We start from the raw sequence: 47656 nt of genomic DNA, 5'->3' as shown, positions 1-47656 counted from the left end.
GGGGTGCGTAACGCCATCATGTCAGACCCCACTTAAAAATAAAGTCTTGATTCAGCAGACATGACGGGGGTCACATTCGGCGTGTTCGAATGGATAAAAATTCATCAACCAAAGACCAACGCGATGTGTGTCCTGTAACGACAAAAGCCGGCATTTCGCCAGCTTTTGCTCAACTCCAGCCCTTCCTACTTATCAGACGGATATTCACCTTGTTTACGCCGACGTTCTCGACCCGACGCCTGCCAATGCTCATTGGGGTCATAGCTTTCATCGCAAATGTCCAAGGTGAACCCCATATCGACAATTTCTTTCAATGTCAGATTATCAGCAAGTTTGGCAATCTCTCCAGACTTGTTACGTAGCTCCATAACCGCCCACCTTCATCAATAGCCAAGCATCCCAGACTCATGACCGTCCCTGTTGAGCCGAACCAACCATCCCTTGTCAACTTAACTATAGTGCCGCCACGGGTATTTGTCCTCGCGGTGTAGCCCAAAACAAACAGCCCTGCAACATGCAGGGCTGTAGTTATCGACTCATAATAAGTCTCGGTTTAGTGCCGGTCAGATTTGTTGCCAAACGTCGCTGGTTCCGGGCTGTTCTCCTCTAGTCCACCACTTCGCTTTATATTTCATACCGTTATAGACCACAACATCGCCCCCAACATAAACCTGGTTCGCATCCCAAACAGGCAACGCATCTGCCGTGACGGTGACAACGACTGTCGCGCTGGCGGTTGCCTGCCCGTCAGAGACGGTGATAACCAGATCGACGTTGGTATCGGCAGTGACGGCAGGCGCTGTGAACGTAATGTCGGCGCCCGTCGCGGTCGCACCAACCGTCCCGCTGGAAGCGGTATAAGTCAGCGCATCACCATTCGCATCATCAGCCGTCACTGAAATCACGACCTGCTGGCCACTGGCTACTGTAGCTGTTGCCGGTGCAGAAAGAACAGGCGCTGTATTTCCGACATCGCCGGAGCCTTTCACATTGACCACAACATCTTTGACCACTTGTTTACGCCCGTCGCTCACTGTCACGGTCACAACCGCCTGCAAGTCGGTTGCAGTATTCGGTGCCTGATAGGTCACCGTCGCCGTACCATCACCATTTTCAACGACCGTTGCATTGGCTGCCGTGAACATCAGCGGGTCTGCATCTGCATCCGTTGCGGAGACAACAAAGCTAATGACCTGGCCGGCGTTGGCATTTTGTGCCGCCGGTACCGTCAGGACCGGCGCAGCATTCGGCACCGTCCCGGCACTAAAGACCCGATCAATGGCTTCCGCCAGTGGTGAACTTAACTGGGTACATTCTTTGAGTCGAGGCCCACGATTAATGAAGGTTCCTTTACACTCAATATCACCATGGGCCTGCCAGACAATCACCCCGCCCAGTTGGTTATCTACAATGTACTGAGCCTTTTTCTCAATGGCCTGAACATCATCGTAACTGAGGAAGTATTTGCCTTTCACAGCATAAGGCACCTGGGCATTCGCATCCCATTTATGCTCCCATCCCGGCTGCTTCATAATGTAGTTATAGTTCGGCTGACCTTCGAACAGCTTCCAGTTGTCCAAATCCGCCGCAGACAACGTCGGGCCATCAACACTGAAGTTCACGGTCCGTTTGTCTGTCGGCGCTCCAACGTAAGACACCGGCTCTGTGGTTTGAACACCACGACCATAAAATGCTGCGCCGAAGTTAATCTTATTAGCCGGAACGCCTTTTGCTGCCATCCAGTTGCGCAGGTAATCCAGGTTGAACTCGGCAAACTCTTCTTCCGGATAACCATACAATGGCGAGTTATGCCCGGCGACATTTGACCAACCGCCATTGAGGTCGTAGGTCATCATGTTGAAGTAGTCCATTGAGGCAACAAGACGCTGCCAGTTATACCCTTCAAGTTTCGCCGGCGCGGCCGAGAAAGCAGCAGTCAGCAGTTTGTTCGGTCCAATCCGCCCACGAATATCTTCCATTAACTGCTCAAAATCAGCAAAGTCTGTCGGATTGCCAGGGAAGTTCATCCCCCCGCTCCCCGGAAACTCCCAGTCAATGTCGATCCCGTCAAACCCCAGTGCCATCAGCTTATCGATATCGGCCAGGAAACGTGCCTTCTTCACCGGATCGGCAGCCATCTCCGGGAAGTGTTTCGACATACTCCACCCCCCGAGCGAGGCCATGACCTTTACTCCTTTCTGATGGGCCAAGTCAATCAGCCCCGGAGCACCACCGGCTTTCTTCAGCGGGATCGGAAACTGACCGGTGATCCCGGTTGGTTCATGCAGCCACCCCCCGCCGTGAGGAACAAAGCCCTGATCGCGCACTTTTTTCAGCTGTTCGGCATTCCAGGGCTCATCAACCGGGTATTGGTGAATATACTCCAGCTCTCCCCAAAGAATGTGGAAATCCCAGCTGGAATAAACATCCGGGTGCAACAATGGTCCAGGCTCTTGCTGGACATCAGGCTGATAGATATTTTTATTGCGTAAATCCCCGCTGTGCAACGAGCCATCCTTTGCCACACCGAAGAACGAGAAGTTAAGGATCGAGTAAATATCCATATCAATGTTTAAGTGCGTGGCTTCCCCTTTCACACTAAAACCTTCATTCGGGCCTTTCCACGCTTCCCACTGAGTCAAATACCCAATCACTTGCTTATCGTGTGCCGGTGCCGCATGCGCCGTTCCGGCGACGCCGGCCATCAGCATTGCAGCAACAACGCCAGCAACTTTACTTCGGTTAAATCCCTTGTTCATGTTTCACTCCACGTTATTGTTATTCACTTAATCCGGTTTATGCCGATCAACTCGGTCCGGGTGATATCCGCCGCAGCTACCACAAACATTGCAAGCACACACCGATAGCTTTCTCATCGGGGATGTATTCAGTCATAGCGCAGTTTTTTTTCTTTGCGAAAAGGATTGATTTTTTTCAAGGTCACCTCAATAAAATCGGCGATGAACGTGCAAGATTTCGCAGCAGTTATAGATTTATCTTCCAACCATTTGGTTTTTTGTGGATGAATAGCAATATACCTATCAGGCATATTTTGATAGGAAAAATAATAAGTGCTACATCAAAGCCAGTATGGAGACTTCCAGACCGCCGGGGAAAAGAGTCACAACGCAGAGAAAGGAATTCATTGTCGTATCAATCACATCAATTCCTATTTCATTCAGAACACGTTACTATAATGGGTGTGTCCAACGTCATTGCTCTCGTGCAAACAGGGATTGAATCATGATTAAAAATGCGACAAATCAATCTCAGGGAATGCTGCTTTTTCACCTGACACAGCGACAGTCTTTTGCCATTGGGACGCTCAAGGTCAAAGAGATTGTTCCTTATTCCCAGCTCACTGCCATTCCCCACTCTCATCCGACGATTTTGGGCGCCGCAACCTTGCGGGGCGATACGCTACCGGTCATCGATATGGCCAAAGCTGTCGGCTATCCGCCGCTAAGCAAAGATGAACTGAAAACCTGTTACATCATCGTCACCGACTGTCGGCGGATGTTGGTGGGATTTCTGGTCCGGGGGATCGACAAAATTACTGCCTGTAACTGGCATGATATTGAAGCCCCGCCCACTACGCTTGGGAATAACGTGTTCGTCACCGGGGTGATGAAAGTTGAACATAAACTGGTCCAACTGCTGGATGTCGAACTGATACTTTCAAAGGTCTTCCCGGATAAGCCAGACAACCTGCATCCTGTGCTCACTGATGTTCAGCGGGAAGTCTTACGGCCGCTGAAGATTTTACTGGTCGACGACTCCGCCGTTGCTCGCCGCCAGTTATCCCAGGCTCTCGACAGCATCAGTATTCCTTATTTTATTGCATCTAACGGTCGGGATGCACTCAACATGATGCGCCATGCCGCCAGCAGCGGTAGCCCGTTTGATATTCTGGTCAGTGATATTGAAATGCCGGGTTTAGACGGATATGAGCTGGCTTTCGAGGTCCAAAACAGTCATGAGCTGAACCACGCTTACGTGATTCTGCATACCTCCTTATCCAGTGAGATCAGCGTCTCGCAGGCCCACCAAGTCGGTGCGCATGAGGCACTGACCAAGTTTGAAGCCAATGAACTGATCCACGCCATGCTCCGTGGAGCAGAAAAGAGCCGTGTCGTCGCTTAATCCAAACCTTTCGTCAGGGACCCCGGCGGGTCCCTTTTATGATGCCCGGTTCCAGAATCTCAATACCAGGTTCAGGGTCCGAAGTTCCAGCCCAATCTCGCCTTACTGACAGAGCAGCACACCAAAAGTTTCACGCCGAACCGGGTTACAGACAGGTTTGACGCAATACTGACAATAAAAAAGTTCTAATCAGGCAAATTAATACCAATGCCACTCGCTAGCCCGATAAGAGAACGATCATGATAAAGCGCGCCCTATTTTCCCTCATCCTGCTCGGTATGGCCGCCCAAACCCACGCGACCCCGGAGCTCCTGGTTCCTTCGGAAATCCAATGTGGCCCATTTCAATACATCGAAACCATTGAAGTGCATGGCGATATTGAGGACAGTGTCCTACGGCTAATCCACGCGACCCTCGAAAATAAAGATTCAGATTTCTACGTCATTCAACATATCTCTGAAGATACCCGGGACGATACCCTGACCGTGGTGATCAATCTGTATAACCAGGGTGAGAGTTACAATCTTTCGTAGAGCGACACAGCGCCCAACTCCAAACGTTGTCACGGACGCAAACTCGACTGACAACAATCGCGGATCTACGCACATGACTAACGTCGGTTCGGCGGCAAGTATTTCTCCAGCACCTGAGCCAGTCTTTGCTGGCTCACGGGCTTCGAGACAAAATCATCCATCCCGGCTGCCAGACATTTCTCCCGCTCTTCCTTCACAACATTCGCCGTCAGGGCGATGATCGGTACATGCTCGCCTTCAGCCTCAATCGCCCGAATGGCTTCTGTGGCACCAAAACCATCCATGACCGGCATCTGACAGTCCATGAAGATCAAATCAAACTTGTGCTGCTGAAACTTCTCAACCGCTTGTTGTCCGTTATCAGCAAGTTCAACCGCAACGCCGAGTTTCTCGAGCATTTTTTGCGCGACTTTCTGGTTCACCATCGTATCCTCCACCACCAGCACGGTCATGCGGGGACTGGACGAAACCGGTTTGTCTTGTTTAGTCAGGTCAACAGGACTATTTCGGCGATCCTCGGCCCGCCAACCAGAACCGGCCGATGGGACCGGCAAAGACGATAAGTAGGCTTCGGGCATAGTCAGCTTCGGCTCAATACCCTGCGTCACAGTCGCAACCACTGGTAGATCCTGTACCGCTTCGACGTGAATCGCTTGTCGTTGAACTACCTGCTGAACCGCCCATTTTAAATTGCTTTCTTTGTACGGCCGAGCCAGATAAGAGTAGATGCCCGCTTGTTTCGCCCGGACCTCATCACCGACTTCAGGACCTGCGGAAATCATCATCATTCTCGGACATTGCCCGCCAAACTGAACCCTGAGTTGTTTGGCTAGCTCAAATCCATTCATATCCGGCATGACTTTATCAATAAAGACCAAATCAAACGGTTCATGGTTACGAATGGCGGTTAAAACATAATCGGCAGCCTGCGATGCATGTTCACAGCAGGTTGATTTAGCACCAAAATTTTTCAACTGTGCCGAAGTAATCCGCATATTCAGCATGCTGTCATCCACCAGCAACACAGACAACTCCGACAGCGCCTTCTGATCCCCTTCTGATGGTGTTAACAATTCATTTTTTTGCAACGTGATCTCGAAAGAAAACGTACTCCCTTTACCCGGAGTACTCTCCAATACCAACTCTCCACCCATCAGGCGAACTATTTCCCGGCAAATCGCCAAGCCCAATCCGGTTCCGCCATACTTGCGGGTGGTAGTGCCATCTGCCTGCTGAAACTTCTCAAAAATGGCACTGTGCATCTCCAACGGGATCCCAATGCCGCTGTCAGCCACAGAAAAACGCACCGTTGCACTCTGAGGGGATTCCTCAACCCGCTCAACTCTCAGGTGAACATAACCCCGCTCAGTAAACTTGATAGCATTACTAATCAGGTTATTCAGCACCTGTCGAAGTTTGGTTGCATCCCCCAGTAACATCGGCGTGATTTGCCGATCAATGTTACATTGAAATGACAACTGCTTCTCCGCCGCACGTAACAGGAAGACAGACTCCACTTCCTGGTTCAGCTCGAACAAATTGAGCGAGCTATGTTCAAGCTCCAGCCGCCCGGCTTCAATTTTGGAAAAGTCCAGAATATCGTTGATCAAATCCAGTAGCGACAACGAAGAGGTATTGAGCATGTTGACAAATTCTTTCTGCTCTTCCGGCATCTCCATCTCTTTCATCAATCCCGAAAGACCGATGATGCCATTCATCGGTGTGCGAATTTCATGACTCATATTGGCCAGAAATTCACTCTTCTTTCGGTTTGCTTCCTCGGCATAGGCTCTTGCATCTTCCAACTGGCTGTAATGCTGGCGGATTTGATGAATCGATTGATTATAGCTTCGAGTAAGGATGGAGATTTCATCCTGAAAAAATCGTTTCGGCAGGTGAATCGTGCGCGGGACTTTATCTTCACCCAGATCCCGCACGGTTCGCGACATCAGGGTCAGTGGGTAGACGACCAGGTGATACATGATCAGAATTATGACCACGGCGATCACAAACGTTTCGACCGCCTGGCTCATCAGCAAGAAAATAAATTTATCTATCAGCCCCTGATATACTTGGTAGAGATCCGATTGAACTGTTAATGTCGCCAGTTGAAAAGGCTGTTCACCCAGATAATGCTCCATATTCCAGCTTTTTTGATGGACATACTTTGGCAAAATGGATCCCAGACGAATAATCACGCCATCACTATCTTTAATTTCCAGATAATGAATACCGGGCAGATGCATAATCCCTTCCGCTTGCGTCGTCAGTTGCTCGCGATCTTCCACCCATAAGCTGGAAACCAGGCTGGATAAATAGCTCTCTTCAATTTGAACGAATCGCTCATCGATTCGTGCCAGTTCCTGTTTATAATCTAGATAAAGGTTCAGAAATGTTGATAACAAGGTAAATAAGGTGCTGATCAGCAAAACTGATATCAGCAACTGCTTTTCGATGCCTAACTTCCGTTTTGGTATTTGATCCCAGTTTGCTTTATTCATCCGTAAACTCGCATCTTATCTTTCTTCTACTAACATAATAGTAGCTTCTTCAATCAGATAGTTAATGTAAGGACACATTATGAAGAAAATATCTTCTGCTTTGTCGGTGCTTGCACTCACCGCAGTCAGTTTCAGCACGCAGGCCGAATCGATTAACTACTATGTCATTGCCAAGCAAGCGACGCCCTTTCAGATAACAGGCGAGAATAATCAGCAAAGCGGTATTGTGACTGACATCGTCAAAGCCGTGTTCGAAAACAGCCCCTATCAGATTAACTATCACACCTACCCGTTTAACCGAATGATCTCATTGCTGGAAGCTGGCGGTGAACCCAACTGGATTACCTACGGCAGTCCGAATTGGGGAAAAGTCCAGTCTGAGAATTTGTCCGAGATCCCGATATATACCGTCAAGCATGTGCTCGTCAGCACGCGTGAAAGCAATCTTCAGTTTCATTCAATTCAGGATATGCATAAGAAAATCATTGTACTGTTACACGGTTTTGACTATCCACAGCTCCTGCCTTACTTTGAAAAGGGAGAGATTGAAGAGCTCAGGGTAAAAGATTATCAGGCGGCATTTCGGATCATTCATAAATTTCCTGAATTTGCCGCATTTGTCGAAATGGAATCGAGAGTGAAGTATAACCTGGCGAAATTAAACCAAGAACAAGGTGATTTTCGAATTCAACCGTTTCGTTCCGTGATTCCGGATTATCCGATCTATCTTGCGTTTGATCCACAGATGAATCCAAACACACAAGCCTTTATCAATCGCCGGTTAAAAACACTCAAGGAAAATGGTCGAATTGATGAAATCATTCAGCGTTATTTCTAATGTTCTGACATTTATCACTAATTATCATTGATTACTAACCAATAAATGATGCCCATCAAACGAGCCTGGTTCATCTGATGGGCAATCGATGTTATTTAATAAACACAGAGTCAAACATATGGCCTAATTTGGCCGCTTTGGTTCTGAGGTAATTCTCGTTGTGTGGATTGTTCCCTTCCTGAAGTGGCACCCTGGCTTCAATCTGAATGCCGGCATTCTCAAGCGCTTTCACTTTACGTGGATTGTTTGTCATCAACCGCACAGACTGAATATTCAAAAAACTCAGCATACCACGACAAAATGAGTAATCCCGCATATCGGCTGCAAAGCCCAGTCGTTCATTGGCCTCGACGGTATCGGCACCCTCATCTTGCAAATGATACGCCCGGATCTTATTGATCAACCCAATGCCACGCCCTTCTTGCCGCAGGTAAAACAGCACACCGCTACCAGCATTGACGATATTCTCCATCGCCCGGGCTAACTGAAAGCCGCAATCACATCGGGCACTGAACAAGGCATCGCCGGTCAAACATTCAGAATGAAGACGGATCAACGGAGGCTGATCTTCATTCAAATCACCGTAAACCAAGGCCAGATGCTCTTTTCCTGTAGCCTGCTCGATGAAACCGTACATCTGAAAGATGCCCCACTTCGTCGGCAGTTTTGCACTATCAACAAAATAAACGAGATTATAAGGTTCCTGATTCGCAAAATAATCGCGAACTTCCATCAGAATCTTGCCCAGTTCATTGCGACCGGTTCCATCACCGCCATCCCCCCAGAAATCATCTTTGTGAGAATGTTCTCTCAACACTTTATCACCGGTGCTGACCAGTAAATGTGCGAGCCGGGGGTTCTGCCTGAATTTTTCGAACACAATAAAACGCATGACCGCCGTGCGTACTTCCATCCAGTCATCTTTGACTTGCTCGCTGTATTCACGGCTCAGCCGGAATGCCTCGTCCGGTGTCTCGGCTTCACGAATTTGGCTTTGAATATCAGAGTCTACAAACTTCTGGGCCTGATAATAATGCTCGCTGGTTGGCCAAACGATCCCGCTGAGATTGATCGGACTCGAAGCAAAATTTGAAAGAAATCCATGGCTATCACCCGGCTCGTAAAACTGTATTTCCTCAATCATTCATTTCACTCCCTGGCATAAAAATAAAGGTGGACTCGAAAGAAATTCAGCGCCTCCCTGTCTCATTCCCTTTACCTCTCAGTATAGTTAACCGAGCAAAAGCACAACTAAATTTTTCCTACCGGTTTAATTAATTGTCCTGTACTTTTTTGCGACATTCGCTTCAATGATCCTCATCCCCAGACAAGACTGGCATTCTGATCCCGACGAACCTAAAATGCCTGCCAGGTGTTGCACTTTGCACACCCTGTTAAAGCAGTCATGTCTATGGACCAAGCACAATGAAATATCAATGGATTCTATTTGACGCAGACGAAACCCTGTTTCACTTTGACGCCTTCGAAGGGCTACGTCTGATGTTCTCTCGCTATGGGATTGACTTTACCCACCAGGATTTCGCGACTTACCAGGAAGTGAACAAACCGCTTTGGGTCAATTATCAGGACGGCGTGATTAATGCCCAGGAACTACAGCATATCCGGTTCCAGACCTGGGCCGATAAACTCAATATCACCACGAAAACGATGAACACGGCCTTCCTTGAGGCCATGGCGGACATTTGTACGCCGCTCCCGGGCGCACGAGAGTTATTGGATAACCTGAAAGCACACTGCCGCCTCGGGATCATCACCAATGGGTTTACCGATTTGCAACAAGTCCGCTTAGAACGCAATGGGTTACAGGATCACTTTTCTGCCCTGATCATCTCAGAGCAAGTCGGCGCAGCAAAACCAGACCGCCGAATCTTTGAACATGCCTTCTCAGAAATGGGCCACCCAAATAAAGCACAGATACTGATGGTCGGTGACAATCCGCATTCGGATATTCTTGGTGGACTCAATGCCGGGATTGATACCTGTTGGCTGAACCCGCAGGGCCACTCTGCCCCGGAAGGCATTCAGCCGCATTACCAGGTTTCCAGCCTGAACGAGCTTAACACCCTGCTATTCGCGTAACATTTCGCCGTTTGGTTTCTCTGTCTGGCACCGCAGCGGAGGCAGAGAAACCTGCAGCAATCGAACTTAATTTATTTAATATCAAACATTTACATGCGTAAACTCTCATCACTGCACCGCTCTTCTGCCGATTAAATTCCAAGACAACATAAAATAGGGCTTTACAGCCCAGCAAGCAGACATTAAGTTAGGATCCAACCTATTTAACCCAGTGTGTGATGTATGCAAACTTTTACTGCAAACAATTTGTCTGCTGACCGGCCTCTCAATGCCGGGCATTCGCACGCACTGGTCTCTGTCGTCGTCGTCATTCACTGACGCTGACGATGTGTGTTTTCGTCAGCCTGGCTGGCGGAAATGAGCATCCCTCTCTTTTCAACCCAACCATGCTGACCCTTCGGACTCAAGGTGGTTTCATTGAAAAAGAGAGATATCACAGCCATTGGCTTTACAACCTTCGCTCTGTTCCTGGGAGCAGGTAATCTAATTTTCCCGCCGATGATGGCCCAAAATGCCGGTGAGCAATGGCTGCTTGCGATGGCCGGGTTTCTGATATCAGCCGTCGGGCTTCCCGCGTTGACCATTGTGGTGTTGGGACGTTTATCTGCGGCCGACAAATTAACCCATGCCTTACCGAATTGGCTTGGTAAAACTTTTTGGCTGGCTGTCTTTTTCACACTGGGACCGGCATTTGTCCTGCCCCGCGCCGTGAATGTCGCTTACGAAATGGGCATCAAGCCTTTTACATCTGCAGATCTGTTGTTGCCATTCTCAATCCTGTTTTGCACCCTGAGCCTGCTCCTGGCAATCAGACCCGGGAAAATCGTGGATATTATCGGGAAGTTTATGACACCGGGTCTAATCATCATGCTCAGTGCCCTGGTTGTCGCTGCGCTCTTCGATCCCCAGGGGACCACCACCTCAGCCCGGGAAGGCTATCAGGATACGCCGCTGACCCAGGGCCTGCTCGAAGGTTATATGACCTTGGATGCAATTGCAGCCGTCGCTTTTGGCTGGGTGATCATTCAGGCGATCAAAGCCAAGGGCGTGCATGCCCCGGCTAAGATTCGTCGATACAGTTACGTGATTGCCGGCATTTATATCCTGCTGATGTCCGGATGTTACCTGGCAATGGGATATCTCGGGGCCACCTCATCCGCGATTGCAGCCAATGCAACCAACGGCGGCATGATACTCACCAGTTATGCAGCCGCAGTACTGGGGCCGCTGGGTCAGAGTTTACTCGCCATTATTACCCTGACAGCCTGCCTGACCACCATGGTTGGCCTGACCAACGCCAATGCTGAATACTTCCGGCAAACGTACCATTTCCAATTCAGCCAGGTTGCCATCGGCGTCACGCTCCTGACAGCAATCGTCTCCAACGTCGGGTTGGAGCAGTTGATCACATTCAGCTTGCCACTGATCCTGACTTTGTGCCCGATTGCTATCTCCCTGATCCTGGCTGCCTGCTTTCCGTCAACCAATACCGCAGCCCTGAAATATCTGGTGTTTACAGCGACCCTCTTCGGCGGCCTGGACACCCTGTCTGTGCTGGCGATGATGCCGGAAACCTGCGATTTGTGGTTGCAGCAATGGTTGCCCCTCTATACCCAGCACCTGAGCTGGCTCCTGCCGAGTTTATCGGTGCTGGGGGCACTCGCTTTGCGTCGCAAATATGCTTTGAGCCACAAACGCGCTTTGCCTCAAGAAGCCAGTGTTAACTCATAATGATGAGCCCCGATCAAAAACGGCACCCTGAGGGTGCCGTTTTTGATTCAATTGCTACGGGAAGTGCGAAAGCGCTCACCAGTCAATAAATTAATCTGCTTGTCCCGGTGTTCGCTGACCGGTCATATAGGCTTCCAGAATTTCCGGCGTCAGCTCACCGGCTGCTTCGAGCCGCTTCAGCTCTTCAACAATTCTTTTTTGCTCATCCAACGCTGGGATCGGCAGTTCAGGTTCTTTCTCAATATCTTCAGGCAGGCTCAGATTTTCAAGCATGGTTCAAACTCTTGCAGATGTTAAACTGACGGCAGTATACCGGAATGCTTCCGAAAAAGGTTGATCCGAACGACTTCACCTATGAAAAAGGCTGAAAATAAAACACCGGAGCCATGGGCTCCGGTGACATCATTCGGGCGTAATTGCGTCCAGTCTGTTTTGTTCTGTGAATAACGTCACTGGTAGTCCCAGTCTCGACTCTCCTCAAAATCCTGGTATTCGTCACGCTGACGTGCAATACGACGCTTCTTCTTCTTTGATGGCTGACTGAATTCAAACAATTCTTCTTCATCATCAAAACTTTTTTTGAATTTAGATCCTTTACTGAACTTTTGATCTAACTTTGCCATACTCGTTTCCTGACATAGCTCAAGAGTACAAAACTGCTACAGATTGGTTAAACACTCGTAATGCAATCAGTGAGGAACCCGATTTCATTACGAATAGGTACAGAATAATAATATTCAATTATGACAAAAATGCTAATACTTGCTGATTCGGCAAGGAAAAACTACGACTTAACATCCTGTCACATACGGTGAACGCATTGTCGACTGAGGCGTCCCCGCCTCAGCGCGGAGAGTACGCAATCCGACCCAGTCAAGTACAACAATTTATTTTTCTTGTCATGTGAAATTTTTTTTATCGAATTTAGACACTTTCACTCACCTGATTAAATGGAACGGAAAGCATTGATTCGATCAGATCTGCTTTATCGCTGTCTTCCCGCCAAACCAGATACAGAGACTGCTCCATCACCGGTGCACCCGGTACCGCAAACAATGCTCCTTCTTCGACGCTGTGCGCAACAACCGGGGCCGGCAAATAACCAACAGCGCGATTCTTCAGCAAATACTCCAAAGCCATCTTACTCGAGTGGGTATGCATGATCGGTGTTTTCTGCAGTTCCAGCACCCGACTATGCTCTACCGAAAATCGCGTACTCCAATCGAGATACACTAATGGATAAGCCTTAATATTATCCATCGCACAATGTGGATCCCGGCTTACCAGTTGCAACTGGAAATCTCTGACCTTACTCACTTGCAAGTTTTCGATTCGCGGCGGCTCACTGGTAATCGACACATCAATACTACGATCGAGCAAGCGTCTGGCCATACTCTGACGCGACACCGATTCAAGCCGCAATGCCAATCCTTCAACGGTTCCGTATATCCGATTGATCCAGTCCGAGATCCCATCGAACTCCCAGAACACCGGGGAAGCGCCCAGGGTCACCTGACTATTTAAGCTATCGGACAAGGCCACATCCTGGCGTGCCCGACCCCAGGTCTGCAAAATCGCTTCGGCATAAGGCTGAAGTCGCTCCCCCGCAGCGGTCAGATGAACATTCCCCCGCTGACGGGAGAACAGCTCGTTGCCCAGCTGGGATTCCAGCTGGCGGATACGGAAACTCACTGCGGACTGAGTGAGGAATAAGTTATCCGCAGCGCGGCCAAAATGACGGGTCTTGGTCACTTCAAGAAAGGTTCTAAGTAGTTCTGTATCCACGGTATTCTCAGCTTACATGGCGTTAAATCTTTAACGTGTGATAGTACACGTCAGCTCCCCTTATTATTAATCGAAATTTATTATCGTCACAAATAAAAAAATTTGTTTTACAACACCAGTCGGCTGAAAGAATATCACCGAAAATCTCATCAGGAAGCATTGACATGAGAAGTGAAGGCAAATTTTACGACGATAAAAATTTCCCACGCGGCTTTAACCGTTCTGGCGTTTTTACAATCAGTGAAGCGACGCTTTTAGAAAATTACGGCCGAACCATGGCCGGCCTGGCAAGTGGTGCCATGGCGCCAATCTCTGATTCTGAATCGCAGTTTCTTGCCGAGATTCGCGGTGAAACAGAAGCCAACTCCAATTTTGCGAAGTGTTGGCTTAAATATGTTTATAAAACAACTAATAAAGTAAAAAGCTACACCCTTTGCGCATCACAGCGTAAATCGGCCAATGGTTACGACGATGATACTGACAGTGATGCAGGCGGCGACGACGATTTAGATTATTAATCCCTTCGCCCTGAGCGCCCAGCTGGCAGTTAGTCCTAACCGCCCGAATTAACTTCTGACGATTGAGCCATCCACTGCTGTGCGATGGCTCTGTTTTCTTTTTGTGCCTGTCGACAACGACAAATGAATTGGTAACACCCTAATGAAAATATGCTTTGTTATGTACCCATGGGAAAGAGTTGAGCCGGAAACGGATTCAACGTTGCGTCTGATCCATGAAGCAGCCACCCGCGGACATACCGTTGCCATTACGACACCCAACAACCTGACCATGCGTCACAGTACTGCAATTGCATTCTGCAAAGTACTGAAAAAAGGTGAAGTGTCTAACAATATTCCGAGCTTCTATCGTAAAGCTGAATTTCGGAAGGCACAGCTGCCGCTGGCTGGTTTCGACATTATTTTCATGCGCGCCAACCCACCGCTGGACACCATGGCCCTGAACTTCCTCGATTCCGTTCGTGACCACACCTTCATCATGAACGACATCGACGGTTTACGCGTGGCCAACAACAAGCTCTACACCACCTCACTGCCGGATCCGAGCAATGAGTTTATACCGGTGACTCATGTATCGAAAAATCGTGAGTATCTGGAGCGTGTACTGGCAGAAAACACCAATGATCGGATGATTTTGAAGCCGCTGAACGGTTATGGCGGTAAAGGGGTCATTCTCGTCGAGAAAAGTGCCAAATCCAGCGTTAAATCGCTGCTCGATTTCTACATTGGTGACGACAAGAACTACGTCATTCTGCAGGACTACATCGAAGGTGCCGAAGAGGGCGACGTACGAATCATGATGCTGAACGGGGAGCCGATTGGTGCCATGCGCCGCGTGCCAGCCCAGGGCGACGTGCGCTCCAACATTCATGCCGGCGGCAAGGAAGTGAAGCATACCCTGACAAAGCAGGAACTCCGTCTGTGTAAGCACATCGGGCCGAAACTGGTGCGCGACGGGCTGTACTTTGTCGGCCTGGATGTGATCAACGGCAAGCTCGTTGAAGTCAACGTGCAAAGCCCGGGCGGTATCACCCGGATTAACCGTCTCAACCGTACCAAATTACAACGTGATGTCTTGGATTTTGCCGAGAGTGTGGTACTCGCAAAAGAAGTCAGCATCGCCCGCAAGAACGAGTATCGCCAGGTGATTGCTGATGCTGCAACTTACTGAAGCTGAGGTTCTCGACCGGATTCGTCAGGGGGTACCGTTCGAAGCTCAGCTCAACGACGGCAGCCTGACCATCCGGATCAGCGAATATCAACCCTATATTGCGACGGCCATTCACCATGGCCAACGCTTGCGGGGTGACTTAGTTCCGAATTGTACACTGACCGAAGCTGAGCGTTATTACGAGGAAGATCCGTATACCGGTGATTTTGTCTCGTCGCTGCCGATCGTGCTGCAAGGAGAAGACTCCCGTTACGAGTATGATCTGAACCGGCCACCGGAGCAGTGTATCTATGACCAAGCCTGGGGCCGCCAGGTTTGGCATACACCGCTGACCGAAGAAGAGCGCGCCGTCTCTGTTGCCAAGCACGATCGCTACTACCGGATCCTGAGCTGCCTGATCGATATGCTCGAGAGCCGCTTTGGCCTCTGCCTGTTGTACGACTTGCACTCTTACAATTATCAGCGGATCGAAAGTGCGACCGAGAAGACCGCGCCGGTCTTCAATCTGGGCACCAAACAGGTAAACACCCGGAAATGGCAAAAAGAGATCAAGTCGCTGCTGAGCCTGCTGAACGAGGTTGAACTGCCGAACATTGATGTCGACGCGAAAGCCAACGACGTCTTTAAGGGCATGGGGTATCAGGCCACATTTGTGGCAAAGTACTTTACCCGGACCTTGATCATGCCGATCGAGATCAAAAAAGTTTATATGGACGAAACCCGCGGGGAAAGTTACCCGCTGGTGATCGAAAAGCTGAAAGAAGCGTTGAAAACCGTGCTTACCGAGCACGCCGCAACGACCATTACCCGCCGTACCCAGGCCAAGCGCCTGACCAGTAGCCATATTTTGGCTTCCAAACTGCCGCGGGAAGTGATCAAGCTGGACCGCCAGCTGTACGCACTGGCGAAGGGGATCAACACACTCAGCTACATCAACCCGACGAATCTAAAGCAGGAGAAACGGCGTTTCCTGCACCGGCCGTTCGACTACCAGCCGCAGTTTACTTATCGGCAGCTGGATATCGACCCGTATAAATTCCGAGAAGCTTTGTATCGCCTGCCCGTCGAAGAAATCCGGGATGCTGATATCCAGAAAATGTACCGGAAAGTCATCGATCAGTTGGCAGTGCGGATCGACCTGCTAACCAGTATTGGCCATGATGAGTTTTTGTATAACTCGCTGCGCTATTACGGTCGTCCGGATGATCTGGATATCGCCAATGCCCGGTTTATTCTCCATGCCGAAGCGCAACGGGAACCTGAACCGTCGGTGATCAGTGCGCAGGAAGCCATTACAGCTTTTCGTCAGGCTGCCGATGAGTACGGCATTTCCTGTAAAGTCGTGGGATCCCGGAAGCTCATTGCCCGGGCGATGGTCAGCGGACAGACAATCAAGGTGAATCTCAACAGCAAATTCTCACCTTCAGATCTGAACGCCCTGATCCACCACGAACTGGGAGTACACCTGGTCACGAGTGTGAATGCTGACCGCCAACCGCTCAAGGTGCTGAAACTGGGACTGCCGGGCAATACGCATACACAAGAAGGCCTGGCCATTTTGTGTGAGCACCTGTCTGGGAGCTTCCCGTTACATCGCCTGAAAACGCTGGCGCTGCGCGTGATTGCCGTTGATAAACTGGTGCGGGGCGATAATTTCAGTGACACCTACCACCAGATCAAGCATGACTATCAGCTGGGTCAGGATGAGGCCTTTACGATCACCGCACGGGCCTTCCGTGGGGGCGGTTTCACCAAGGACTATCTCTACCTCAAGGGGCTCCGGGATGCACTGACCTGTTATCAGGCCGGTGATCTCAGTGCCTTACTGGTGGGTAAAACCGGTTTTGACTTCAAACCGCTGCTGGATGAACTGATCACCCGGGAGATCCTGAACCCGCCGAGCTTTATGCCCAAAGCGTTAACACAACCGGCACAAAGCGATTCCATCATCGACTTTATGCTGCACTGCATTAAGTAACCCCAGCCAAGTGATTCGTGGTGCCTTTACGGCACCACGATTTTATCTGAACGACCCTCTCCAACCTCTGGCACAGCAACGCCCCTTGCAGCCAGCCCGGAAAACAACGACAATCCTGCCGAATGAAACGAATATCCACCGCCGCGGTCTATACACAGCGTTCGGTCAACCGCAGGAGTTTTGATGAAGCAACCACTGACAAGATATCGCAGTGCCCAATGGGCGCTGGTCCTGGTCATGCTGGTCATTTTCCTCTGCTCCAGTCAGCGCGCCGGACTACTGATGGCTTGCCCCTTGAAGGCGGTCGCAGCTGAACACACAACAGACAGCCACTCATCCCAGAAGCTGCCGCACCATGATGGGCAATCCTCCGATGTCCTGCATTCTTGCGATCTGACCGATCACTTATTGCAGATCCACCAGCAATCACTGGGCCATGCCCTGATATATACAATTACCCTGCTGCTTCTGCTCCCGCTGTTCATCGGCAGCCCCTTCCGGGTGCCCCTGCTCACCGAACCCATCCCGCCCCGACGACGGCGCCATCTGATCTTGTGTGTCTTCCGGGAATGACCTCACGCGTTGTTTCGCCGCTTGACGGCATACGTTGAAATCATTTTCTGGAGAACACTATATGACAACCCTTCATTCCCGCTGGCAGCGCGTCTTGACCGCGTTGCTGGCGATGTTGGCGCTCCTCAGTGCCAGCTTTACAATCCCGGCAGCATTAGCCGGGGAAGTAACAACCGGTTGGCTGACCAACCCGCAGCATCCACCGGTAGCGGTACGTCTGATGCTCACGGGTCAGCAAAACCCGCAAGCCAAAACCGTCGAAGCCCTACTGGAAGTCCAGCTCGAAACCGACTGGAAAACCTACTGGCGCAGCCCGGGCGAAAGTGGCGTTGCCCCGAGTATCGACTGGTCCCTGTCGAATAACCTGGCAGACGTCGACTGGCAGTGGCCAATCCCCAAACGATACGAGTTTCTCGGGGTCGAAACCTTAGGCTATAAAGATCACATCGGTTTTCCACTCACGCTGCATGTGGAAGATATGAACCAGCCGGTCTTCTTATCCGGTCAGCTAACCATGTCGTCCTGTACCAATATCTGCGTGCTCACCGATTACGAGTTGAGCCTCGATTTCATCCCAACCCAGCTGACGCTCTCACAGGAAGCGATGCACCTGTACAATCAGGGGCTGAGCTTGGTGCCGCAAACCTCTCCGGCCGTCTCGCTGACGCAGGTTTCCTGGGATGAAAACGCCCAAATGCTGACCTTGGTTGCGACGAACACCATGGGCTGGAAACAACCTGATGTCTTCATCGACGGCGAAACCCAGGCGGTGAAAGATGCGCATTTTCTGGCGCCGGACATCACCACCGACGGCTCGCAACTGATCGCACGAATCCCGGTGAAAAGCTGGTTTGGCGTCCCGGCCCTGCTGGGCGAATCCATCAATGTCACACTGAGTGATGCCAACATCGCTGTCGAAATGAAGGCCAGCGTTACCGACACCCCGGTGGCATTGCCGGGTTTTGCCGCAACGGATCGCAACCTGCCGGAAATCCTGCTCATCGCCCTGCTCGGCGGCCTGATCCTCAATATTATGCCCTGTGTGCTGCCGGTGCTGGGGCTCAAGCTCAGCACAGTCATGACCGCTGAGCACAGTGGGCAGCGCCAAATCCGGACGCAGTTTCTGGCTTCCGCGGCGGGGATCCTGGTCTCTTTCTGGCTCCTCGCCGGATTTCTCGCCGCACTGAAACTTTCCGGCCAAGCTCTCGGCTGGGGGATCCAGTTTCAGAGTCCGTACTTTATTGGCGCGATGATTCTAATCACCGGGTTATTTGCCGCCAATATGCTCGGGCTGTTTGAGATCCGTCTGCCGGGCAATGCCAGCACCTGGCTCGCGACCCGGGGCGATCAGTCACACCTCGGTCATTTTATTCAGGGGATGTTTGCAACCCTCCTGGCGACACCATGCAGTGCCCCGTTTCTGGGCACCGCCGTGGCGTTTGCCCTGGGTGCCGATCTGCTGTCTTTATTTGTCATCTTTACGGCGCTGGCGGTCGGCATGGCGGCCCCCTGGCTGCTGGTCGCGGCTTTCCCGGCACTTGCCCGTCTGATGCCAAAACCCGGCCCGTGGATGAATCGAATCAAACTACTCTTCGGTCTGATGTTGCTGGCCACCAGCCTTTGGCTCCTCAGCCTGATGACCAACTTCCTCGCCACCTGGATGGTTGTGGCAACGGGAGCCCTGCTACTGACGCTCCTGCTGTGGCAACTTGGGCGTCAGAAAGGCCGTAAACCGGTGATCATCACCCTTGCGATTATTCTGTTCAGCTCGGCCGGCGGATTGTTGATCGGCAGTGTGACCGCAGATCAATGGTCCACCCCGTTGCCCGCAGATCACCCCTGGCAGCCGCTGAACGTTGACCAAATTGCCCGGCACGTTCAGGAAGGCAACGTCGTGATAGTCGATGTGACCGCGGACTGGTGCATCACCTGTAAAGCCAATAAAATTGGCGTGCTGCTTCAGGATCCCGTCTATAGCGCGCTGGGCGCACCGGACATCGTTCGCATGCGCGGTGACTGGACCCACCCTTCCGACTATGTCACCGCCTACCTGCAATCCTATGGTCGCTTCGGGGTGCCGTTTAATATTGTTTATGGCCCGGGCGCGCCGGACGGTATCGCGTTACCGGTAATTTTGACTCAGGATACTGTCCTGGAGGCGCTCCAGGCAGCAGCGTCTCCGCAGCTCGTCCAGGAGGCCCAATGAACACAACAACCCCGGCAACGCCCAAGCGGAAAGGCCCTATGCACTGGCTGAAAGAAGCCGCCATCGTTCTGGTGATGTGGTTCATGATCAGCGGTGCGGTCGATCTCTGGCGCACACAGGGGATGCCTGAAACAGCAATCCCGGATGGTGTTCTGCAAACCATTGACGGTGAATCGGTTGATTTAATCGCGATGAGTCAGGACAAGCCGGTGCTGGTCTATTTCTGGGCGACCTGGTGCGGCGCGTGCAAATTTGTCACACCCACAGTCAACTGGATGAGCGAGCATTACGAGGTTGTTTCCATCGCCCTGACGTCCGGAGAAAACCGCCGGTTGAAGGCCTATCTGAACAGCCACGATTACCCATTCCGGGTCGTGAATGATGCTAAGGGGCAGTTAGGACGCACTTGGGGGATCAGCGCCACCCCAACGATAGTCGTGTTGAAAGACGGCCAGATCCAGAGTGCGACCACCGGAATCACCACTCTACCCGGGCTTTGGCTGAGGTTGCTTCTGACTTAATCAACGGGCTTCATCCCGGAACAAGGAAGTTTTTTAAAACCAAAGTATTCAAAAAAAAAGTATTCAATATCAAAACACCCGTCGGTTCCTATGGACTGTATCGTCCCCGACGGGTGTGTTCATCTGCAATGGTGAGCCGACGTATCGCATGCAGTCGGTATTACTCTCCCCTTATTCCCATTCCCAATGTCTGCCTTCATGCTCTTGGGAGAACATCATGCGGTAACCGCTAATGTTCTGATGCGGAATGTCGTGCATCACTTTATGGAACTGCTTGTGATCCAGATGGATCAGATTTTCATGGTCTCCGGACTCGATGTACAGTTCATCCTGCTCAAGCAACAGATCATCAACCAACATATCGACTTGATAAGCCTGCCCCAGAGAAGGTATCGCACCGGGTTCGCAGTCCTGGAAAATGTCCGGCAGTTCATGTTCACCAATCAGGAAGAATTGTCGCCCCATCATCCGGCCAATCTTATCGATCATCACACGCCGGTTTGATGGCACAACAGCCATCAGGTATTTTCCGTCCTGATCTTTGAGCATCACCGCTTTCGCAACTTGTGAAGTCGGCACGTGCGCCGAGATCGCAGAGCTGAAAGAAGTATCTGTATGTCTGTGTTTGGTAAGGCTGAAATCCACATTATGGCTATTGAGGAATTGCCCTACAGTGATTGCCATGGCCATGTTCACCTCCAGGAAATGATTCCTACAGCCAAAGTATGGGAGGGGTTGGCGGTTTTTGCGAGAGAACAGGCCTGCAAATCAACGTAAAGGCAACCGGACATTCTCCGTCGAATCGTCGTCGAATTTTTGCCGGAGGCGAACCAGCTATTCGATTCGCCTCACTTGCCAGAAGGCCCGCCGCCAGTAGGGCGTATCCAGTGTTGAAATGACCACCCCCTGCGATGTTGAGGCGTGCAAAAACTCACGATTTCCCAGGTAAATTCCGACATGCCTGAGCGTCCGCCCGGTTTTAAAAAACACCAAATCCCCTTTGCGCGCCTGATGGAGCGGCACCTGACGCCCCTGCCTGGCTTGCTCCAAAGTGGTTCGGGGCAATATTCGATCAAAGACCTCCTGATACCCCACCTGAACAAATGCCGAGCAGTCGATCCCCCGGCGGCTGCTTCCGCCGAGACGATAAGGCGTGCCTTTCCAGGATTGGTAAACCAAATCGAACGTGGGTTGATTGGGGTTATACTGCATCGGTACCGGCTGGAAGGATGTCGGTGCCGAGACTTGCGTGGCTTCAGAAGCGGGTGTCACCCCCGCTTCGTATTCAGGCGACGTCGCGCAGCCGCTCAGGCCAAGCAAGAGCAGGCCGGTGCCCAGCCAGGATTGGGGGAAATTGAGATTCATCATTGCCAGTCAGGTTCACTCGTGGTTATTCACTGTCGACCCGAAGTCGAGGTGGAATCGCCCTTTAGGGTAAACCATTGCACTTTTTTGACCAGAGGCTACGGCAAATTTTGACAATTCATCCTAAAAATTCACCAATATCTCAAGATATGATGAATAAATACCGGCTTACGGCTGCAGCAAGCCATACTGCAAAAATCAAAAAAAAAAGAGGCAAAGCCACGCTTTGCCTCAACACTACCACACAACAGAATCGATATCACACGGAGGTGTTTTCACTCTTAGCGAGTGACTTAACCTAATTCATCGGATCTATTTATCTCTTTAATTATCAATATATTCCATCTTTTTTTATCTCGCGTATTATCTGTGCGACTCACTTCACAGCCAGGCCCGTATCAAGATCAGGAAAGTCCGAAAAAAGCCCAAAATATGATGGAAGCTTCACCAGAATGATTTATCTTTGACTCTAATTGATGTATGTTTTTTATTCTGAGTTAACTCCTCTGACCTCTCAGAAGTTTCGTATCATCTGAGCCCGGGAGCAGAGATCCGACAGAGCACCAGTTATCAAGGAGTCCCTGTGCTTACTGCTTTTCGACTAATTTCGGCAGCGCTGTACATTATTGTGATGACCCTGTTTGCGCTAGTCTACTGCCTGTTCAGTCCGCGCGACCCGAAACATGTTCATTTTTTCAGCCGCTGGTTCCACCAATTGCATCACCTCATCGGATTACGCCTGATCGAACGCGGGAAGGAGCATGCCGGCAGCGTCGGTAATGCCGTGTACATTTCCAACCATCAGGATGTCTTTGATTTTGTCACCTCACCAGGCATGGTGATGCCCAGAACCGTTTCCATCGGCAAGAAAAGTCTGTTGTGGATCCCATTCTTTGGACAGTTGTACTGGATCACTGGAAATATCCTGATCGATCGGGAAAATAAGTCCAAAGCCCGTGACACCATTCAGCAAATTGCCCAAGCCATTCAACAGCGCAATCTTTCCGTTTGGATGTACCCGGAAGGCACCCGAAGCAAAGGACGCGGGTTGCTCCCCTTTAAAACCGGCGCTTTTCGCATGGCCATTGAAGCGGGCGTTCCCATTATTCCCATGTGTGTCAGCACAACCCACCAGAAAATTTTCCTGAACCGGCGGGACAACGGCACCGTGATTTGTGAAATGCTGCCACCGATTGATGTCTCCGGCTACACCAGCCAGGATGCGCGCCAACTGGCGGATATGTGCCACCAGCTGATGCAAAATAAAATTGCTGAGCTGGACGCCGAAATCGCCCTACTGGAGCAGGCGCAAGACAAAGTCGCCCTGCGCTCAAGTTAATCCACCCGGCTCGGCTTTGCTGCCGGGCTTTTTTGGGGAGGGGGGAAAGCGCTCTTTCTTCAGTGAGAGCCCCTTCCTCGATTCCGAAGCCCGCTTTGAATACAAACCCTAGGTTAGTTTTCACCGTTATCGTGCCAGCGCATCAAACGCCTGCTGCAACGGCTCACTGGCCAAGATCCGACCATGACCTAAACCGTCCGTTGCCACCAGGCTGACATGGCTCCACTCTCCGGCCTGACGGGAATACTCAAAAGCCGCAAACCGATCTCCGGCATCATGCACAATCCCTACCGGGGCCGGGTGCTGTTGCAACCGGGCCAGCGGGTTGATGGTATCCAGCGGATACTGGTATTGCGCAGCGACTTCACCGACCACCTCATGGAAGAGCTTCATCGAAAAGCCCGACTGTTGCACTGTTGCCAGTAAGTTCTCGGTGTAGTTCAGGACTGGCGCCACCAGCAAAATAGGCTTGTTGGCCAGCAACGGGTGACGGCTTTCCAGGACCATGGCACCGCCCATACTGTGCGCAATCACACCGGCGATGTGCGTCTGCTGATCCAGCACGGCATTAAACGCTTTGACAAACCCCGGCAGGTGGCCGTACTGGCCTTCGCTCTCACCATGGGCCGGATTATCAAACGCCAGAGCGGTATAACCGGATGCCGCAATATGCTGCATCAACCGAAAAAATTGTGTCGCCGAACCGGACCAACCATGACCCAAGATCCAGGTTGGCCCTTCACCGAGTTGGTAGGTCATCAGCTTGCCTTCCGAAGTCTCGAGCGGGCGGCGGATCAGCCCCGCAGGTTCCGCCTGCTGACGTCGGGAACGCTCCGGGGTCAACAATAACCGCTTCGCGACTTTTCGCGCATGGGTTGGTGCGACACGATGATGGAAACGGGTCGTCAGGTTGACCAACACCCGGCGCAGATTCAGCTTTTTCCCTTGTCTGAAGTAAATTTTGCTGCTCATGTTACCCTCAAAAAGTACGGTCGTGCTTTTTTAAGCCAAACCAAAAAATATTAAATGCCCTTAACCGCGCCCTTCAGCCATCAAAGCCTCAATACCCAGCCAAAAGCGATGATGGTCATCACTTTCCAGGCCCAACGAGCGAAACAGATGGCTGCTCAGATAAACACCATAGAGCCGGTAGACAAACTGCCAGGCATCCAGATCTGCGTGAAACTCTCCAGTTGCCTTCGCTTTTTCCACTTGGCGATGCAGGTATTCCAGCCAGCGCCGGGTGATCGCCGCCAGCGCTTGCTGAACCGGATCATCACTGTGCGCACCTTCTTTCCAGGCATCCAGAAACATACAGCTGCCCTGAAATGACTGGTTCCAATCCAGCCAGCGCCGGAACAACAACCTGAATTTCTGCTCGATAGTTTCCGGCTCGGCCTGCCGGACCGGCGCGATCACGCGCTCAACAAAATACTCACTGGTAAATTCGAGTACCGCAATCTGCAGATTCTCTTTGGCATTGAAATGCGCAAACAGGCCGCTCTTTGACATTCCGGATGCTTTGGCCAACTGGCCGATCGTCAAACTGTCCAGCCCGTTGATGCTGGCCAGATCAAACGCAGTTTTCAGAATATGCTCGCGAGTCAAGCGGCCTTTGCTCATTTGCTTTCTCAATTAGTCATCACAGACTATTAATAGCACGACCGTACTTTTTGTTGCAATCTCTTTATAGACCATTTTTTTTCAATCTCTCAAGCTTCGTATCAGGGTTTACTCCTTTTGATCTACCGTTCAGCAAAGCGGAACAGACTATCGATGTTGATCGGGCAATCCCCGACCTGATGCACCATGTCCTCCGCCTGCTTGAGCGAGTCGAAGCTACATGGGATCCCGTAAGTGTCTGTTAACGGATAGTCATTCCCCTCCGCATCTCTAAAATGGACGCTCCAACCCGCACTTAGAAAGTCGTGGATCAAGCGCGCCTGCACAAAGTTATGCTCAGCCATCATTTGCCGACATTCAGAAAGCACCATATCAACCTCCACAAGCCGATGACTCTTTCTAAATATAGCTAATAACCTTATTAATAATAAACTGGCGAGGTTTGGTCGGCGGAAAAAATAAAAGCCGTATCCTCTGATACGGCTTCATGCAGCAATGTCACGTTTTCAGCGGGCCGAAGCTACTTGTACGGCCTCTGGAGCGCGATTGATTGACCGATCGCTCTGGAATTACAGGTACAGCTTGGCAACGTCGCTCGGCTCTTTTTCCGCACCATCCAGCTGATCGTTCCAGTTCATCCCGACCAGAACACCATCTTCAGCCAGGGTGATCATCCAGTCTTCCACAAACACATCCAGCGGGATCATCGTGGCGGTAAATTCTGCCCACTCTTCGGTGCAATGCAGCGTGGCATCCGCTTCATTCGACCAAAACGGCATGACTTCAGAATCTTCAAACTCACTGGATGCAACAGACAGCCAGTCACCTTCTTCGTTACACAGTCCCCATACAACCTGCGTGTCTTTGGTTTCGGTTAAAAACAGATCACAGTTCGCTTGAATATCTGCAGTTAGCTTTGTCATTTTATTCTCTCTTCACTTTGGCCTGCGGTGTTTCAGTCACAACAGGCAATCAGAGCAGTATCTTACCAAACACCAAGTGTTGTTGCATTAAACCTGAGATCCCCGATACCCTGCCCACTGATGGACTTTCGGGAGACAAGCTGCCAGATCATATCCTTTCATCTATATTCTAATAATTAAGTAATTATGACACGTCGCTGTCATTACAATTTGTGAACCAGGGCGATCTGAGTTCAATGAGGCACCTCCATGGCAACTGTAGACTGGCTGAATTGCTTGAATAACCCCAAACTGTTACCGCCCCGAAGTCATCTGATAGAAGCGCACCAGTTTCTTGGCCATTTTGCGAATGATCGTGTTGCGGTAGACTGTGGTTGCGGCACAGGACGCGATACCCTGTTTTTAATTGAGCAAGGCTATCAGGTGTACGCATTTGATATCGATTTGAACAGCCTGCAGATTCTTTCTGAACATCCGTTGGTCGCTGCCGCCCCACAACTGGATGTCCAACAAAGCAGCTTCACCGAATACCGGTTTCCGCGTGCTCACCTGATCAATGCCAGTGCCTGCCTGTTTTTTAACTCCCGCGATGAGTTTCACCAACTGTGGCCTCACATTGAGCAAAGCCTATACAGCGGCGGCATTTTTTGTGGTCATTTTCTCGGGGAGGATGAACAGGACACCCATGAGAAATTGCCAGTGCTGACCCTGGCACGCCCGGAACTGGAGCAGCTGTTTACGAATTTTTATATGGTGTCCTGGAAAGAAAAACGTGAATACTCGGCCCAACTGACCGGGAAAAAACGATCCTGGCTGGTTCATACGGTGATTGCCATGAAACGTTAAGTTTGATCCCGGCAACATTCTGGTGATCTCAACCCAAACCATCCCTCCTCTGCGCACGATTTTATCCGGATCCAGTTGCCTAATACGCGTGTGAACACATATCCTAGAAAACAGACTCAACGCCGCCGACAGTACAGGGAGAAGCCGATGGATATGCATGAACAATTCAATAACAGCTATGCTCGCTGTAATGAGAATTCACAGTTCTTCGACATGTTCTATGACCAGTTCTGCCGCAAAGACAACCGGTTTCAACAAATGTTCAGAGGCGTTGACATGCCCGGCCAGATTCGGATGCTCAAAGCCTCGATTGCAATTATTTTACTAGCACCGTCATCTGAACAAGCCCGGGAGTCTGTTCGTTACTTCGGCAAACGGCATGCCGCCATCGGAGTCACCGCTGAGGACTTTGACGTCTGGTTTGATTGCCTGCTGCGCACGGTCAGCCAATGCGACCCTAAATATTCACCCGATGTTGAGGCGGCGTGGCGCGCTTGCTTCCAAGCCGGATTCAACATTATGAAAGAAGAATGCTATTTTCCCTCCAGCTCGGCCGGTCCCTGAGATGACACCCTGGTCCAGATCCGCTCGTATCCTGTTCCTCTGGGGAATTGTGATTGTTCTGGCAGGCCTGCTTGTTTACTTTGCACCAATCACCCAAAGCCGCAATTTTTATCAGTATGCCGATCAACGACCCTGGCTCGGTATTCCAAACTTCGTCAATGTCATCACCAACCTCCCTTTCCTTTGGGTCGGCGTGCTGGGCCTTGCCCGACTTCGGCAGTCCCCCTCCCAAGCCAAACCCACAACCTTTCCCTCAGGTTCCCGCACCTTGTACATCGCTTTCTATCTCGGTCTCATCACGGCTTTTTTTGCCTCAGGCTTCTATCACCTGACACCCGAGCCATGGCGACTGGCGCTTGATCGGCTAGGTATTTGCATTGCCTTTATGGCGTTCTATTGCATGGTGTTGGCAAGCTATATCTCCCCCGGCCTGGCACGTTTATTTCTGCCTTTGGTTCTCTATAGCGTCGCGGCTGTCGGCTACTGGTATCTCAGTGAACAGACAGCGGGACGGGGCGATCTGTCGGCTTATATTCTGGTCCAGTTGATCCCTATCATTCACCTGCCACTCATTCTCTGGCTATTCAGAGGATCACCTGCGCACAGTACCGCTTCAAGTCTCTACTACCTGTCAGCGCTGCTGGCCTATTTGCTGGCAAAATGGGCTGAATCCAATGATGCCGAGCTATTTCACCGAACCGACGAACTCATCAGCGGGCACAGCATCAAGCACCTGCTGGCTGGCCTGGGAGGCTATCTGATCTACCGCGGCATACTTGTCGCACAAAAAAAACAGGGCTGACATCACGTCAGCCCTGTTCTGCTTGAAACCGGTTATCACTCCGCATGGTTGGCCTTACTTTTCGCCAATACCACGATTGATTTTCTTCGCCAGCGTGATCTTCCCAAAGCCCAATTTCCGGAAATGGCTATCGCGGAAGTCTCGCACCGCTTTGGTATTCGAAGACACCGCTTCGACTTGTTGCTCCATCCGCAGAAATTCTGTGAGATCAATGCCTTCTGCTGCAGCGACAGCTTCATGGATTGTCCGGTAATGATCGTATGTGAAAACCAACTCTTTCTCTTGGTTCTTATAGGTGTAAATAATAGTGCGCGACATACCGCCTCCCGCTGCAATTCTCAAAGGCAGCGAATGTACCCTAACTTGCCGACAGATGGAAGTCGTGGAATGGCAGCTGTCGCCAAGTTATTCATACACCTGATTTTCCCATACTTATACACAGAAACAGTGGATAAGTTTGAGTTTCACCTACAAGATTTTACAGTGGATTAACATTTCACATCATTCGTGTCGAAATAATGAATCACCTGATTGGCGCTCCCCCGCCAGTTCAGTGACGGATCACGTTCAGCCTGGATGTATTTCCCGTCAATCAACACATCAATCAATTGAACGACCGCCTGCTGAGCCGGGTTCAACTCAGCCAGCACATACCCGGTCCATAACCAGATATCTTTACCCGGACACGATTCCCGTACCCGTTTGACCAACTGCAGTACATCCGCCACATTCGCCGGGTGAAGCGGGTCACCGCCGGACAGTGTCAGTCCGCGTCTCGGGATCCGGGGATCGTTCAAGTCGCGGATGATCTGCGCTGCCATGTCCTCGGTAAACGGATGACCACTGTCCGGGCGCCAGGTACTTTGGTTATAACAGCCACGACACTGATGCTCACAACCGGAAACAAACAAGGTACAGCGGGTGCCGGGGCCATTCACGACATCGACAGGATAGTATTGGTGATAGTTCATGACATTCCTGAATCGGCGGACTCCATACTACAGAGCCGCCGGATGAGACATGCTGGATCGTTTCAATCAGCGCCGGAGCATCTTATCGCCGAAAGGCTTTAAAGATGCTTCACCCGGCGCTTCACTTCTTCCTGTTTGCCGAAATTAAACGGACGCGCATCCGGGCTCCCGAGATATCCGCACACCCGGCGGGTCACGGAAACGCTGGCCGGATCATGATTGCCGCATTTCGGACAGGTAAACCCTTTACTGGTACACTCGAACTCGCCGGTAAAGCCGCAGGCATAACACTCGTCAATTGGCGTATTGGTGCCGTAATAAGGCACTCGGGTGTAACTGTAATCCCAAACATTTTCCAGCGCTTCCAGATTATGCTGAAGGTTCGGATACTCACCGTAGCAGATAAACCCGCCACTGCTGATTGCCGGATAAGGCATCTCAAAATCGATTTTGTCGTACGGATTGACCTGCTTTTCGACATCCAGGTGGAAACTGTTGGTGTAGTACCCCCGATCCGTTACGCCGTCAATTACCCCAAAGGTCTTCGCATCAATGGCGCAGAAGCGGCTGCACAGGTTTTCACTTGGCGTACTGTACAGGCTGAACCCATACCCCGTTTCTTCTTTCCAGCGCAGGACCGCGGCTTTCAGGTGCCGCACAATCGCCAACGCCTTCTCCCGCAGCGGCTCGCTGTCATACACATGGGTGTCGGTGCCGTATAAGGCATTGATGGTTTCATGAAGCCCAATATAACCCAGCGAAATGGAGGCTCGCCCGTGTTTGAAGATCTCGGCCACGTTATCATCTGGTTTCAACCGTACCCCGCACGCGCCCTCCATATAGAGGATCGGGGCCACTCGCGCTTTTACCCCTTCCAACCGGCTGATCCGCGTTTCCAGTGCCCTACGCGCTAAGGCCAGGCGCTCATCGAGCAAACGATAGAAGCGCGTTTCATCTCCCTCCGCCAGAATCGCAATGCGCGGCAAGTTGAGGCTAACCACCCCCAGGTTGTTGCGGCCTTCATGAACCAGCTCCCCTTGCGCTTCAAAGGCATCCAGGAAGCTGCGACACCCCATCGGAGTTTTGAACGAGCCGGTGATTTCCACCACTTTGTCGTAGTTCAGAATATCCGGGTACATCCGCTTCGAGGCACACTCCAGCGCCAGCTGCTTCATATCATAGTTTGGCTCGCCCGGGCGGTGGTTGAGACCGTCACGGATGGCAAACACCAGTTTGGGGAAAACAGCGGTCTTCCGGTTTTTCCCCAAGCCTGCAATCCGGTTTTTCAGGATCGATTGCTGGATCAATCTGGATTCCCAGGAGGTGCCGAGACCGAAGCCGAAAGTAACAAACGGTGTCTGTCCGTTTGCGGTATGCAGCGTATTGACCTCGTATTCCAGCGACTGAAATGCGTCGAAGCTTTCTTTTTCCGTCCGGGCGCGGGCAAATGCTTCCGGCTCGGTAATATCCCACTCTCGGGCAATTTGCAGATGCTTCTGATAGCTGATCGCCACATACGGTGCGAGCACTTCATCAATACGGTTGATGGTGGTGCCGCCATAGATATGGCTGGCAACCTGAGCGATGATTTGCGCAGTGACTGCGGTCGCCGTTGAGATCGACTTAGGTGTGTCAATCTCTGCGTTCCCCATTTTAAAACCATGGGTCAGCATGCCATCCAGATCGATGAGCATGCAGTTGAACATTGGGAAGAAAGGTGAGTAATCCAGATCGTGGTAGTGAATATCCCCCTGCTCGTGTGCCTGAACGATATCCCTCGGCAAAATGTGCTGCTTGGCATAATGCTTGGCGACGATACCGGCCAGCAGATCACGCTGCGTCGGGATCACTTTGCTGTCTTTATTGGCGTTTTCATTAAGCAAGGCCGCATTGCTTTGCTCAATCAGGCCACGGATTTCAGCATTCAGCCGACTGGTCTTTTCCCGGGCCAGATCGCGATCATGACGGTATTCGATATATGCCCGGGCAACTTCCTTATATGGGCCTGCCATCAAATGATTTTCAACCGCTGATTGAATGGCATGAATATCGACCTCACCTGCGGACAAGAACTGAGACAACACGCCGTCGGCAACCGAGGCCGCATACGATTCATCCATGGTTTCGACCGACTCAGCAGCGCTTAATACCGCTTCCTTAATACGCCTGGTATCAAAGGGGACACGGCATCCATCACGCTTAATCACAACAGGTTTCACAGGGAGTTCCTCACATGACACTGTCACCAAAAACACAAAATGTAGTATTCTGATAACAAGAAGATACAAGATGTTGGGTATTAGGCGATAACTTGCCACAACATACCTTGATCTGAGTCATGGTTCTTCAATAGCCGCTCAGAGAACAGCCGATGATTTTGACGCGGTGCCAAAAATTGTTGCAACGCTTGATGTTGGCATCAGATGTCAACACATTTCGTCAGGCGCCCGTCGAGTTTTTCGCGAAAGGACGCCGGTAGAAATTGAGCAAAGAACTACCAACCGAAAGCCTGTCATGAGATCTTGATCTCTCTTTCATTGTATTGTCATTTCATCTCATTAATGTTGGCTCTATAGATAAGACATCACGCAGCTAGGCTGCTTGTATCAATAGCTGCTACATCAACAGGAAAACTATGGACGCTTTAAACCAATACACGTTTGTTGCGCCAACCGAAGACGAGCTCATGGTTGAGCAACCCGATTTGATTTATCTTGCCGAAGAGCAGGATGAGGAATTTGCCAACGACATCATTATTCTTGGCTAGCTCTGATATAAAAAAAGTCCGGCATGCCGGACTTTTTTTATCGCGCTATTTTTATCGCGCTATTCGCGCACATAGCCGTTATTGTAGTGCCTGACATCAGGCACGATATTATGTTTGTTCAGTAAGCGATACATCGTCGCCCGAGACACGCCGAGATCCTTCGCAGCTGATGCGACCTGCCCCCGGTGCGTTTCAAGCACGGCAACCAGCACATCTTTTTCAGCTTCATCTTTAATATTTCTCAGACTCTGCTTGAGATTTGCCTTGCTCGGCAGGTCAAAATGCTCCGCCCGAACTTCGTTGCCTTCGGCGAGTAACGCAGCGCGCTTCACTTGATTGATCAGTTCTCGCACATTTCCCGGCCAACTATATCGCAGTAGTAACTGTTTGGAGTCCTCGGAAAAACTTGACGCCATCGTGCTGTACTCACGGGCAAACTTGGTCAGGAAAGTTTCTGCGAGCAAGAATATATCTGAACCACGTTCCCGCAAAGTTGGGACTTTAATGTGAAAAACATTCAGACGATAATACAGCTCTTTGCTGAACTCGCCATTGGCGACCGCAGCTTCCAAATCAGCGCCGGACGAGGCAATGATACGCACATCTGCAGACGAGTCATCTTCCAACGAATCTCCCGCCGGCGTCTGGAGGAAGGACAGCAATTCGTCCTGTAACTCTTTTGTAAGCTCCTCAACATTGTCCAGTAAAATAGTGCCATTGAAGTGGGAGCCATCTTCCTGAACATAAGAGCCGTCCAGGAACGAGGCTTTATCATCTTCTTTGGTCAGTGAGCCACAATTGACGGTAATGAAGGGGGCATTTCTGCGTTTCGACAAACTATGAATGGACTTCGCAATCAGCTCTTTTCCGGTTCCGTTCTCCCCGGTCAGGAATACGTTTACCTCCGTCATCGCGACACGACGCACCATATCCCGTAACTGCTTGATTGATTTCGACTCACCAAACAACCCCATGTCATGCTGTGAGGTCACTTCAACCCAAGAGCTGGATTCAATCTCGAGCATTCCCAGCTGATGACCCACAGTATCCAGCAAATGGCTGCCTGGGATCGGCACCGAAAAGTAATCGACACAGAAATTATTGATGAACTGACAGATGGCATCCGTTTTCAACTGTTCTTTTTTAATGATCGCAATCCATTTGACCTGCTTCGTTTTATTTGCCCTTAAAGAAATGCTATTCAAGCTAAAATCATTATTGCTTAAATCTACAATACATATACAAGGACTGAACTCTTCCAAGATTGAATCAGCCGTCCGTAAGTCATAACAACAATGAGTTTTCCAACCTGATTGTTCCAGAAGCGCAATCCAAGGTTCATAATTGCAACCAATTGCAACCAGTCGACCATTTATTGTTTTATTTTGACATTGAGCCACCATAGAAGTCACCTTCTTTCAATGTACATATTATTATTGATGTCTTAAAAATATAGGCAATAAACGGCGAACTTGCAGGGTATCAGATGTAAGAATAGTCTCTAAAAGGGATTAGTCATGATGAGAAAGATACATTACATTTTCAGATCAATTAGTTAAGAAGAATAAAATCAGTAACAAAATTCTACAGAAATGCATGAAATTTATTTGGTAACAACAAAAAAGGTACAGCGCGTACACTGTACCTCATCAAACAACAAAAATTAACTATGTGTTCAGTTTAATATCGAGCCTGCCTCAGTGCCCGCTGAACAGCAACGCATTATTCAACCGATTTTCATAAATCGTTTGCTTAATGTATCCGTTCATATCCGCCTCAATATCCATAATGGTTTCGGTACTGATTTGGGTCCCATCATCGAAGTTCTGGATCACGAAACCGGATGCGTCTGAATCAATGGTTGAATACTTTATTTCATTATTCTCAACCCGAATATGCCTGAGCGGGTTATCCAATGGTATCGATTTATCGCCGGTTGGGCTGACCAGCATCCCATTGTTAATCGTAAAATCGGCAATATGGGTCGACAACACCTTTTCACCATTGATCGCTGTTGTAATCGATAGGCCGATATTGATAATGCTGTCGTTAATAGAAACAAACCCACCGCGCATAGAAGCCATCTCGTTATCGCTAAGGGACATCAGCCCCAGATCATCCACGGTCATAAAATTAATGGATGCATGCGCAACAACAGCAGCCCCTCCTATTGCTGATGCAACGAAAATACGAGTTAACTTTTTCATACTAGCCTCTAATAATCGTTTGCTCCCGGTAGTGTAATACTAAAGGTTGCAAGTGAATCTCTCGCGATCGCTTCGGACGAAGGCGATGGCGTATAGATATTATAGTTTTCATCCGTTATGAAGCTTTCTCTTCCTTGTTCTACGTGACTTTTTACCAATAGCACTGCGCCTTTATAATATTTTTTAAAATCTTTAATGGGCATAACCATGGTACCACGCGACGGATCACCCAGAATAACCTGACGACTGTTCATGCCTTTAATCACAACAAAGTGCATATAGCCATCAAAATTAACAATCGTTATTGCTGGAATTTGTAACTCCCCGAATTTTTCCAAAGGGAGATTATACCCATTCGCATCCAATCCGATTGAGACCAGGTAGTTTTTCATATCCAACATTGAGAAGCCTTGCTTTTCAATTTTTTCCTTGTTGCCATTTTTAAACATAAATTCAAAAACAGAATTTTCCTGGGTATCCCGGCCATAGTGATAAGTCACCAATGAAGCAACTGCAGCAGAACCACAGCTGAAATCATATTGCTGGCGATAAACATCGCCAAATAATTTCTCCTGATAACTTTTCACATTGATATTATACGCGCCCCGGCTCGGAAAATAATCAAGCGCATAAAGACTACTGCTTGCTAACAGACCTATCGTCAATATAACTGCTCTTTTCATAATCACTACCGAAGTATTTCTCTGTGTACCAACTTAAAGCCGCCAGACCTTGATCCATGAGCCCGGGCTTATTGCTAATGGGAATAAAGGGCCGAAACGGCCCTTCATCCAGGTTAGTAGTTGCCGTTGTCCGGACTCACTACGCCCCCACCTGAGCCAACCAGTGCTGCATTTGTGCTGGTTGTTTGTTGAACCATTGAGTTATTACCCACGTTCTGACCTGCCAAGCTGATACCAGACGAGTCGCCGAATGCACGGTACATGGTGTTTTCATGGTCAACGACGACCTCTGAAGGGCTACCTTTACAACAAGCACCACCGTAGGTCACATTGGCTGCCATCACGTCCCCGTACAGCTTGGACTCAGCCAAATACCTTTCTACTTCCTTCGTGAGTTTTTTGTGATAAGAAGCATCTACTTCTTTGTTAATTTCCGTTGTGTTTCGGTAATAGTTACCCACATCTTTCAAATACAAAGTATCATCATCGGTATTGCCGACATTACTTTTGTAGAAATTTTTGGTCGATGTATATTCAACATTTTTATCAACGGATAAGTTACCGCTACCTTCGATGGTGACATCACCATCATGGTCATATCCGTAGCCGTAATCGTAACTGTTATCATATCCATCAGCGAGCGCCAACGGAGAAGCCACAATTGCCGCAATTAGCATAAGATTACATTTACGCATGATCTTACTCCAAATATATGTGCTTTTATTTTTAATATCCGTGCTTTGTTATAGTGCTGCCCGTGAACCAACGCATGTGATTCAAATTGGCATACGACAACAGAAGTATTGTTATATAGCCCTGCGAAACCAAATGTACATCCCAATAGGTTTTGGTCGCTGACATATTTTCATATGCCAGCATAGATAGACTAACAATTTACTTCAATGTCAGGTTAACCACGGTCGCATTTTGAATTAACACATTGTTACCAGTGTTTTGGACCACACTAATAATACCGGAAGTATCACTAAAGGTGCCTTCAGCAATAATATTATCTCCCGTAACATTATTATATGCCCCATTACCTGCAACATCGCCATACATATCTGAACTTGCGTGAATATTATCAATTTGTAATTCGTACTGACCACCACGAGACATGGTCATTACGTCTTCACTCAAAGAATCAGAATTTGCTAGAATATCCAACTCATCTGCAATTGCCCCACACGAGATGAAAGCCAATGCTATCAGCGTTAAATATTTCATGACTTCCTCCTGAGGGCTGAAATTCAGCCCTCAGCTATGTGTTATTGACTGGTTAACATTGCATTGGTGCTGGCACTTTGCTGAACCAAAGAGTTGTTCCCTGCATTCTGGCCTGCAATGTTGATTCCTGACGCGCCGGTGTAAGCATCTTGCATTGAGTTGCTGTGTGTAACACGCAGTGAAGAGACGGCATCATCATTACCATAGTGACCCCAGTCCCCTCTATCACAACAAGCACCACCATAGGTTACTTCACTGTATGTTACAGAGCCGTCCATATAGGAAGTAGCCATGTAGTATTTCTCATCAATATCAATTTTGATGTGCTTACTCATATCCCATTTACTATTGTCTGTATACTCATAGATATCTTTGTTATTGACATCATATAAGCTCATGGTGTCGTCATCGCTGTTATAACTGTCTTTAACAGTGACATTTTTTTCATGTGAAACCGTTAATGTTTTATCAATGTCTTTATTGAATGAATCTGTGATAGTTTTGTCGCTAGAATCATAGTCATTATAACCGTAGCTTGAACTGCCAGAGCTTGCATATGGGTCATAGTCATAACCATATGGGTCATTCGCCAGAGCAAGCGGTGAAGTAACAACTGCTACCAATAGTGCGATATGTGTTTTACGCATGATCCTACTCCAAATATGTTGAGTTGTTCTTTTTTATAATCACTCGCGTTGATCCGCGAGATAACTTAATCATAGTTTTGGCCACTCGCACTTTTGTATTATTTTTAATAAATCCATTGCTATTTGCGTATAAAATTGCCCTCATCAATCACTTTACATTCTAACGCTCAGGTCGCGATAAATGTCTCTGACACAATGATATATTTTTATTTCTAAGACAATTTCTCAAAAATTATGACTGTCATAAAAAAGCATGATGCTCTCATTCGCAAGACAAAAATTTTAGATTCTCAGCTAACTTGATTTTCTCAGATAAGCTAGGATTTTCTTATTAATAAGTCACCCCTGTCCCGGCAGTAAAATCATACTGTATGTCAGAGAATGCCTGAGTTTATCAGTGCTGTTGAATCATCAGGTTACATCACTTTATCTATACTATTTTGGGGTCTGCCTCTGTTAAGTAAGTGAGGGAATTGTGAGTATTTTTAAGTTAAAAAGTCTGATCGTGCTGCTTGCTTTCTTCTCTGTTTCAGTTGCAGCAGAAGAGTCGACCGCACCTAAAAATAATGAGAAGCCAAAACGGGTCCAAACTGTCGCTGACATCTTGGAGCAACCGGGAGTCCTCACGCCCAAAGGCTCCTTCGTCTTGGACACTTCTTTGTCTTATACCCAGAACTCATCTAATTCAGTATCTGTTGTCGGGTACACCGTCCTCCCCTCTCTGATCATTGGTTTGATCCGTGCCAGTGACATTGACAGGACCACCCTGACTCTGGGCCTGTCTGGACGTTACGGCATCACCAACCGACTGGAAGTCGAAGCCCGGATCCCCTGGGTCTACCGCTCCGATTCCATCTCCGAACGTGATTTGAACAGCGGATCGAACCAAGCGGCCTTACGCACCGTCGACGGCAGTGATCTGGGGGATATCGAGGCAGCTTTCAAATATCAAATCAACATGCGTGAAGCGCCATACTGGATTGGGAGTCTGCGCTTTAAAAGTACCACAGGGAAATCCCCCTATGATGTACCGGTCAACAACCTCAATGACTTTGAAGAGCTGCCAACCGGCTCAGGTTTCCCGAGTATTGAACCGGGGATCTCGATGATCATGCCGATTGATCCGGCTGTTATCTTCATGAACTTCAGTTATATCTGGAATATTAAAGATGATGTGGAAGTTGATATCACCGTGGCCGATGAAGATGGCGAAAACGCGCGGGATATCCGGGTCGACACCATCGATTTGGGAGACACCATAGGTTTCAGCGCCGGGATGGGGTTTGCTGTGAATCCTAAATTCTCATTCAGCATCGGCCTGAGTCATAAAACCATTCTCAAATCGAAAGTGAACGGCTCCACGGCCACCGATGCCAAGCTGTTGCAACTGGATTCCCTGTCTTTCGGGGCAAACTATGCCGTCGATCGGGACACCACCATCAATATCGGTGCCACCGCAGGCCTGACCGCTGATGCCCCTGACTTTCAACTGTCGGTCCGCGTGCCTTATACCCTCAAATAGTCCGAGTTCCCCCGGCCCCCTGCCGGGGGCTACCTTTCAATGACTAAAGTCTAATTTTCCTCTATGCTATAGCGCTTACAATAGCAGTAACAGGAATGAAGACATGTCCAACCCACTTGATGCTTCCCGGATCGCAGAAATCCAGGCGTTTGATGCCGAGCAACGCTACAAATACCTGGTCAAAGAAGTCGTGGCGAATCGACAAATCTGGATCCTTACCGATGAGCATGGCTGTGTCATGTTAAACACCGAAGACGAAGACTGTGTTCCGGTTTGGCCGCATCAGGAGTTTGCTGAAGCCTGGGCGACCGGTGAGTGGGAAAATTGTAAAGCCGAAGCCATATCCCTGAATAAATGGCACAGTCGCTGGACTGTTGGCCTGGAAGACGATGAGCTGGCCATTGTAATTTTCCCGAATCAGGAAGAAGACGGGCTGGTTGTCTACCCGGATGAGCTGGATTTTGAATTAAAGCAACAAGCCCGCAAGCAGGGTCAGCGGTAACACCGGAATCCTCGCACGACGACAGTCCGGTTCAAGGGCGGTTTCCGCCCTTTTGACCGCCGATTGATTTCACGCCATCGGTCTTCCTTGCCATCGATGGCCTGGGACGCGGTTTACGATAGACACGGTTTACGACAGAAAGGCAGTATCGTGGTGATCGTCGCCACGACTGAGACCAAACAATTCTTGCTGGACACCGCACCTTGAGGTTGTTTGAGTCTATCACCTCACGAGCAACGGAGAGAGCATGCCATGGAAGTGCTAATACATTATCTCAAGCATAGCCCTGAGCAAGTGGGTTTTGAGCAGGTCATTCAGACCATCAACACCCACTACCATTACACCCCGACCACCTTCAGTAACGGGCTGGGCAAAGAAACGCTGGTCAACCCTGCCGGCAGTAACGAAGGTTCCTGTCGTATTTTTGCTTTTGCCTATTTGCATCAACTGTCTGAGGCCGAAACGCTGGCCTGTTTCGGTCAGTTTTATCGCCAGGATGTCCTGCAAAACCCGGAGGGGCAGGATCACATGAATATTCGTAACTTTATGAAGTACGGTTGGCAGGGGATTAATTTTACCGGGGAAGCCTTAGCGACCAAAGGCTAAGTTTCATCGGCAGGGGACGCATTGGCAAACTCATATTGGCGAGGCCACCTCGCCAATACCACTGCGAATCCTTGCGCTCATCTGGCTGGCAAGCCATCCGTTCAAACGATCAGAATGGATGCTGACAGTGTGAGCATTTTGACGCCGGTTTCAAGAAGAATGGTGTTCGGGTTGCCCTGGCGCAACTGTTGCAGAATTTTGTTGCGCGAATCGTCAGCCAGGTTAAAGGCACCATAAAGGCCAGCAACCCAACCAGCATCGGTGTCGGCGGCTGCAAATAAATCAGAAGCCCACCGATCACCAGGTTACTGAAAATGGTGTATGCGGGCCACAACCGACGCTTTCGAGCAGCGTCGTCCCCTCGTTGGAACAGCATAAAACTGCCGACGGACAGTCCGAGCCAAATCAAAGCGAATGTAACCATTAATTCCTGTTGCACAATTTCAATCCACATCAAAGCTTCAAACGGCGCCAGTGTAGCATTCTCCTGTCAGAAACTGCCAGAAAGCCATCCCATCCCATGTCATGCCCACACTCAACGGCGCATTGACTCATCGCTAGATGCCGCCATTTTGTAGCTCTTCATAACAGCGCTGAGACGAAGCCCTTCTCACCCGTAATCTGAGATACCGTTCACATCCTGAGACTGAGTGGTGACGGATTGTTCAGTTCAGGTCTTGAAAAGCAGCTTACCGGACCGATATCTTAAGCGTGCAGACAGGTGTTCCGACGGAACATCGTGATCCACGTGAAGAAATTTGCGACACGGAATTCACCGTCTGAACCACTTGACCCTGGTGGTAATAAAAGGAGCATCAATGGTTGCAAAATCCATCATCAGAACATGCGTTGTTCTTATGTTTGTCCTAGGCCGCAGCCCCATCGCTTCCGCGACCCTGCCCGACTACCATAGCCCGGACATTGAACACCCCTCTCCAACCCGAGGATCAAAAGCCTGTTTTCAGCGCTCACTCAGCGGCCTGTATGCCATTCCCAGTTACCGAGCTCCAACCCTCGCCCAGCCCCACCGTGACTTCAACAGCCTTTACACCGCAGCGGCGCAAGCCCAGCAGGAGCTGGAAGCCTTAATCCACCGCGTCAGCCTGACAACGCAAACCCGACCCGTGATCCCCGGCATGAAATCGATTGAACGGGCCCGATATAAAATTGACACGGAACTCAACGGCCAGCCTGATCAACTGACCGACCTGGCACGCGGCTCCGTTGTCGCCCGTGACATCGGCAGCATTGTTCAAACGTTCGAGCTATTCAATCAGGAAGCTGAGATTGTGGAAGTGAAAAACCGCTTCAAACAACCGGCGTCCTCGGGGTACCGCGATTTAAAATTGCTGATTCGGCTGCCTGAATCACAGCTCATCGCTGAAGTTCAGCTCCACCTCGAAGCGATTTCAGCCATCAAAAACGGTCCTGAGCACGGCATTTACGAAACCATTCAGGGGATTGAACGTCAAGCCGAGCAAGCCCAGCGCGCCTTAACACCACTGGAGCGTCGGCAACTGACGGATTTACGCCGTCAGGCACAAACCCTGTACCAAACCGCATGGCATCAATACCTGCAACCCGAGCGCTCCGCCGCTTAACCCGAACCCTCAGCCCACGTCTTTCCCTGTGGGCTGAACTGCCTGCTTATCCCGACAACGTTCATCTGCCGTTCAGTTTCACTTGCTATGCTCAATACATATTGAGTAGACATCAAATAACAGTTTAACCGGGAACGCACCCAAACAATTCGGTACGCCAAACGACACTTTTTGAATCCGCCGGGATTCAACCGCTCATTTTTACGTACCTGCTGAAACGTCAGCCAATGGAGTTGTTTTTATGGATGCCAGAACCTTGTTTCGTACCGGTTTTCTTCTGCTGTGTTTACTCAGCCCCAATACGCTGGTCGCAGCGCAGCAGCGCTTTGCAGAGCCGGAGCTGGAAACGGCCGCCGATCGGAGTGTGTTCAACAAACAGGTTTTCCAGCAAAGCCTGAGTGGCCTTTACAGCATCGACAGCTGGAAATCTGCCGAGATCCGACAACCCTATCAAACCTTTCCACCGCTCTATCACGCAGCCCGTGCTGCGCAGCAAGAGCTCGATACCGTCCTGAGCCGCATCGGCGGGCAGTCTGCCACTGAGCCCCTGATGGGAAATCTCAAATCGGCCCACCGGGCCCAAGCTAAAATCGCGACAGACTTAAAAGGCGACAGCAGCCGGATCACGGATCTGGCACGTGGCTCACTCATTGCTGCCAATGTCCCGGATCTCGTCCATGCTTATGCGCTGCTCGGTCAGGAACTGACGATTGTTTCGGTCAAAAACCGCTTTAAACATCCCGCACCATCCGGCTACCGTGACCTCAACGTGCTGGTTCGCCTGCCGCAAAGCCAGCTCATTGCTGAGGTGCAGCTCCACCTCGCTGCAATCGCTGAGGTCAAAAGCGGCCCGGAACACCAGCTATACGAGCAGATCCAGGAGATCGAACGACGGGGGCTCAAAGCAGATCGCCCGTTAACGGAGCTGGAACAGGCGAACATTGCCCGGCTGCGCCAAACCTCCGGTCAGTTATATCAGGCGGCTTGGCAACAGTATCTCCAGCCCCAGACCCTGGCCGGTTAATACTGGCCAGAGCGGGGCAAATCAACGATGATGAAATGACTCTACATTCAGGAAGAGAGACAGATGACGCACCCTTACCAACCGATTGATTGCAGCCTGTACGATTATTTTGAAATGGCCTGCCTGTTCCATTATCAGGTCAGATTGGAGCTAGCCGATTCGGACATCATTGAGGGACGGTGTCTCGATACTCAAATCACTCCGGATAAATCGGAATGGCTGTTGCTCGAAATTTCACCGACACAACGAATGTCCATTCGGCTGGATCAGATCCGCCGGATGACAGCCATCACGCCCGGCGCACGTTTTACCACAATTGCGTGTTAACCGCTTGTCAGTGACAAGCAAAACGGCGGGTGAAATAAACAACACATGAACTGAGTCCGTAGGGGCGGAATTTGCGTCAACGTCAGCGTCTACATTAACACCAGCGTCGCACCTGCTGACAATAACGCCGGTATTCATCGCCGAACAAATGCTCAAGTACCCCTTCCTCCGGTCCAATCTGGAAGTTATTCATATACAGAACAAACAAAGGAATGATGATCACCCCGGACAGGGCTGAGAAGTAAAAGAAAGCGGCAATCAATAACAGGAGCAACCCCAGATACATCGGATTGCGCGAGAAACGATAAATCCCACCGGTGACCAGGGTGGACGTTTTTTTCGGCCGATGAGGATCCACCGTCGTCCGGGCTTTGGCGAATGACACCACACCAGCCAGGCCAACCGTGGTCCCGCCCAGGCACAGCAGGAGAGTCACGGCCGACTGCCCCCAAAATGAAAATCGCCACAACGGCATATGTTCAGACAACCAATACATCGTCCCCAGAGCAATCAACATCAGTAGGGGGGGCGGTAATTTCAGATGCATAAGTGTACTCCTTCGAACGTTTCTATCCTTCTTATCTATAACTGTAGAACTATCCTTGAAAAACAACACTCTAACTCTTGCATTTTTCGCGATCCCCTGAAAAACGAACAAACACGTTGCACTTGGACGAGCGCAGACTGACAAAGCATGACAAAAGACTGACACCAGCCCGCGTATCGCCTACAATACGCCGCTAACAAGATATTTAGGTGTTGATATGAAAATTTGTGCTGTTGAGCTGAGAAGCAATGAAGCTGTCATTTGTCTGCTGTCAAAATCAAATGGCATGTTTGACTTGCCTGAGTGCCGGACGCAAAAATTCATCATGCAAGATTCGCTCGACAACATGCAGATGAAAGACTTCCAGTTCGCATTCAAGAAGCTGCTGGAAGACTACCAGGTTTCCCATGTCGTCATCCGTACACGTGAAACCCGTGGTAAGTTTGCCGGAAGTGCGGTGGGCTTCAAACTGGAAGCTGCGATTCAGTTGATTGATGGCATTGAGGTGGATTTCATCACCAGCAATGAAATCAAACAAAATCTGAAACGTAACCCACTGGCCATTGACTTCCGTGCCACCGACCTGCGTCAGTTCCAGGAAGCCGCATTCACGACAGGCTATGCCTACCTGAGCAAATAAGGCGACTTGCCGAAGCCAATCGAGAGCAAACAAAACGGGGAAGCCAAGGCTTCCCCGTTTCTCATGATGCCGGATTAATCTTCCCGCTTAAGCGGTCGGATAACCGATTCGAGCCCTTCGATCTTAAACTCCAGGGCTAACGCCATCAGCATGCCTAACTCGCCTTCCGGAAAGCCTTTTTTCTGGAACCACAACAGGTACTCTTCCGGCAAATCAATCAACACCCGGCCACTGTATTTGCCAAACGGCATTCTGACATTGGCTAGTTTGATTAGATGTTCTTTTTGAAACATGGTGCTCTCCTCGCTAGCCTGCACAGAATCACTGATTTCCCAGGCTGATTCAAGCCAACACGCACCAAGATCGCTCCGCTCAGGGTTGCGCTTCCCATAGATGACGCACCAACGTTTGGCCATCGAGCACCAGCGCGCCGGTAAAGACAGCACCCGGGCGAACCTCGCCGACTCCTGCTGGTGTACCGGTCATCACGATGTCGCCATCATCCAGCTGCATGAAGCTCTGGATTTCGGCCAGAATCTGATCCGGCTTATACATCATCAGGGAGGTATCCCCCTGTTGTACCTGTTCACCATCAATCTCCAGCGTTAAGCCCAGCAAGCCATCGCTTTCGGGTAACGGGACAAATTCACTGAACACGGCTGCGCCGTCAAACGCTTTACTGCGCTCCCAGGGAAGTGACTTGGCTTTCAGTACACTCTGAACCTCCCGCTTGGTCAGGTCGAGGCCAAACGCCGCTGCGGCAAAGCGCCCTTGCTGGTAGAGGTAGGCAATCTCGCCTTCATAATGTAGGGTTGCGCCGCCATGTGTCGCAGACAGCGTCTCGGAAATCGCCGAGTTGGGCTTATTAAAAATCACCATCTCGTCCGGCATTTCATTCCCTAACTCATGAACATGGGCCACATAGTTGCGACCAATACATACAATTTTACCCGGAGCAATTTGGGTTTGCTGATAGCTGACTGTCTTCATCCTTGTTCCTTCTGACCAATACCTTGTTGTCCATCGCTGATCCGTGCGGTTCCCGAAGCCGGGCATTCCGGTTCCGGTTTCAACTGTTCAGCTGGCGCCTCAACGCGGGGAACAGAGTAACCGCTCCCACACAATAAATAAAGCCGGCAAATGCCGGCTTTATAAACAAATACAATTAATTATACGAAACGAAAGCTGGCGTTTACAGCTTCACAAAGACCAGTTGTGCATTCACCGGGACACTCAATAGAATCGAATTCAGTTTGGCAATATTTTGCAGTACCTCGATCCCCTTATCCAACCCAAAAGGCTGGGAGCTGATCAAAACCGGCCAGGTCGTCGTCACCAGCAAACCACCATTTTCCAGGCCGGTGGCTTGCAGTTTTGCCTTGAGCGTCTGGGTTTGACCATGCAGATCAAGCGTAAACGCCGTGTCGAGGGACTGCGTTTTACCCGGAGCCATAGACGTCAACAGCGCCGGATCAACCTTCGCCGTCAGGGTTGCAAACGGAAAACCTTCGACTTCAAATAGTTCCTTTTTCATCCGCTCATCCCGGATGGAGATCTGGCTGTCGATACTGGACAGATCAATCACCACCTTCACGCTTCCGTCGTCCGCCACCGAACCACTTAAGTTCCGGAAAAAATGAGGTTCAATCACCGCATCATTTTTGACCGATAAAAAATTCACGCTCGAGCGGGGGTTATCCAGCTTCCAGTCGGCCCAAACCTGCGGACAAACCCCAAGCAGCAACGCCATCAACAACCCATGCAAAATCACGCGCATTGTGTTCTCCCTATTCAACTGAAATTCAATAAGCCATTGTTCTAGCGATGTGTTTAACCTTACGTTTCTACACTATAGGCGAAGTTCAACCGATCGGCGGGATTATTCGCAAACGCAGGCACCTCATCGGCGCCTGCAATTACATTGACGGGGTCATCTCAACCTAGCTGACTTTGAAGCGATTGATCATCCCCATCAGATTCTGTGAAACCTGGCTCAACTCTTCACTGGCGCTGGCCGTTTGCGACGATTCCTGCGACACCGACAGAGAGGTATCTTTCAAGCTCACCACGTTCCTGTTTATATCGTTGACCGTCAGGCTTTGCTGCTCGGTTGCCGTTGCAATATGCTGGCTCATGGCCTGGATCACATCGACTTCCCGGTGAATCACCATCAGCGCCTCTCCGGCACGGGCCGAAATGCGCGATGCGTTCCGCGCTTTTTCGCTCCCCTGGCTCATCACCTGAACCGCATTTTCCGCGCCCGCTTGCAGCTTCTCGACAATGTTCTGAATCTCGACCGTGGATTCCTGCGTGCGCTGGGACAAGGTTCTGACCTCATCGGCGACCACAGCAAACCCACGCCCGGCTTCCCCGGCCCGGGCCGCTTCAATCGCAGCATTGAGCGCCAACAGATTGGTCTGCTCAGCAATCCCCCGGATCACCTCCAGGACCTTATCGACATTGCGGCTGTCTGCCGCCAGTTGATCGACAACCTGACTCGCACTGGCGATGTTTTCCGCCAGTAAATTCGCTTCGGCGATATTCTCTTCGATAATGGCTTTACTGGCCTGGGTTTGCTTGGCTGCCGTGATGCTGGAATCATTGGCTTCCACCGTCCGACCGGCCACCTCTTCGACCGTCGCCAGCATTTGCGTCATCGCGGCCGCCAGTTGCTCAACATCATTCTGTTGCTGAGACAAACTCTGATCCATCACAGCCGTGGATGTCGACATCTGATTGGCAGCCGCCGCCACTTGCGCACCCGCCACGCTGATATTTTGCATAATGCTTTGAATCGAGCCGACAAACTGATTGAAATAACGTGCCAAGTCGACCAGCTCAATCGGACCGTCTTCGGTTAACCTCTGAGTGAGATCCCCTTCCCCGCGCGACAAGTCTCGCATGGCAGACACCGTCTGTTTCAATGGCGTGGTGATTGAGCGAATAAAGAAAATTATCAGCACCGACAGAGCCGCCAGGATCATCGCAGCATTCAGCATCACAATCGTTTCCGAACGTGTAATGTCCGCCTGCAACGCCTCCATATTCAGCCCGCTGCCAACCAACCAATTCCAGGGCCCGAAGGTCAGGGCATAACTGGTCTTCGGCTCCAGCAAGGTCTTGTCTTCGCTGTTGGGCCACAGGTAATCAACAAACCCGCCCCCGTTGGCGCCTTGCCGGTACAGTTCCCGGACAAACTCAACGCCATTGGCATCTTTCAGCCCAAGGGTATTTTTGCCGATCAGAGCCGCCACCCCACTCGCCAGCTGGACCCCGGTATCATCTCCGACAAAAATATAATTGCCATGGTCAAACCGCATCGCAGACACCGCAGTAAGGGCCGCCTGCTGGGCGGCCTGTTCGGTCATCACACCACTCTGGCTTAATCCGTGATAATAACTCACAATGCCAACCGCGCTTTCGACCAGCATCACCACGCCCCGCTCGTGGTTCTCCCGCATATGTTCCCGCGTCTTACTGGCATTAAGCAGGGTATTCACCGCCAAACCAACGGCGAACAACCCGAGGATCAACCACACCCTAGACGCAATGGTCATTTGTGACAATGAACCTTTCATAACACACCCCCATCCAGCCCCCTATTGTTCCCCTGGGCCGGTCACTCGCTGATGATCAAAACATTGCTCATGATGCCGGTACAAAGCCGCCAGCTTCTCCTTGGCTGTTTGCGTCTCGCCTGCCGGGTCCGTCGAAAAGTGCCTGACGACCTCAGCAAAATGCGTGATGAGTTGCTGCGAATGTTGCTGCGACTGTGGACACAGTTCAGGCGGCCGATTGGTTTGTAGTTCCAGTCGCTTCTGGCGCGCCCGTTGAATGACGAATGTCATGCCGGCACCTCTTCATGGCTGTTGAAATGATGAAAACGATAAACATTGATTCGATTTAACGCACAGTCCGGTAAATACACCCGGCCCTTCCTGACATGCATCAGGTACGGCATCCACAACTGCCCTTTGTCAGGGTCGGCGCCAAACCCGCAAAAACTATCCACAAAAGTTCCGTCCGGTTGAAACACTTTAATGGCCCGGTTCACCAGATCGGACACAAACAGATAACCCCCGTCATAATCAATGCTGGTCGGCAGCAGAAAATCATCACTTCGGGTGCCATAACCTTCCTGGCCAAAGCTTCCGATCCACCGGTGCTGGTTGTCGTAGATTTCAATCCGGTTGTTGGTTTGATCGGTAATATATAAATCACCGTTCTCTAACACCGTAATGTCTGTGGGCGTGTGGAACTGGCCATGTTCATCTCCCAACCGGCCGAACACTTCCACCAGCCCGGCAATGCCCAGCGCATTGATC

At 50.3% G+C, this 47656-nt stretch carries 53 protein-coding genes (1 of these 53 running past the window's edge); 23 read left to right on the top strand and 30 right to left on the bottom strand.

Annotation, left to right across the window (positions count from 1 at the left end):
* Positions 1-185: 185 nt before the first annotated feature.
* Together VV869_RS20910 and VV869_RS20905 are read right to left on the bottom strand one after the other, a co-directional pair.
* Entirely contained in the window at positions 186-368 is a 183-nt protein-coding gene (locus VV869_RS20910) for a hypothetical protein (protein WP_337736874.1), read from the bottom strand.
* A gap of 195 nt (positions 369-563) precedes the next feature.
* Positions 564-2759, bottom strand: a complete 2196-nt coding sequence (locus VV869_RS20905) for a glycosyl hydrolase family 18 protein (protein ID WP_337736873.1) — start codon at positions 2757-2759, stop codon at positions 564-566.
* A 484-nt stretch (positions 2760-3243) separates the two neighbouring features.
* Here VV869_RS20905 and VV869_RS20900 point away from each other — a divergent pair, with 484 nt between their 5' ends.
* Together VV869_RS20900 and VV869_RS20895 are read left to right on the top strand one after the other, a co-directional pair.
* Complete coding sequence (locus VV869_RS20900) at positions 3244-4143, top strand: chemotaxis protein (protein ID WP_337736872.1); 900 nt, start codon at positions 3244-3246, stop codon at positions 4141-4143.
* A 239-nt stretch (positions 4144-4382) separates the two neighbouring features.
* Positions 4383-4676 (top strand): hypothetical protein, encoded by a 294-nt coding sequence (locus VV869_RS20895; protein WP_337736871.1) that lies wholly within the window; start codon positions 4383-4385, stop codon positions 4674-4676.
* Positions 4677-4753: 77 nt separating this feature from the next.
* Here VV869_RS20895 and VV869_RS20890 read toward each other — a convergent pair whose 3' ends face one another.
* Positions 4754-7177, bottom strand: coding sequence for a response regulator (locus VV869_RS20890; RefSeq protein WP_337736870.1), 2424 nt, complete (start codon positions 7175-7177; stop codon positions 4754-4756).
* 79 nt (positions 7178-7256) lie between these two features.
* Between VV869_RS20890 and VV869_RS20885 the strand changes: the two genes are divergently transcribed.
* On the top strand, positions 7257-8015 hold the full coding sequence (locus VV869_RS20885) for a substrate-binding periplasmic protein (RefSeq protein ID WP_337736869.1): 759 nt from the start codon (positions 7257-7259) through the stop codon (positions 8013-8015).
* A 91-nt stretch (positions 8016-8106) separates the two neighbouring features.
* Here the strand turns inward: VV869_RS20885 and ribA are convergent, their stop codons facing one another.
* Positions 8107-9159 (bottom strand): GTP cyclohydrolase II, encoded by a 1053-nt coding sequence (ribA, locus tag VV869_RS20880; protein ID WP_337736868.1) that lies wholly within the window; start codon positions 9157-9159, stop codon positions 8107-8109.
* Between the two features lie 281 nt (positions 9160-9440).
* On the opposite strand from ribA, the gene yjjG reads away from it, so the two are divergent.
* Complete coding sequence (gene yjjG / locus VV869_RS20875) at positions 9441-10115, top strand: pyrimidine 5'-nucleotidase (protein WP_337736867.1); 675 nt, start codon at positions 9441-9443, stop codon at positions 10113-10115.
* 417 nt (positions 10116-10532) lie between these two features.
* Positions 10533-11846 carry a branched-chain amino acid transport system II carrier protein gene (brnQ, locus tag VV869_RS20870; RefSeq protein ID WP_337736866.1) on the top strand — a complete coding sequence of 438 codons (1314 nt, stop codon included), beginning with the start codon at positions 10533-10535 and terminating at the stop codon, positions 11844-11846.
* A 90-nt stretch (positions 11847-11936) separates the two neighbouring features.
* Here the strand turns inward: brnQ and VV869_RS20865 are convergent, their stop codons facing one another.
* The 3 genes from VV869_RS20865 to hdfR form a co-directional block, all read right to left on the bottom strand.
* Positions 11937-12119, bottom strand: coding sequence for an ATPase (locus VV869_RS20865; protein ID WP_261604361.1), 183 nt, complete (start codon positions 12117-12119; stop codon positions 11937-11939).
* Between the two features lie 176 nt (positions 12120-12295).
* Positions 12296-12469, bottom strand: a complete 174-nt coding sequence (locus VV869_RS20860) for a hypothetical protein (RefSeq protein ID WP_337736865.1) — start codon at positions 12467-12469, stop codon at positions 12296-12298.
* 301 nt (positions 12470-12770) lie between these two features.
* Positions 12771-13631, bottom strand: a complete 861-nt coding sequence (gene hdfR / locus VV869_RS20855) for an HTH-type transcriptional regulator HdfR (RefSeq protein WP_337736864.1) — start codon at positions 13629-13631, stop codon at positions 12771-12773.
* Positions 13632-13795: 164 nt separating this feature from the next.
* Between hdfR and maoP the strand changes: the two genes are divergently transcribed.
* The 6 genes from maoP to VV869_RS20825 all read left to right on the top strand — a co-directional run bounded on the left by maoP (position 13796) and on the right by VV869_RS20825 (position 20598).
* Positions 13796-14149, top strand: coding sequence for a DUF413 domain-containing protein (gene maoP / locus VV869_RS20850; protein WP_337736863.1), 354 nt, complete (start codon positions 13796-13798; stop codon positions 14147-14149).
* Between the two features lie 142 nt (positions 14150-14291).
* Entirely contained in the window at positions 14292-15320 is a 1029-nt protein-coding gene (gshB, locus tag VV869_RS20845; protein WP_337736862.1) for a glutathione synthase, read from the top strand.
* Complete coding sequence (locus VV869_RS20840) at positions 15304-17298, top strand: flavohemoglobin expression-modulating QEGLA motif protein (RefSeq protein WP_337736861.1); 1995 nt, start codon at positions 15304-15306, stop codon at positions 17296-17298. Before gshB ends, VV869_RS20840 begins: the two co-directional genes overlap by 17 nt.
* 183 nt (positions 17299-17481) lie before the next feature.
* Positions 17482-17871 carry a hypothetical protein gene (locus tag VV869_RS20835; protein WP_337736860.1) on the top strand — a complete coding sequence of 130 codons (390 nt, stop codon included), beginning with the start codon at positions 17482-17484 and terminating at the stop codon, positions 17869-17871.
* A 61-nt stretch (positions 17872-17932) separates the two neighbouring features.
* Complete coding sequence (locus VV869_RS20830) at positions 17933-20077, top strand: protein-disulfide reductase DsbD family protein (RefSeq protein ID WP_337736859.1); 2145 nt, start codon at positions 17933-17935, stop codon at positions 20075-20077.
* Entirely contained in the window at positions 20074-20598 is a 525-nt protein-coding gene (locus tag VV869_RS20825; RefSeq protein WP_337736858.1) for a protein disulfide oxidoreductase, read from the top strand. The genes VV869_RS20830 and VV869_RS20825 overlap by 4 nt, the downstream gene beginning before the upstream one ends.
* Before the next feature lie 171 nt (positions 20599-20769).
* Here the strand turns inward: VV869_RS20825 and VV869_RS20820 are convergent, their stop codons facing one another.
* The gene (locus VV869_RS20820; RefSeq protein ID WP_337736857.1) at positions 20770-21282 is read right to left on the bottom strand and encodes an aminoacyl-tRNA deacylase; all 513 of its coding nucleotides are present in this window, start codon (positions 21280-21282) and stop codon (positions 20770-20772) included.
* Between the two features lie 150 nt (positions 21283-21432).
* On the bottom strand, positions 21433-21966 hold the full coding sequence (locus tag VV869_RS20815; protein ID WP_337736856.1) for an NlpC/P60 family protein: 534 nt from the start codon (positions 21964-21966) through the stop codon (positions 21433-21435).
* Positions 21967-22546: 580 nt separating this feature from the next.
* Here VV869_RS20815 and VV869_RS20810 point away from each other — a divergent pair.
* Positions 22547-23302, top strand: a complete 756-nt coding sequence (locus VV869_RS20810) for a 1-acylglycerol-3-phosphate O-acyltransferase (RefSeq protein ID WP_337736855.1) — start codon at positions 22547-22549, stop codon at positions 23300-23302.
* Positions 23303-23428: 126 nt separating this feature from the next.
* On the opposite strand, the gene VV869_RS20805 is transcribed toward VV869_RS20810, so the two are convergent.
* The 4 genes from VV869_RS20805 to VV869_RS20790 form a co-directional block, all read right to left on the bottom strand.
* Positions 23429-24274, bottom strand: a complete 846-nt coding sequence (locus tag VV869_RS20805; RefSeq protein WP_337736854.1) for an alpha/beta hydrolase — start codon at positions 24272-24274, stop codon at positions 23429-23431.
* A 60-nt stretch (positions 24275-24334) separates the two neighbouring features.
* Positions 24335-24925 (bottom strand): TetR/AcrR family transcriptional regulator, encoded by a 591-nt coding sequence (locus tag VV869_RS20800; RefSeq protein WP_337736853.1) that lies wholly within the window; start codon positions 24923-24925, stop codon positions 24335-24337.
* Between the two features lie 122 nt (positions 24926-25047).
* Positions 25048-25296: a hypothetical protein gene (locus VV869_RS20795; protein ID WP_261604376.1), complete on the bottom strand. Its 249-nt coding sequence runs from the start codon at positions 25294-25296 to the stop codon at positions 25048-25050.
* A 198-nt stretch (positions 25297-25494) separates the two neighbouring features.
* On the bottom strand, positions 25495-25848 hold the full coding sequence (locus VV869_RS20790) for a DUF2750 domain-containing protein (RefSeq protein ID WP_337736851.1): 354 nt from the start codon (positions 25846-25848) through the stop codon (positions 25495-25497).
* A gap of 249 nt (positions 25849-26097) precedes the next feature.
* Here VV869_RS20790 and VV869_RS20785 point away from each other — a divergent pair, with 249 nt between their 5' ends.
* The 3 genes from VV869_RS20785 to VV869_RS20775 all read left to right on the top strand — a co-directional run bounded on the left by VV869_RS20785 (position 26098) and on the right by VV869_RS20775 (position 28060).
* Complete coding sequence (locus tag VV869_RS20785) at positions 26098-26694, top strand: class I SAM-dependent methyltransferase (RefSeq protein ID WP_337736849.1); 597 nt, start codon at positions 26098-26100, stop codon at positions 26692-26694.
* A gap of 147 nt (positions 26695-26841) precedes the next feature.
* Positions 26842-27258, top strand: coding sequence for a globin (locus tag VV869_RS20780; RefSeq protein ID WP_337736848.1), 417 nt, complete (start codon positions 26842-26844; stop codon positions 27256-27258).
* Position 27259: 1 nt separating this feature from the next.
* Positions 27260-28060, top strand: a complete 801-nt coding sequence (locus VV869_RS20775) for a hypothetical protein (RefSeq protein WP_337736847.1) — start codon at positions 27260-27262, stop codon at positions 28058-28060.
* A 54-nt stretch (positions 28061-28114) separates the two neighbouring features.
* Here VV869_RS20775 and VV869_RS20770 read toward each other — a convergent pair whose 3' ends face one another.
* The 3 genes from VV869_RS20770 to nrdD form a co-directional block, all read right to left on the bottom strand.
* Positions 28115-28378, bottom strand: coding sequence for a DUF2960 domain-containing protein (locus VV869_RS20770; RefSeq protein ID WP_261604381.1), 264 nt, complete (start codon positions 28376-28378; stop codon positions 28115-28117).
* Between the two features lie 170 nt (positions 28379-28548).
* Positions 28549-29031, bottom strand: coding sequence for an anaerobic ribonucleoside-triphosphate reductase-activating protein (gene nrdG / locus VV869_RS20765; protein WP_337736846.1), 483 nt, complete (start codon positions 29029-29031; stop codon positions 28549-28551).
* A gap of 98 nt (positions 29032-29129) precedes the next feature.
* Positions 29130-31250, bottom strand: coding sequence for an anaerobic ribonucleoside-triphosphate reductase (gene nrdD / locus VV869_RS20760; protein WP_337736845.1), 2121 nt, complete (start codon positions 31248-31250; stop codon positions 29130-29132).
* 416 nt (positions 31251-31666) lie between these two features.
* Here nrdD and VV869_RS20755 point away from each other — a divergent pair, with 416 nt between their 5' ends.
* The gene (locus VV869_RS20755) at positions 31667-31798 is read left to right on the top strand and encodes a hypothetical protein (RefSeq protein ID WP_337736844.1); all 132 of its coding nucleotides are present in this window, start codon (positions 31667-31669) and stop codon (positions 31796-31798) included.
* A 59-nt stretch (positions 31799-31857) separates the two neighbouring features.
* On the opposite strand, the gene VV869_RS20750 is transcribed toward VV869_RS20755, so the two are convergent.
* The 6 genes from VV869_RS20750 to VV869_RS20725 form a co-directional block, all read right to left on the bottom strand.
* Complete coding sequence (locus tag VV869_RS20750; protein ID WP_337736843.1) at positions 31858-33201, bottom strand: sigma-54-dependent transcriptional regulator; 1344 nt, start codon at positions 33199-33201, stop codon at positions 31858-31860.
* A gap of 294 nt (positions 33202-33495) precedes the next feature.
* On the bottom strand, positions 33496-34005 hold the full coding sequence (locus VV869_RS20745; protein WP_337736842.1) for a hypothetical protein: 510 nt from the start codon (positions 34003-34005) through the stop codon (positions 33496-33498).
* Between the two features lie 8 nt (positions 34006-34013).
* Complete coding sequence (locus VV869_RS20740) at positions 34014-34688, bottom strand: C39 family peptidase (protein ID WP_337736841.1); 675 nt, start codon at positions 34686-34688, stop codon at positions 34014-34016.
* Between the two features lie 113 nt (positions 34689-34801).
* Positions 34802-35383, bottom strand: coding sequence for a hypothetical protein (locus VV869_RS20735; protein ID WP_337736840.1), 582 nt, complete (start codon positions 35381-35383; stop codon positions 34802-34804).
* Between the two features lie 199 nt (positions 35384-35582).
* On the bottom strand, positions 35583-35915 hold the full coding sequence (locus VV869_RS20730; protein ID WP_337736839.1) for a carbon storage regulator: 333 nt from the start codon (positions 35913-35915) through the stop codon (positions 35583-35585).
* A 41-nt stretch (positions 35916-35956) separates the two neighbouring features.
* Positions 35957-36562: a hypothetical protein gene (locus VV869_RS20725; protein WP_337736838.1), complete on the bottom strand. Its 606-nt coding sequence runs from the start codon at positions 36560-36562 to the stop codon at positions 35957-35959.
* Positions 36563-37043: 481 nt separating this feature from the next.
* Between VV869_RS20725 and VV869_RS20720 the strand changes: the two genes are divergently transcribed.
* From VV869_RS20720 to VV869_RS20710, 3 genes are all read left to right on the top strand, one after another.
* Positions 37044-38084 carry a transporter gene (locus tag VV869_RS20720; RefSeq protein ID WP_443147350.1) on the top strand — a complete coding sequence of 347 codons (1041 nt, stop codon included), beginning with the start codon at positions 37044-37046 and terminating at the stop codon, positions 38082-38084.
* A 103-nt stretch (positions 38085-38187) separates the two neighbouring features.
* Positions 38188-38586 carry a DUF2750 domain-containing protein gene (locus VV869_RS20715; protein WP_261604392.1) on the top strand — a complete coding sequence of 133 codons (399 nt, stop codon included), beginning with the start codon at positions 38188-38190 and terminating at the stop codon, positions 38584-38586.
* A 252-nt stretch (positions 38587-38838) separates the two neighbouring features.
* Complete coding sequence (locus tag VV869_RS20710) at positions 38839-39192, top strand: HopJ type III effector protein (protein ID WP_337736836.1); 354 nt, start codon at positions 38839-38841, stop codon at positions 39190-39192.
* Between the two features lie 109 nt (positions 39193-39301).
* Here the strand turns inward: VV869_RS20710 and VV869_RS20705 are convergent, their stop codons facing one another.
* The gene (locus VV869_RS20705) at positions 39302-39646 is read right to left on the bottom strand and encodes a hypothetical protein (protein ID WP_337736835.1); all 345 of its coding nucleotides are present in this window, start codon (positions 39644-39646) and stop codon (positions 39302-39304) included.
* 403 nt (positions 39647-40049) lie between these two features.
* Here VV869_RS20705 and VV869_RS20700 point away from each other — a divergent pair, with 403 nt between their 5' ends.
* From VV869_RS20700 to VV869_RS20690, 3 genes are all read left to right on the top strand, one after another.
* A complete protein-coding gene (locus VV869_RS20700) occupies positions 40050-40793 on the top strand; it encodes a phosphoribosylglycinamide formyltransferase (protein WP_337736834.1) in 744 nt (247 codons plus the stop codon).
* Between the two features lie 241 nt (positions 40794-41034).
* Positions 41035-41817 (top strand): RelA/SpoT domain-containing protein, encoded by a 783-nt coding sequence (locus VV869_RS20695; RefSeq protein WP_337736833.1) that lies wholly within the window; start codon positions 41035-41037, stop codon positions 41815-41817.
* 63 nt (positions 41818-41880) lie between these two features.
* Positions 41881-42144, top strand: a complete 264-nt coding sequence (locus VV869_RS20690) for a Rho-binding antiterminator (RefSeq protein WP_337736832.1) — start codon at positions 41881-41883, stop codon at positions 42142-42144.
* Between the two features lie 94 nt (positions 42145-42238).
* On the opposite strand, the gene VV869_RS20685 is transcribed toward VV869_RS20690, so the two are convergent.
* On the bottom strand, positions 42239-42691 hold the full coding sequence (locus tag VV869_RS20685; protein ID WP_337736831.1) for a methyltransferase family protein: 453 nt from the start codon (positions 42689-42691) through the stop codon (positions 42239-42241).
* 217 nt (positions 42692-42908) lie between these two features.
* On the opposite strand from VV869_RS20685, the gene VV869_RS20680 reads away from it, so the two are divergent.
* Entirely contained in the window at positions 42909-43331 is a 423-nt protein-coding gene (locus VV869_RS20680) for a DUF3010 family protein (protein WP_337736830.1), read from the top strand.
* A 74-nt stretch (positions 43332-43405) separates the two neighbouring features.
* Here the strand turns inward: VV869_RS20680 and VV869_RS20675 are convergent, their stop codons facing one another.
* The 6 genes from VV869_RS20675 to VV869_RS20650 form a co-directional block, all read right to left on the bottom strand.
* Positions 43406-43624, bottom strand: coding sequence for a DUF3820 family protein (locus tag VV869_RS20675; RefSeq protein WP_261604399.1), 219 nt, complete (start codon positions 43622-43624; stop codon positions 43406-43408).
* A 79-nt stretch (positions 43625-43703) separates the two neighbouring features.
* The gene (locus VV869_RS20670) at positions 43704-44321 is read right to left on the bottom strand and encodes a fumarylacetoacetate hydrolase family protein (protein ID WP_337736829.1); all 618 of its coding nucleotides are present in this window, start codon (positions 44319-44321) and stop codon (positions 43704-43706) included.
* Between the two features lie 202 nt (positions 44322-44523).
* Positions 44524-45108: a YceI family protein gene (locus VV869_RS20665; RefSeq protein WP_337736828.1), complete on the bottom strand. Its 585-nt coding sequence runs from the start codon at positions 45106-45108 to the stop codon at positions 44524-44526.
* Positions 45109-45271: 163 nt separating this feature from the next.
* On the bottom strand, positions 45272-46909 hold the full coding sequence (locus VV869_RS20660) for a methyl-accepting chemotaxis protein (RefSeq protein WP_337736827.1): 1638 nt from the start codon (positions 46907-46909) through the stop codon (positions 45272-45274).
* A gap of 21 nt (positions 46910-46930) precedes the next feature.
* Positions 46931-47179, bottom strand: coding sequence for a hypothetical protein (locus VV869_RS20655; RefSeq protein ID WP_337736826.1), 249 nt, complete (start codon positions 47177-47179; stop codon positions 46931-46933).
* Positions 47176-47656 carry the end of an NHL repeat-containing protein gene (locus VV869_RS20650; protein ID WP_337736825.1) on the bottom strand. The gene runs 1604 nt beyond the window's last position, so the window shows 481 of its 2085 coding nt (coding positions 1605-2085); its start codon lies beyond the right edge, outside the window — the gene reads right to left on this strand; its stop codon occupies positions 47176-47178. Before VV869_RS20650 ends, VV869_RS20655 begins: the two co-directional genes overlap by 4 nt.

The organism is Photobacterium sp. MCCC 1A19761, from assembly GCF_037389125.1.
Lineage (GTDB): Bacteria > Pseudomonadota > Gammaproteobacteria > Enterobacterales > Vibrionaceae > Photobacterium.
The sequence above is the reverse complement of the archived record's forward strand: the minus strand, read 5'-3'. Positions and strand labels throughout refer to the sequence as shown.

Coding starts and splice junctions, on each gene's coding strand:
- VV869_RS20775 (WP_337736847.1), top strand. CDS start 27,260: ATGACACCCTGGTCCAGATCCGCTCGTATCCTGTTCCTCTGGGGAATT.
- VV869_RS20740 (WP_337736841.1), bottom strand. CDS start 34,688: ATGAAAAGAGCAGTTATATTGACGATAGGTCTGTTAGCAAGCAGTAGT.
- VV869_RS20700 (WP_337736834.1), top strand. CDS start 40,050: ATGTTTGTCCTAGGCCGCAGCCCCATCGCTTCCGCGACCCTGCCCGAC.
- VV869_RS20745 (WP_337736842.1), bottom strand. CDS start 34,005: ATGAAAAAGTTAACTCGTATTTTCGTTGCATCAGCAATAGGAGGGGCT.
- VV869_RS20900 (WP_337736872.1), top strand. CDS start 3,244: ATGATTAAAAATGCGACAAATCAATCTCAGGGAATGCTGCTTTTTCAC.
- VV869_RS20690 (WP_337736832.1), top strand. CDS start 41,881: ATGACGCACCCTTACCAACCGATTGATTGCAGCCTGTACGATTATTTT.
- VV869_RS20675 (WP_261604399.1), bottom strand. CDS start 43,624: ATGTTTCAAAAAGAACATCTAATCAAACTAGCCAATGTCAGAATGCCG.
- VV869_RS20805 (WP_337736854.1), bottom strand. CDS start 24,274: ATGAGCAGCAAAATTTACTTCAGACAAGGGAAAAAGCTGAATCTGCGC.
- VV869_RS20785 (WP_337736849.1), top strand. CDS start 26,098: ATGGCAACTGTAGACTGGCTGAATTGCTTGAATAACCCCAAACTGTTA.
- VV869_RS20895 (WP_337736871.1), top strand. CDS start 4,383: ATGATAAAGCGCGCCCTATTTTCCCTCATCCTGCTCGGTATGGCCGCC.
- VV869_RS20825 (WP_337736858.1), top strand. CDS start 20,074: ATGAACACAACAACCCCGGCAACGCCCAAGCGGAAAGGCCCTATGCAC.
- VV869_RS20685 (WP_337736831.1), bottom strand. CDS start 42,691: ATGCATCTGAAATTACCGCCCCCCCTACTGATGTTGATTGCTCTGGGG.
- VV869_RS20800 (WP_337736853.1), bottom strand. CDS start 24,925: ATGAGCAAAGGCCGCTTGACTCGCGAGCATATTCTGAAAACTGCGTTT.
- VV869_RS20665 (WP_337736828.1), bottom strand. CDS start 45,108: ATGCGCGTGATTTTGCATGGGTTGTTGATGGCGTTGCTGCTTGGGGTT.
- VV869_RS20905 (WP_337736873.1), bottom strand. CDS start 2,759: ATGAACAAGGGATTTAACCGAAGTAAAGTTGCTGGCGTTGTTGCTGCA.
- VV869_RS20860 (WP_337736865.1), bottom strand. CDS start 12,469: ATGGCAAAGTTAGATCAAAAGTTCAGTAAAGGATCTAAATTCAAAAAA.
- yjjG (WP_337736867.1), top strand. CDS start 9,441: ATGAAATATCAATGGATTCTATTTGACGCAGACGAAACCCTGTTTCAC.
- VV869_RS20795 (WP_261604376.1), bottom strand. CDS start 25,296: ATGGTGCTTTCTGAATGTCGGCAAATGATGGCTGAGCATAACTTTGTG.
- VV869_RS20730 (WP_337736839.1), bottom strand. CDS start 35,915: ATGAAATATTTAACGCTGATAGCATTGGCTTTCATCTCGTGTGGGGCA.
- VV869_RS20885 (WP_337736869.1), top strand. CDS start 7,257: ATGAAGAAAATATCTTCTGCTTTGTCGGTGCTTGCACTCACCGCAGTC.
- VV869_RS20750 (WP_337736843.1), bottom strand. CDS start 33,201: ATGGTGGCTCAATGTCAAAATAAAACAATAAATGGTCGACTGGTTGCA.
- VV869_RS20830 (WP_337736859.1), top strand. CDS start 17,933: ATGACAACCCTTCATTCCCGCTGGCAGCGCGTCTTGACCGCGTTGCTG.
- VV869_RS20705 (WP_337736835.1), bottom strand. CDS start 39,646: ATGTGGATTGAAATTGTGCAACAGGAATTAATGGTTACATTCGCTTTG.
- VV869_RS20835 (WP_337736860.1), top strand. CDS start 17,482: ATGAAGCAACCACTGACAAGATATCGCAGTGCCCAATGGGCGCTGGTC.
- VV869_RS20770 (WP_261604381.1), bottom strand. CDS start 28,378: ATGTCGCGCACTATTATTTACACCTATAAGAACCAAGAGAAAGAGTTG.
- VV869_RS20735 (WP_337736840.1), bottom strand. CDS start 35,383: ATGCGTAAATGTAATCTTATGCTAATTGCGGCAATTGTGGCTTCTCCG.
- VV869_RS20865 (WP_261604361.1), bottom strand. CDS start 12,119: ATGCTTGAAAATCTGAGCCTGCCTGAAGATATTGAGAAAGAACCTGAA.
- VV869_RS20910 (WP_337736874.1), bottom strand. CDS start 368: ATGGAGCTACGTAACAAGTCTGGAGAGATTGCCAAACTTGCTGATAAT.
- VV869_RS20790 (WP_337736851.1), bottom strand. CDS start 25,848: ATGACAAAGCTAACTGCAGATATTCAAGCGAACTGTGATCTGTTTTTA.
- VV869_RS20815 (WP_337736856.1), bottom strand. CDS start 21,966: ATGATGAATCTCAATTTCCCCCAATCCTGGCTGGGCACCGGCCTGCTC.
- VV869_RS20710 (WP_337736836.1), top strand. CDS start 38,839: ATGGAAGTGCTAATACATTATCTCAAGCATAGCCCTGAGCAAGTGGGT.
- nrdG (WP_337736846.1), bottom strand. CDS start 29,031: ATGAACTATCACCAATACTATCCTGTCGATGTCGTGAATGGCCCCGGC.
- VV869_RS20680 (WP_337736830.1), top strand. CDS start 42,909: ATGAAAATTTGTGCTGTTGAGCTGAGAAGCAATGAAGCTGTCATTTGT.
- ribA (WP_337736868.1), bottom strand. CDS start 9,159: ATGATTGAGGAAATACAGTTTTACGAGCCGGGTGATAGCCATGGATTT.
- VV869_RS20670 (WP_337736829.1), bottom strand. CDS start 44,321: ATGAAGACAGTCAGCTATCAGCAAACCCAAATTGCTCCGGGTAAAATT.
- VV869_RS20715 (WP_261604392.1), top strand. CDS start 38,188: ATGTCCAACCCACTTGATGCTTCCCGGATCGCAGAAATCCAGGCGTTT.
- VV869_RS20695 (WP_337736833.1), top strand. CDS start 41,035: ATGGATGCCAGAACCTTGTTTCGTACCGGTTTTCTTCTGCTGTGTTTA.
- maoP (WP_337736863.1), top strand. CDS start 13,796: ATGAGAAGTGAAGGCAAATTTTACGACGATAAAAATTTCCCACGCGGC.
- VV869_RS20660 (WP_337736827.1), bottom strand. CDS start 46,909: ATGAAAGGTTCATTGTCACAAATGACCATTGCGTCTAGGGTGTGGTTG.
- VV869_RS20840 (WP_337736861.1), top strand. CDS start 15,304: ATGCTGCAACTTACTGAAGCTGAGGTTCTCGACCGGATTCGTCAGGGG.
- VV869_RS20780 (WP_337736848.1), top strand. CDS start 26,842: ATGGATATGCATGAACAATTCAATAACAGCTATGCTCGCTGTAATGAG.
- VV869_RS20755 (WP_337736844.1), top strand. CDS start 31,667: ATGGACGCTTTAAACCAATACACGTTTGTTGCGCCAACCGAAGACGAG.
- VV869_RS20890 (WP_337736870.1), bottom strand. CDS start 7,177: ATGAATAAAGCAAACTGGGATCAAATACCAAAACGGAAGTTAGGCATC.
- VV869_RS20655 (WP_337736826.1), bottom strand. CDS start 47,179: ATGACATTCGTCATTCAACGGGCGCGCCAGAAGCGACTGGAACTACAA.
- gshB (WP_337736862.1), top strand. CDS start 14,292: ATGAAAATATGCTTTGTTATGTACCCATGGGAAAGAGTTGAGCCGGAA.
- VV869_RS20820 (WP_337736857.1), bottom strand. CDS start 21,282: ATGGCAATCACTGTAGGGCAATTCCTCAATAGCCATAATGTGGATTTC.
- VV869_RS20725 (WP_337736838.1), bottom strand. CDS start 36,562: ATGCGTAAAACACATATCGCACTATTGGTAGCAGTTGTTACTTCACCG.